The organism is Acetomicrobium sp. UBA5826 (assembly GCF_002433005.1).
Taxonomy (GTDB): Bacteria; Synergistota; Synergistia; order Synergistales; family Acetomicrobiaceae; genus Acetomicrobium.
On sequence record NZ_DJHF01000009.1, the window covers coordinates 57,672 to 114,575 of the forward strand.

Annotated in this window: 58 protein-coding genes and 2 pseudogenes (2 of these 60 running past the window's edge); 9 read left to right on the plus strand and 51 right to left on the minus strand. The window is 50.4% G+C overall.

The features are described 5' to 3' along the window. The 3 genes in view from aroA to aroB are tightly spaced (each overlapping or abutting the next) and all read left to right on the plus strand, a layout consistent with a single transcriptional unit that may run on beyond the window. Positions 1 to 1,054: the 3' portion of a 3-phosphoshikimate 1-carboxyvinyltransferase gene (gene aroA, locus B3N34_RS02000; RefSeq protein ID WP_286974474.1), read on the plus strand. The gene continues 260 nt to the left of window position 1, outside the view; 1,054 of the gene's 1,314 nt are visible here — the last part of the coding sequence; the start codon falls outside the window, past its left edge; it ends in the stop codon at positions 1,052 to 1,054. Continuing rightward, the gene (gene aroC / locus B3N34_RS02005) at positions 1,051 to 2,220 is read left to right on the plus strand and encodes a chorismate synthase (RefSeq protein WP_286974476.1); all 1,170 of its coding nucleotides are present in this window, start codon (positions 1,051 to 1,053) and stop codon (positions 2,218 to 2,220) included. The genes aroA and aroC overlap by 4 nt, the downstream gene beginning before the upstream one ends. Continuing rightward, entirely contained in the window at positions 2,213 to 3,871 is a 1,659-nt protein-coding gene (gene aroB, locus B3N34_RS02010; protein ID WP_286974477.1) for a 3-dehydroquinate synthase, read from the plus strand. Before aroC ends, aroB begins: the two co-directional genes overlap by 8 nt. Positions 3,872 to 3,923: 52 nt before the next feature. Here aroB and pheA read toward each other — a convergent pair whose 3' ends face one another. The 25 genes and pseudogenes from pheA to B3N34_RS02130 form a co-directional block, all read right to left on the minus strand. Next, positions 3,924 to 4,997: a prephenate dehydratase gene (gene pheA, locus B3N34_RS02015; RefSeq protein ID WP_286974480.1), complete on the minus strand. Its 1,074-nt coding sequence runs from the start codon at positions 4,995 to 4,997 to the stop codon at positions 3,924 to 3,926. 31 nt (positions 4,998 to 5,028) lie between these two features. Next, on the minus strand, positions 5,029 to 5,982 hold the full coding sequence (pilM, locus tag B3N34_RS02020) for a type IV pilus biogenesis protein PilM (RefSeq protein WP_286974483.1): 954 nt from the start codon (positions 5,980 to 5,982) through the stop codon (positions 5,029 to 5,031). A 124-nt stretch (positions 5,983 to 6,106) separates the two neighbouring features. Continuing rightward, a complete protein-coding gene (locus tag B3N34_RS02025) occupies positions 6,107 to 6,481 on the minus strand; it encodes a hypothetical protein (protein ID WP_286974485.1) in 375 nt (124 codons plus the stop codon). 6 nt (positions 6,482 to 6,487) lie between these two features. After that, complete coding sequence (locus B3N34_RS02030; protein ID WP_286974487.1) at positions 6,488 to 7,375, minus strand: Mrp/NBP35 family ATP-binding protein; 888 nt, start codon at positions 7,373 to 7,375, stop codon at positions 6,488 to 6,490. A gap of 13 nt (positions 7,376 to 7,388) precedes the next feature. Then, positions 7,389 to 8,498, minus strand: a complete 1,110-nt coding sequence (locus tag B3N34_RS02035) for a DUF362 domain-containing protein (protein WP_286974489.1) — start codon at positions 8,496 to 8,498, stop codon at positions 7,389 to 7,391. 4 nt (positions 8,499 to 8,502) lie between these two features. Further along, complete coding sequence (locus tag B3N34_RS02040) at positions 8,503 to 9,924, minus strand: DUF362 domain-containing protein (RefSeq protein ID WP_286974491.1); 1,422 nt, start codon at positions 9,922 to 9,924, stop codon at positions 8,503 to 8,505. A gap of 226 nt (positions 9,925 to 10,150) precedes the next feature. Then, positions 10,151 to 11,962 (minus strand): secretin N-terminal domain-containing protein, encoded by a 1,812-nt coding sequence (locus B3N34_RS02045; protein ID WP_286974494.1) that lies wholly within the window; start codon positions 11,960 to 11,962, stop codon positions 10,151 to 10,153. Further along, positions 11,920 to 12,534 carry a hypothetical protein gene (locus B3N34_RS02050; RefSeq protein WP_286974497.1) on the minus strand — a complete coding sequence of 205 codons (615 nt, stop codon included), beginning with the start codon at positions 12,532 to 12,534 and terminating at the stop codon, positions 11,920 to 11,922. The genes B3N34_RS02045 and B3N34_RS02050 overlap by 43 nt, the downstream gene beginning before the upstream one ends. 7 nt (positions 12,535 to 12,541) lie before the next feature. Next, positions 12,542 to 13,051, minus strand: coding sequence for a hypothetical protein (locus B3N34_RS02055; RefSeq protein WP_286974500.1), 510 nt, complete (start codon positions 13,049 to 13,051; stop codon positions 12,542 to 12,544). Continuing rightward, on the minus strand, positions 13,035 to 13,649 hold the full coding sequence (locus B3N34_RS02060) for a PilN domain-containing protein (RefSeq protein WP_286974502.1): 615 nt from the start codon (positions 13,647 to 13,649) through the stop codon (positions 13,035 to 13,037). Before B3N34_RS02060 ends, B3N34_RS02055 begins: the two co-directional genes overlap by 17 nt. After that, positions 13,646 to 14,584, minus strand: a complete 939-nt coding sequence (pilM, locus tag B3N34_RS02065) for a type IV pilus biogenesis protein PilM (RefSeq protein ID WP_286974505.1) — start codon at positions 14,582 to 14,584, stop codon at positions 13,646 to 13,648. The genes B3N34_RS02060 and pilM (B3N34_RS02065) overlap by 4 nt, the downstream gene beginning before the upstream one ends. 16 nt (positions 14,585 to 14,600) lie before the next feature. Then, positions 14,601 to 14,918, minus strand: coding sequence for a hypothetical protein (locus B3N34_RS02070; protein ID WP_286974581.1), 318 nt, complete (start codon positions 14,916 to 14,918; stop codon positions 14,601 to 14,603). Between the two features lie 2 nt (positions 14,919 to 14,920). After that, positions 14,921 to 18,193, minus strand: a complete 3,273-nt coding sequence (locus tag B3N34_RS02075) for a pilus assembly protein (protein ID WP_286974507.1) — start codon at positions 18,191 to 18,193, stop codon at positions 14,921 to 14,923. 23 nt (positions 18,194 to 18,216) lie between these two features. Further along, the gene (locus B3N34_RS02080) at positions 18,217 to 18,849 is read right to left on the minus strand and encodes a hypothetical protein (RefSeq protein WP_286974509.1); all 633 of its coding nucleotides are present in this window, start codon (positions 18,847 to 18,849) and stop codon (positions 18,217 to 18,219) included. Beyond that, a complete protein-coding gene (locus B3N34_RS02085) occupies positions 18,849 to 19,556 on the minus strand; it encodes a pilin (RefSeq protein ID WP_286974511.1) in 708 nt (235 codons plus the stop codon). The genes B3N34_RS02080 and B3N34_RS02085 overlap by 1 nt, the downstream gene beginning before the upstream one ends. Before the next feature lie 168 nt (positions 19,557 to 19,724). Then, positions 19,725 to 19,814: pseudogene (locus B3N34_RS09810) on the minus strand (type II secretion system protein); the annotation flags it as partial. Beyond that, the gene (locus B3N34_RS02090; RefSeq protein ID WP_286974512.1) at positions 19,792 to 20,151 is read right to left on the minus strand and encodes a type IV pilus modification PilV family protein; all 360 of its coding nucleotides are present in this window, start codon (positions 20,149 to 20,151) and stop codon (positions 19,792 to 19,794) included. The pseudogene B3N34_RS09810 and the gene B3N34_RS02090, both read right to left, overlap by 23 nt. Positions 20,152 to 20,166: 15 nt before the next feature. Next, positions 20,167 to 20,745 (minus strand): prepilin-type N-terminal cleavage/methylation domain-containing protein, encoded by a 579-nt coding sequence (locus tag B3N34_RS02095; RefSeq protein ID WP_286974514.1) that lies wholly within the window; start codon positions 20,743 to 20,745, stop codon positions 20,167 to 20,169. A 130-nt stretch (positions 20,746 to 20,875) separates the two neighbouring features. Beyond that, complete coding sequence (locus B3N34_RS02100; protein WP_286974515.1) at positions 20,876 to 22,096, minus strand: type II secretion system F family protein; 1,221 nt, start codon at positions 22,094 to 22,096, stop codon at positions 20,876 to 20,878. 7 nt (positions 22,097 to 22,103) lie between these two features. Then, entirely contained in the window at positions 22,104 to 23,225 is a 1,122-nt protein-coding gene (locus tag B3N34_RS02105; RefSeq protein WP_286974517.1) for a type IV pilus twitching motility protein PilT, read from the minus strand. Between the two features lie 16 nt (positions 23,226 to 23,241). Further along, the gene (locus B3N34_RS02110; protein ID WP_286974519.1) at positions 23,242 to 24,933 is read right to left on the minus strand and encodes a GspE/PulE family protein; all 1,692 of its coding nucleotides are present in this window, start codon (positions 24,931 to 24,933) and stop codon (positions 23,242 to 23,244) included. A gap of 407 nt (positions 24,934 to 25,340) precedes the next feature. Beyond that, entirely contained in the window at positions 25,341 to 25,643 is a 303-nt protein-coding gene (locus B3N34_RS02115) for an NfrA family protein (RefSeq protein WP_286974521.1), read from the minus strand. Positions 25,644 to 25,771: 128 nt separating this feature from the next. Further along, the gene (locus B3N34_RS02120; RefSeq protein ID WP_286974582.1) at positions 25,772 to 27,007 is read right to left on the minus strand and encodes a hypothetical protein; all 1,236 of its coding nucleotides are present in this window, start codon (positions 27,005 to 27,007) and stop codon (positions 25,772 to 25,774) included. Between the two features lie 2 nt (positions 27,008 to 27,009). Beyond that, positions 27,010 to 27,825, minus strand: coding sequence for an SDR family NAD(P)-dependent oxidoreductase (locus B3N34_RS02125; RefSeq protein WP_286974522.1), 816 nt, complete (start codon positions 27,823 to 27,825; stop codon positions 27,010 to 27,012). Between the two features lie 16 nt (positions 27,826 to 27,841). Continuing rightward, entirely contained in the window at positions 27,842 to 28,642 is an 801-nt protein-coding gene (locus B3N34_RS02130) for an acetoacetate decarboxylase family protein (protein WP_286974584.1), read from the minus strand. A 248-nt stretch (positions 28,643 to 28,890) separates the two neighbouring features. Here B3N34_RS02130 and B3N34_RS02135 point away from each other — a divergent pair, with 248 nt between their 5' ends. Continuing rightward, entirely contained in the window at positions 28,891 to 29,118 is a 228-nt protein-coding gene (locus B3N34_RS02135; RefSeq protein WP_286974524.1) for a hypothetical protein, read from the plus strand. A gap of 12 nt (positions 29,119 to 29,130) precedes the next feature. Here B3N34_RS02135 and B3N34_RS02140 read toward each other — a convergent pair whose 3' ends face one another. The 10 genes from B3N34_RS02140 to B3N34_RS02185 form a co-directional block, all read right to left on the minus strand. Beyond that, positions 29,131 to 30,888, minus strand: a complete 1,758-nt coding sequence (locus B3N34_RS02140; RefSeq protein ID WP_286974527.1) for an NfrA family protein — start codon at positions 30,886 to 30,888, stop codon at positions 29,131 to 29,133. Between the two features lie 19 nt (positions 30,889 to 30,907). Next, positions 30,908 to 32,758, minus strand: a complete 1,851-nt coding sequence (locus B3N34_RS02145) for a glycosyl transferase family protein (protein ID WP_286974530.1) — start codon at positions 32,756 to 32,758, stop codon at positions 30,908 to 30,910. A 296-nt stretch (positions 32,759 to 33,054) separates the two neighbouring features. Then, complete coding sequence (locus tag B3N34_RS02150) at positions 33,055 to 33,777, minus strand: ABC transporter ATP-binding protein (RefSeq protein WP_286974533.1); 723 nt, start codon at positions 33,775 to 33,777, stop codon at positions 33,055 to 33,057. Positions 33,778 to 33,779: 2 nt separating this feature from the next. After that, complete coding sequence (locus B3N34_RS02155; protein WP_286974535.1) at positions 33,780 to 34,541, minus strand: ABC transporter ATP-binding protein; 762 nt, start codon at positions 34,539 to 34,541, stop codon at positions 33,780 to 33,782. A 5-nt stretch (positions 34,542 to 34,546) separates the two neighbouring features. Beyond that, a complete protein-coding gene (locus B3N34_RS02160; protein WP_273002586.1) occupies positions 34,547 to 35,380 on the minus strand; it encodes a branched-chain amino acid ABC transporter permease in 834 nt (277 codons plus the stop codon). 13 nt (positions 35,381 to 35,393) lie between these two features. Next, positions 35,394 to 36,275, minus strand: coding sequence for a branched-chain amino acid ABC transporter permease (locus B3N34_RS02165; RefSeq protein ID WP_273002587.1), 882 nt, complete (start codon positions 36,273 to 36,275; stop codon positions 35,394 to 35,396). An 85-nt stretch (positions 36,276 to 36,360) separates the two neighbouring features. After that, the gene (locus tag B3N34_RS02170; protein WP_286974541.1) at positions 36,361 to 37,512 is read right to left on the minus strand and encodes an ABC transporter substrate-binding protein; all 1,152 of its coding nucleotides are present in this window, start codon (positions 37,510 to 37,512) and stop codon (positions 36,361 to 36,363) included. A 99-nt stretch (positions 37,513 to 37,611) separates the two neighbouring features. Continuing rightward, positions 37,612 to 37,998 carry a secondary thiamine-phosphate synthase enzyme YjbQ gene (locus tag B3N34_RS02175; RefSeq protein ID WP_286974587.1) on the minus strand — a complete coding sequence of 129 codons (387 nt, stop codon included), beginning with the start codon at positions 37,996 to 37,998 and terminating at the stop codon, positions 37,612 to 37,614. A gap of 41 nt (positions 37,999 to 38,039) precedes the next feature. After that, positions 38,040 to 38,399, minus strand: a complete 360-nt coding sequence (locus B3N34_RS02180; RefSeq protein ID WP_286974543.1) for a type II toxin-antitoxin system PemK/MazF family toxin — start codon at positions 38,397 to 38,399, stop codon at positions 38,040 to 38,042. Continuing rightward, positions 38,396 to 38,629, minus strand: a complete 234-nt coding sequence (locus B3N34_RS02185) for a hypothetical protein (protein ID WP_213698125.1) — start codon at positions 38,627 to 38,629, stop codon at positions 38,396 to 38,398. The genes B3N34_RS02180 and B3N34_RS02185 overlap by 4 nt, the downstream gene beginning before the upstream one ends. A 171-nt stretch (positions 38,630 to 38,800) precedes the next feature. On the opposite strand from B3N34_RS02185, the gene B3N34_RS02190 reads away from it, so the two are divergent. Next, positions 38,801 to 39,091, plus strand: a complete 291-nt coding sequence (locus B3N34_RS02190; RefSeq protein WP_286974547.1) for a hypothetical protein — start codon at positions 38,801 to 38,803, stop codon at positions 39,089 to 39,091. Between the two features lie 4 nt (positions 39,092 to 39,095). Here B3N34_RS02190 and B3N34_RS02195 read toward each other — a convergent pair whose 3' ends face one another. Continuing rightward, complete coding sequence (locus tag B3N34_RS02195) at positions 39,096 to 39,386, minus strand: hypothetical protein (protein WP_286974549.1); 291 nt, start codon at positions 39,384 to 39,386, stop codon at positions 39,096 to 39,098. Between B3N34_RS02195 and B3N34_RS02200 the strand changes: the two genes are divergently transcribed. After that, on the plus strand, positions 39,363 to 39,743 hold the full coding sequence (locus B3N34_RS02200) for a hypothetical protein (RefSeq protein WP_286974551.1): 381 nt from the start codon (positions 39,363 to 39,365) through the stop codon (positions 39,741 to 39,743). The two genes, B3N34_RS02195 and B3N34_RS02200, sit on opposite strands and share 24 nt — an antisense overlap. After that, positions 39,736 to 40,047, plus strand: a complete 312-nt coding sequence (locus B3N34_RS02205) for a hypothetical protein (RefSeq protein ID WP_286974552.1) — start codon at positions 39,736 to 39,738, stop codon at positions 40,045 to 40,047. Before B3N34_RS02200 ends, B3N34_RS02205 begins: the two co-directional genes overlap by 8 nt. 37 nt (positions 40,048 to 40,084) lie before the next feature. Here the strand turns inward: B3N34_RS02205 and B3N34_RS02210 are convergent, their stop codons facing one another. From B3N34_RS02210 to B3N34_RS02250, 9 genes are all read right to left on the minus strand, one after another. Then, on the minus strand, positions 40,085 to 42,382 hold the full coding sequence (locus B3N34_RS02210) for a cation diffusion facilitator family transporter (RefSeq protein WP_286974554.1): 2,298 nt from the start codon (positions 42,380 to 42,382) through the stop codon (positions 40,085 to 40,087). A 174-nt stretch (positions 42,383 to 42,556) separates the two neighbouring features. Beyond that, positions 42,557 to 42,778 (minus strand): hypothetical protein, encoded by a 222-nt coding sequence (locus tag B3N34_RS02215; protein ID WP_286974556.1) that lies wholly within the window; start codon positions 42,776 to 42,778, stop codon positions 42,557 to 42,559. Between the two features lie 245 nt (positions 42,779 to 43,023). Beyond that, positions 43,024 to 44,310 carry a serine dehydratase subunit alpha family protein gene (locus B3N34_RS02220; RefSeq protein ID WP_286974557.1) on the minus strand — a complete coding sequence of 429 codons (1,287 nt, stop codon included), beginning with the start codon at positions 44,308 to 44,310 and terminating at the stop codon, positions 43,024 to 43,026. A gap of 18 nt (positions 44,311 to 44,328) precedes the next feature. After that, complete coding sequence (locus B3N34_RS02225) at positions 44,329 to 45,327, minus strand: uroporphyrinogen decarboxylase family protein (RefSeq protein ID WP_286974558.1); 999 nt, start codon at positions 45,325 to 45,327, stop codon at positions 44,329 to 44,331. A gap of 148 nt (positions 45,328 to 45,475) precedes the next feature. Further along, entirely contained in the window at positions 45,476 to 46,474 is a 999-nt protein-coding gene (locus B3N34_RS02230) for a uroporphyrinogen decarboxylase family protein (RefSeq protein WP_286974561.1), read from the minus strand. 124 nt (positions 46,475 to 46,598) lie between these two features. Further along, positions 46,599 to 48,101, minus strand: coding sequence for a tripartite tricarboxylate transporter permease (locus B3N34_RS02235; RefSeq protein WP_286974563.1), 1,503 nt, complete (start codon positions 48,099 to 48,101; stop codon positions 46,599 to 46,601). 34 nt (positions 48,102 to 48,135) lie between these two features. Next, positions 48,136 to 48,591 (minus strand): tripartite tricarboxylate transporter TctB family protein, encoded by a 456-nt coding sequence (locus B3N34_RS02240; RefSeq protein ID WP_286974565.1) that lies wholly within the window; start codon positions 48,589 to 48,591, stop codon positions 48,136 to 48,138. Between the two features lie 259 nt (positions 48,592 to 48,850). Beyond that, positions 48,851 to 49,864, minus strand: a complete 1,014-nt coding sequence (locus B3N34_RS02245; protein WP_286974567.1) for a tripartite tricarboxylate transporter substrate binding protein — start codon at positions 49,862 to 49,864, stop codon at positions 48,851 to 48,853. Between the two features lie 15 nt (positions 49,865 to 49,879). After that, a complete protein-coding gene (locus B3N34_RS02250) occupies positions 49,880 to 50,569 on the minus strand; it encodes a helix-turn-helix transcriptional regulator (RefSeq protein WP_286974568.1) in 690 nt (229 codons plus the stop codon). 287 nt (positions 50,570 to 50,856) lie between these two features. Here B3N34_RS02250 and B3N34_RS02255 point away from each other — a divergent pair. Beyond that, positions 50,857 to 50,964, plus strand: a pseudogene (locus B3N34_RS02255) (transposase); the annotation flags it as partial. Positions 50,965 to 51,140: 176 nt separating this feature from the next. Here the strand turns inward: B3N34_RS02255 and B3N34_RS02260 are convergent. Genes B3N34_RS02260 through B3N34_RS02280 form a run of 5 tightly spaced genes read right to left on the minus strand, consistent with a single transcriptional unit; the run spans position 51,141 to position 55,318 of the window. Continuing rightward, entirely contained in the window at positions 51,141 to 52,370 is a 1,230-nt protein-coding gene (locus B3N34_RS02260) for an ABC transporter permease (protein ID WP_286974569.1), read from the minus strand. Continuing rightward, entirely contained in the window at positions 52,367 to 53,080 is a 714-nt protein-coding gene (locus B3N34_RS02265) for an ABC transporter ATP-binding protein (protein WP_286974571.1), read from the minus strand. The genes B3N34_RS02260 and B3N34_RS02265 overlap by 4 nt, the downstream gene beginning before the upstream one ends. A gap of 15 nt (positions 53,081 to 53,095) precedes the next feature. Beyond that, on the minus strand, positions 53,096 to 54,250 hold the full coding sequence (locus tag B3N34_RS02270) for an efflux RND transporter periplasmic adaptor subunit (RefSeq protein WP_286974573.1): 1,155 nt from the start codon (positions 54,248 to 54,250) through the stop codon (positions 53,096 to 53,098). After that, complete coding sequence (locus B3N34_RS02275) at positions 54,247 to 54,888, minus strand: TolC family protein (protein ID WP_286974576.1); 642 nt, start codon at positions 54,886 to 54,888, stop codon at positions 54,247 to 54,249. The genes B3N34_RS02270 and B3N34_RS02275 overlap by 4 nt, the downstream gene beginning before the upstream one ends. Continuing rightward, positions 54,848 to 55,318 carry a TolC family protein gene (locus tag B3N34_RS02280; protein ID WP_422652826.1) on the minus strand — a complete coding sequence of 157 codons (471 nt, stop codon included), beginning with the start codon at positions 55,316 to 55,318 and terminating at the stop codon, positions 54,848 to 54,850. The genes B3N34_RS02275 and B3N34_RS02280 overlap by 41 nt, the downstream gene beginning before the upstream one ends. Before the next feature lie 239 nt (positions 55,319 to 55,557). On the opposite strand from B3N34_RS02280, the gene B3N34_RS02285 reads away from it, so the two are divergent. Beyond that, positions 55,558 to 56,766: a PLP-dependent aminotransferase family protein gene (locus B3N34_RS02285; RefSeq protein WP_286974589.1), complete on the plus strand. Its 1,209-nt coding sequence runs from the start codon at positions 55,558 to 55,560 to the stop codon at positions 56,764 to 56,766. A 96-nt stretch (positions 56,767 to 56,862) separates the two neighbouring features. On the opposite strand, the gene B3N34_RS09830 is transcribed toward B3N34_RS02285, so the two are convergent. Continuing rightward, positions 56,863 to 56,904 carry the 3' portion of a type II toxin-antitoxin system RelE family toxin gene (locus tag B3N34_RS09830; protein ID WP_414632097.1) on the minus strand. 228 nt of this gene lie beyond the right edge of the window, so only the last 42 of its 270 coding nucleotides appear in the window; its start codon lies beyond the right edge, outside the window; it ends in the stop codon at positions 56,863 to 56,865.

Below are 56,904 nucleotides of genomic sequence, written 5' to 3' on the forward strand. Positions count from 1 at the left end.
CGCCGGGAACTCCGGGACCACGGCCAGGCTCTTATTGGGACTGATATCGGGAATCCCCAACATATTTGCCGTCATCACGGGCGATGAAAGCCTGAAGAGAAGACCTATGGGAAGAGTTGCCAAGCCGCTAGTCGCCATGGGCGCAAAGATAGACGGAAGGGAATTCGGAGAGAAGCTTCCCCTGGCGGTTAGAGGAAGAAAGCTTACGGGCGGCGTTCACACCCTCCAGGTAGCAAGCGCTCAGGTGAAGACGGCAATACTTTTCGCCGGCCTTAGAGCGCAGGGAGCAACTACAGTGATCGAGCCTATCCTTACGAGGGACCACACAGAGATAATGCTGGAACACCTGGGAATCCCCATCTTCAGGAAGGGCCTTGAGGTCACTGTGTACCCCGCTTCTACCCTTAAGGGAGCAAGCTGGACTATACCGGGAGATTTTTCTGCTGCCGCCTTTTGGATAGTGGCTGCAGCCATTACCGGGGAAAGCGAACTTCATATCAAAAAGGTCAACGTAAATCCTACGAGGACAGGACTTCTAAGGGTGCTTCAAAGAATGGGGCTGGATTACAGCATCGAAGACGAGACCCTGAGCGGGGGAGAAAGGATGGCCACCATCGCGGTGAAGTCGTCGTCTCTTAAGGGCACAAAGGTAATGCCCGAAGAGATACCCTCCATGATAGACGAACTTCCCGTCCTGGCCGTGGCAGCCACCCAGGCAGAAGGGACCACCGAAATAAGGGGCGCCGGCGAGCTCAGGGTAAAGGAAAGCGACAGGATTCACGCCATGACTGAAGGCCTCAAGAGGATGGGCGCCCAAATAGAAGAACTTAAAGACGGCTGGATCATAAGGGGCAAAACAAAACTTTCCGGCACAAGGCTCAAAAGCTTCGGCGACCACCGGATAGCAATGGCCCTTGCTGTAGCCGGACTGGTCGCAGAGGACAGAGTGATACTTGAAGGCGAAAGTTGCGTACACATATCCTACCCCTCTTTTTTCGAGGACTTAAAGGCCCTGACGACGAAATCCCAACCGAAGGAGAGGGTGTCGTCATGAGCATTCGCATGCTGTCCAGCGGCGAGTCACACGGCAAGGGTTATCTGATCATCCTCGAAGGTCTGCCAGCAGGCCTTCCCATATCGAAGGACTGCATCGAAGAGCAGCTTTCCAGAAGAAGGCGTGGCTACGGCAGAGGGGAACGCATGAAACTTGAAAGGGACGAGTTCGAGTTTTACAGCGGCGTCAGGGGAAAAGTTACGACGGGAAACCCCATTGGGGTGGTCCTTCACAACAGCGAGTGGGAAAAGTGGAAGGACGCCATGGACGCCTTCGACTTGAAAGAAGACGAGGCCAAAGAGAGGGAGATAACAAAGCCAAGGCCGGGACACGCCGACGCGTCGGGCATGGCAAAGTTCGGATTTGAAGAGGCAAGAAACGTATTGGAGCGGACAAGCGCAAGGGCCACCGCTGCCTGGACGATAGCAGGGACATTATGCAGGAGGCTTTTAGAAGACCTGGGCGTAGCCGTGAGAAGTTCCGTCACATCCGTAGGACCACGATCGATCGGCCTGCCCCGAAGCGAGGAAGAATGGACCAGGGCCTGCTCTTCCGACATGGGCCTTCCGAGGGAGGAAGACGAAGAAGAAATTATGTCGATCATAGACGAAGCCAGAAGCTCCGGCGATTCCCTGGGCGGTACTTTCGCAATATCCGTGAAAAACGTCCCCGCCGGCATAGGATCTTACAGCGAATGGGACAGACGCCTGGACGGACGCCTTGCTCAGGCTTTGATGTCCATACCTTCCGCCAAGGGAGTGGAGATAGGCGGCGGTTTCGGCCTTTCACAGAGGCCAGGCAGCGAAGTACACGACGAGTTCGTACTCTCCTCAGGCCTTTGGATTCGCCGGACGAACAACGCCGGCGGCATAGAAGGTGGCGTAACTAACGGCGAGGAATTGACCCTTCACGTCGCTTTAAAGCCAATACCTACTTTAAAAAAGCCCCTTCGCACCTTCGACGTGCGGACTAAAAGGGAAACTTCGGCTCACGTGGAACGGGGGGACGTTTGCGTCGTGCCCGCTGCCTCTGTGGTGGGAGAGGCGATGACGTCGCTGGTGCTCGCACAGGCCCTGTGTGAGCAATTCGGCGGCGACAGGATGGAAGATTTGCGATCCCGATTCGAGGAACATACAAAGAGGACGAGGAGGATGTTTCATGTCTGACATAGCTCAAATTACAAAGATAAAGGAGTCTCAGGCAAAAGGTAAGGCTGTTTCAAAACCCTTCAGACTCTACCTGGGCGGATTCATGGCAGCGGGCAAGACGTCTGTCGGAAGAAAGCTTGCGGAGCTGACGGGCTTCCCCTTCGTCGATACCGATGACCTCGTCGAGGCCATGGCCGGGATGAGCGTAGCCGAGATATTCCAAAAGCATGGTGAACTTTACTTCAGAGCCCTCGAAGCGGAAGCCTTAGAGGAGACCTTCAAGCTTAAAAACGTGATAGTAGGCCTCGGCGGAGGTGTGCTCGTCAACCCCGAGAATAAGGCCAAGATTTTCGCGAATGGTACTTTGATAATTTTGGACGCTGCCATAGAAACGATCCTAAAACGGGCATCCAACGAACCCGGCAAGAGACCTCTCCTGAAAGAAGAATCCGTGGCAGAACTCATGAATCGGAGGCGAGAAGCCTACAGCAAGGCTCATATCCGGGTCCGGACGGACGACCTCTTCGTTGACGAAGTAGCCATGAGCGTAATAGATATGCTCGCCGACCTCTTTCCCGAAATCAAACAACCCAAGAAAGTCGAAACGATCCCAGTAAAAACGGCAAATGCAGAATATCCCGTCCTGGTGGGAAGCGACATATTGGCCTTTTGCGAGGACATTATGTCGGAGATCGTCCCAAAAAAATTCAGCTCTGCCTTTTTGGTAAGCGATCCCCTTACCTTCTCCTTATTTTCCAGGAACTTTAAAAACTTGAAGGGCGTACACTTGCTGCCCAGAGGAGAAAGGGGGAAATCCTTAAGCCGGCTTTCGCTGCTCTACGAAGATCTGGCACGAAACAACGTTGATAGGAAGGGGCTTATAGTAGCTTTAGGCGGCGGCTGCGTGGGAGATACGGCGGGCTTTGCAGCCTCCACTTGGATGCGGGGCATAGATATCATACATATCCCCACCACCCTCATCGCGCAGGTAGACAGCGCCATTGGTGGAAAGACGGCCGTAAACCTGCCTGAGGGCAAAAACCTCGTTGGCACCTTTCATCAGCCCTGCGCCGTGATCGTCGACGTAAACTGCCTCCTGAGTTTACCCGACGAGGAGTTCAGGCAGGGCATGGCCGAGGTCATTAAGTACGGGCTGGGGGAGGACAGGGAATTTCTGAGTTGGCTTTCGGAAAATAGGGACTCGATCGCAGAAAGAGATCCCGAAACCTTGCTAAAAATGGTAAAACGTTGTATAAAGCTCAAAGCATCGGTGGTGGAAGAAGACGAAAGAGAGATGACGGGGGCAAGGAGCCGCCTCAATCTCGGTCACACGATTGCCCACGGGCTGGAAGCCCTTCAGGGATACGGCGGCATAAAACACGGAGACGCCGTGGCCGTCGGAATGGTCGTGGCGACGCACCTTGCCGTCATACTTGAATTGGAAAGCAAAGGCACCCTGGCCGAGCTACTCTACCTGCTCGAACATTTCGGCCTGCCCACAAAACCTTGCGCAGATTTCGACAGCATTCTCCCTTACGTCATGAGGGACAAAAAGTTCGTCGGTTTAAAGCCCATGTTCATCTTGCCGAGGGAAGGCTGCAAATGCGAGATGATGGAGGTAGATACAGACCTTTTAAAAAAGGCCTACGAAAGGGCCGGAGGCCGATAATTCGAAGATATCGTTCATTGCGGGAAGACAACCTGATGGGCTTAAGTCAAGCTCATCTTCGTATTTGAGGGTAAGAGCCCAGGACGCGAAGCCTTTCCACCCTGGAATTCATCGTTGCGAGGGCTTCCTTTACCTTCTTGTCTTCTGCGTCTCCCTCGAAATCGACGAAAAAGAAATACTCAAAGGGATTTCCCGGAAGGGGGCGAGACTGGATCAGAGTGAGGTTAAGCCCTGCTCTGTACAGGGGCTCCAAAGCCTGAAATAAAGTGCCCGGCTTGTGGGATACATTAAACAATATGGATGTCTTGTTTCTCTTGGACCTGCCCTCGTAAGCATGTCCGACAAGCCAGAACCTCGTGGCGTTGTAAGGGCTATCTTCAATGCCCTCCTCTAAAATGTTAAGACCTTTCAGTTCGGCCGCCAGCTTTCCGCAGATGGCGGCGCTCTTTTGTTTCGACTTTGCGATGTTAGCCGCATAGCTGGTGCTTGAAGTGGGTATTAGCCTCACTCCCGGCAGGTTTCTGCTAAGCCAGTTTCTGCACTGCCCAAAGGGCTGGGGGTGGGAGTAAACCTCTTCGATGTCGGAAAAAGAATTCTCACAGCTTGCCAACACCAGCCTTATGGGAAGCTGTCCCTCCCCTACAACAGATAAACTTTGATCAGCAGTGGCAAAGGCATCTAAAGTGGCGTATACGGTGCCCTCCGTGGTGTTTTCCACGGGCACAACGCCCATTTGAGCTTTTCCCTTTGAGATGGAGCTTAAGACCTGTGCCGGATCTTCGACGAAGACAAGATCTATTGACCTCCCCAATAGGGCAAAGGCCGCTTCGTGGGAAAAGGAGCCCTCGGGTCCCATGCAAGCGACGGCGGCAGGCCTTTGAACGGACCTGCAAAAGGATATCACCTCGCCAAAAAGCAGGCGGACGAATTTGGGATCCACATTTCTGGCCAAGCCGCAAAGCCTGTCCAGGACCTCAATTTCCCTCAAGGGATCGTAGACAGGAGCGCCGCCTTTAACCTCGCCTATCCCTTTGGCCAAGCTAACCCGCCTTTCGAGAAGACGAAGCAACTCCTCGTCTATGGATTCGATCTCTTTCCTCAAAGCGTGAAGTTCTTGATCGGACATCTCCAGGCCTCCCTCTTTTCGTTTCTAGCAATTATACAATATCTCTGAGGGCCAAGCCCAGCGATGCCTCCCAGCCATATCCTTTGGGCCGCTCGTGGGACGAAAAACTATCCCAGGGATTGAACAAAACCGTAACAAGGTTCAGTACAGATTGCGACGCTGTCTTTAACGACACCCCAAATTTATCGGAGGCGACCAAAAACAAACGATCTATTTCGATCCAGGGATAAAAACCGTATAGATAATCCAAGGTAAACTTTATCTCTTTTATGAAACTTTGGATTAAATTTTCGGAGGCCGTTTTTCGTCCTACCATAACGGGCCTGTAAAATATGTCATTTCCTCTGTAATTCAATGAGATCATGGAAATCGAGTCACCGGGAAACAAACACAACGTTCCTCTGTCAAAAGACGAATCGCGGCGCCTTGCGCTTTCAACATGAAAACCTACCGTTCTCGTTAGGGCCAGACTAACGGGCTCCAAAGCGGAGGGCAAAAAACCCGCTTTCATGGCAGCTTCCATAATTTTATCCACAAGGTCCTTTCCGGAGGCAGCGACAAGATATTTTTTAAATGATCCCTTCTCATCTATGCCATTACAGCGAGGAAAGTCAATTTCCACTGTATCATAATAGGCCTTTTCGCCGGAAATAGGAAAAAGATCTTCCAATTGCCAGTAAAGGGATTTTTTTACGTCCTCAAAGTCCATATCCCCTGGAAAGTCGGCAAACCCGATATGGCTATCCCTTATAGGAATGCCAAAGGCCGCTTTTATCTTTCCAAAGCGGCCTATCTTCAGCTTTAATTTTCTAAGTGCTGCATACAATAAATCCGTGTCTCTAATGCTTTCCGTCTTTATTGTTTTTTGAGAAAGGTAGACCTTGATATGAGCGTTGCATTTTATGGATCTGCCTTCCCTTTCAAGCTCCACGTAGCGAAGTCCTTCTCCTGTTATGGATATGCCGCGGCGTAGATTCCTTTTCATAAGATCACTTCCGTTCGTATATGCTGGATCGATAATAACACCATACGGCAAATTTAGGCACCAGGATTAGGTATACTTTATATGAATGTATTTCTTAGCAGGCTCCTTTCTGTGGTTCCGTAATTCATATCTTTATCCTGCAGTGCTTCTCCAGCGCCAAAAGGTAATCCCTAAGTTCGCGGAAATCTTCGTGGAAGGCGGTTATTCCGTAACGTTCAAATTGATAGTAACAATCTCTTTCGAGGGAATTGATCAGCCAAAGGATTTGCCGTCCGAGGTCCAGAACGTAGCTGTCGCCTTCATCGTAGGCCCAGTATTTCGTCAAGACGTCCGAAGCGTTTAACTTTATCAGGCCATCGACGAATTCATCCAATGTTATCTCGTCCGTATTCAGACGGTACAAAAGCCTTAGGGCTCCTTTCCCGATGCGGACGACCTCTTGAAGAAAGCCGCCTTCATATTTCTCGTTACTTTCGGGGATACCTTTTACGTCTGCCATGGGACATCACTTCTTTTTGAGGGATGCCGTTAATTTTGATGCTATATCGTCTAAGGTCCGAGCAAAAGCGGAATCGGGTTTCTTGTCCACAAGAGGAACGCCGTCATCAACGCACTGACCCATATCGAGCTCGATGGGTATATCGCCCAGGAAGGGAATGTTCATTAAACGAGCCAACTTTTCGCCCTCGCCTTTTCCGAAGGGATACATCTTTTCTCCGCAGGCGGGGCACTTGAGCGAACTCATATTTTCCACGAGACCCAGGAGAGGTATATCGAGCTCCTTTGCAGCACTTATAGCCCGCGAGCATACCATGGCAGAGACCCCCTGCGGGGTGGTAACGACGAGCATTCCGTCCAGCTCAGGTATAGATCTCATCACTGTTTGAACCTCATCTCCCGTGCCCGGAGGGAGGTCCACAAGCAGAAAGTCGGCCGTTCCCCAATTTACAGATGCTATGAGCTGCCTTATAGCGCGCATCTTGTGAGCACCCTTCCACATTATGGGTTGCTCCTGCGTAGCCCACATGGAGGCCACGGAAACGACCTTTATGCCCTTTAATGAAGTCAAGGGATTGAGACGGAGATCGTGATGTCCGGGATGATCGTGTTCGCTTACGACATCCATCCTTCCCAGCAAACCCAAGGCCCTCGGAACGGCGGGACCGTGAAGGTCGGCATCAAAGATGCAGACTTCATAGCCCCTCCTCTTCAAGGCCGAGGCCAAATTAACGGTTACTACGGTCTTTCCAACACCGCCTTTGCCGCTTAATATGGCAATTTTGTGCTTGATGTCCTTTAAAGCCATTGCCAGAGGTCCTTTGGTCCTGAGCGCCTCCTCTCTGATCCTCGCTTTCATGGCTTCGAATTGTTCTCTTTCAAGGTTAACGTTCACGATTTAACTCACCTCACATCCAACAGGTTTCAAAGTCGGCGCTCCCAAGCCCCATTCTTTCCGCATATAAAAGCATATCTTGAGGCTTCATCCCCGTTATCTTAAAAAGCTTCTCCTCCGAAGGGCTTAATGCCTCACACTCTTCGGCGATCGAGCCCCTTATGCCAAAGGCCTCGTCTATCAATTGGATAGAGGCGAAATCTAAAGCAACGGGATCGAAGGACATTAAAATGCCTTGATCCGAAATGAAGGGAACGTCCGAAAGGGGATAACAGTCAGGATAGGGAGATACGTCCATTAAAATATTTACGTAAAAGACCTTTCCCTGGAGGGCGATATCGACGGCCCAGGCCGCATCGACTGTTCGCTTTTGAAAACGTCGGGCTGAATCTCTATCAACAACTACTGCACCCGTCGGACAGGAGGCCGTGCAGTAATAAGCGCAACCTCTGCAGGCTTTTTCTTCGAGCCGAGGCCAACCCCCCTCCACCTGTACCGCACCATGCGGGCAGTGTATCACACATTGGCCGCATCCGTCGCAACGATCTTCGATAAAAATAGGGCGCAAGGGAGCATGGATCCTCTCCTTTCCCTTCGAAGACGAACAACCGACACCACAGGAAACTAGCGCCCCCGACAAGCCAGCAAAGGGGTGGGCCGTAACGTGAGATATTACGATGAGAGCTTGAGACTCGGCTACGGCCCTTGCTACTTCTACGCCGCCCAGTTCTTCGCCTTCGAGGGGGATCAACAGATCTTCTTCTCCCGTATATCCGTCGGCCAACATTGGCTTTCTGCCCAGGCTCGTCACGTCAAAACCGTGCAAGGCTGCTGCCTCAAGCCACCTGCTGCCCACCTCCGAGGCCTTTGAACCCATGCTCAAGGTATCGACTAACAGCGGTTGTCCTCCCAGGGAGTAAACCGCGTCGACAACTGCCTTGACGAGCAATGGCCTTATGTGATTAAGGTTTTCCCTCTCTCCTACCTCGAATTTGACGGCAATCAGCTCGCCCGGAGAAAACATATCCCGAAGTTCGCTTCGTTTTAAAGCCTCGCCGAAGCGCTTTATCAAGTTCGAGGAGTTGCATCGCTCCCTTGCGCCCACAAAATTCACGACAGACATGTGGTTAGTCCTTTCCTACAGCGTCAGCCCATTCCTTGACGGGAAGTTTCTTCAGATATTCCTTCCTGTCGCCTGCCTTGAACTCCTCATGGCTCGGCTTTTCCTCGAAGGGAACTCTCCTATAAGGAGCAGCCTCGAGGACGAAATCGCGCTTCTTCCACATCTCTCTCTGGATGAGGGTCGTAGGCGTCGGCCTGATCTGCCACTTTGCAATGTGCTCTTCGTTATAAGGAGGCGTATAGGTTACGATCTCATATTCCATATTGCCCAATCCGTTTTTAACGCCTGTGGTAAGCTGGTACCTTGGAGAGGTGCCCTGGGTTATCGCAAACTTGTCTTGGCCCTGCTTATAACCGCCCTCCACGCTTTCCAAGGCCTTGTTGGCACCGCCTGGATAGGCCGGAGCGGCATCTATCATGTCAAGTATGGCGGCATCTATGGCAACGGGATCTTTGGAGGCGAACACGCCGATGTCTGGTACCACGGGAAGCGCAGCCCAGGGAATGCAGTCGCAGTTGGGATCCACGTCTATACAGTAGGCCATATGTCCGACCTTGCCCTCCTCAAAGGTGAGCATGACGCCTTTGGCCGCATCTGCCATGGCTATCTGCGCATAGGGGAAGTAATCGGGGATAAAGACCATGCACTCATGCCCCGTGAACATGCACGTTATCTGACAGGAGTAGCAAAGCCAGCACTTTTCCGCGTCGAAGTGATGTCCCTTTTCGTCGATGTGATATGCTCCTCTTGGGCAGGAGTCCTCGCACAGTTTATGGAAGGGACAATCCAGGCCCAGGCATTTCTCGGGATATCTTGCGGGCCATCCCAGGAAGTCCTCGGGGCTTCCCCAGTGGGCTAAATGTTCATGGTACTTGCCCCGTTTGGACTGACCGCCTATGCCAATGTTCTTGATGCATCCGCCGTAAGAAGCAACGGGGTGCCCCTTTGCGTGGGCCAGGTTTATCATGGCGTCAGCATGCGCTATGGCCGCAGCGACGTACGCCTCTTTGAGTAGGACGCCCGTCGGAACCTCCACCCTAACGTCGTCGTCTCCTGAAAAGCCGTCTGCCACTACGACGGGACAGCCCATGGAGGCCTCGGTAAATCCGTGTCTTGCGGCGGTCTCAAGCGCGAGGTTTCCGATAAACCTCGAGCTGTAGGGTTGATAGGTAAGCGTAGTAGTGTCGCAAACGAAAGGTCTTCCTCCGCAGGCCTTGACTTCCTCGACTATTGCGGCAACCAACTCGGGACGCAAGCACCTTGTCCTGTTCCATTCGCCGAAGTGTATCTTTATAGCTACGCTGTCTCCTTTTTCGATGCATTCGTTTAGCTTGGCTTCGTAGAAGAGATCTTTGGCCTTCGGAACAAGGGATTCTACCCAGTTTGTCGCGTTGGCATTGGCAAACCACACCTTTTGTTTTGCCATTTCCAATCCCCCCTCAGAAAAGGCATAAAAATGTAATTTCTGTTTATTTATTTTAACACCAATTTATATCCAGGTAAACTATGATACTGGCAAAAGAACGATGCGGTCTTATGCAGCCATTTCATTTGGATACCAATTGTCATTACAAAGCCTTTAGATACGAAAAGGCCCCTGCCTATCGGCAATGGGCCTCTTGCAAACAACCTGCCTCCTCAAAGGTGCAACGTCACTTTTTTACGGCACCCGGGCTCAAGCTTCCAAGCTCGCCCACCTCTATGGAGGTATCAGGAACATCCAGTATGTAGGGAACCACCACGGTTACGACTTCCGATTCTTCGTCCCTCTTTACGCGGGTCTTGAATATCTCCCCCAGCAGAGGAATATCGGACAGCACAGGAATTCTGGAAACCGTATCGGTCTTTCTCCTGTCAAACAAGCCGCCTATGACGAAGGGTTCTCCGTTTCTTACCCTCACCATGGTGGTCACTTCACGGGAGCTGGTGACGGGAACTTCCTCCCCCATTCCTCCCGACCTCCACTCCACCACTTCGCCGGTCGAGATGGCAACGTTTATGGTAACCGTGTCGTCCCTGCCTACAATAGGAGTAAAATCGAGCTTAGGGCCGACTCGCTCCTCACTGTATACGGGATTCCCGGCATCGTCGCGTTCGGAAATGTATTTGATGTTCGTGGTCAAGGCGATGGATGCCTTCTGCCCGTCGACGGTAACGACCGAAGGGCTTGCTAGTATATCTGCCTTGTTGGATTCGACCAGATTCCTTATGCCGACATCCAAAAGCCTGAGCGTGCCGTCGGTTATGTCAACGAGGTCCACGTCCTGAGGCGAGGTTGGCCTGTCGTCGTCGGGATCGAACTTGTCGGGTTCGCTCGCATGAACATAGCCTATGGCACCGCCGCCTGCTCCGTAGGAAAACCACCAGTGCTTGTAGACGGCATCTACGATGCTCTCCAGTTCCTTCCTGCCGGTGTCCCTGACCTCTATGAGGCGCGCCTGAAGCATGACCTGACGTCCGGGATGGTCGATCCTTTGAAGCAGTTGTTCAACGTCCCTCAAATTGTCGGGCCTTCCCGTCACATACACCGTCCGAAGCCTCTCGTCCACAGCTACGTTGGTTATCCCGACAAGGCTCTGGAGGATAGCGGGCACCTGCTTAGGATCGGCATAAGCTATCTTGAAGGACTTCGTCTGCTCCATCCCCAGCGATTTGCCCAGGTTTTCCGGGGTCCCAAACAAAATAGTATTTCCCATCATGGCGTAATTCAAGTTGTTAATACGCATTACATAGGCCAAAACTTCTCTCAAGGGCGCATCCTTTACGCTTAAAGTCATCGTAGTAGGCGGCACTGAAGGGTCTATTATGATGTTTATGCCCATGAACTTGGCGAGCATCCTCAAGACGTCTTTGAGCTCGGTGTCCCTAAGTTCGAGGGTCACTGGGGTGGAGAGGGACATAGGATCCATGGGCCCCGTTTTAAGCGAGAGAGGGGGTGTTTCATCGACTTTCTTCGGCGGCTCCTCAGGGGCTTTGACGCCTTGCTTTACAATATGTATCTTGTAAAGGGGGGCAGGCTCAGTTCCCTTTATCTCCTTTATTTCAAGAGGCTCTGTGGTAAAAAGACGCATTTCGAGGCCGCCTTCGACGTTTTGTACTTCTATGCCGCTCAAAAGGGGAAAGCTGTAGCTTCTGGACCACTTCTGTGCAGGGATATAGGCATCCTCGAAAAAGAAGACCATTTCCCCCGGATTGTTGAACAAAAGCTGAGGGAGCGGCAATTTCGTCCCCTTCACCTCCACTAGCAAGAGATTTGAACCCACCTGATGTACCATGACCCCACCGAATAAAGGAGCATCCGGCGGTATCTGAACCGGCGACGTACTGCCCGTTTGCGCCATCGCCTTCCCGCCCGTAAAAGAGCAGAGGGCGAAACATAAAAACACCACGACGAGCATAAAGCCGACCTCTTTAGTCTTTCTCATAGCACATCCATCCCTAATTCCATTTTCGTTCCTGCCCATAATACCACCACCTTCGTCTGGGTAATGCTCACTACCCTGCCCCGTCCGTCTCCGAACCTGTAACCCGGCGAGACTACAAGGCCGTCACCTTCGCCCTCGATGTTCATCAGTGCCATCGGCCTTTTATCCAATATCATGATGGCGCGAACTTCCATGTAGGGAGGCAAATACACTTGCTCCACCGCCAAAGAAGGAGCCATGTCACTTTGTACGGCCTCCTTTGCCACCGCCTCCTGCACTATCGGCATCGGAGGCTCGTTAAAGGCATACCTGCCCAGCGCCGAAGCCATGTAGGAAGCCTCTCTGTTTCCGGTACGCACTTGCGCAACCTCCTCGAACCCCTTAGCAAGCTCCGCGTACTTCTGGTCCTGCTCAGCCGCAGGCTTAAGGAGCGGCGCCTCAACAGGGGGTATGCGGGAGATGGTGACGATCTGCATGTAAAGGTATATCGACCATCCGATGCTGGCTACAAGCAAGACGGCCAAAAGGATCCGCAGGAAACGGGCGCTCCCGCCCCCGTAAAGAAGCCCCTGCCACAACGAAGATAAAGCATCTCTCCAGGATTCTCCCATGTCCTTCTCACTTCCCTCGCATTATGGTCTCTACAGACATATCGGCGCTCACAGGCCCGCTGCCATTTCCGGTAACGCGCAGGGAAGAAAGGCACACGATCATCTTGTTGTCACGCATCTCGGAAACGGCATCGAGCAATCTGTAGTAATCGCCCTCGCATGTCACCTGGACGCCCGTCCTGTCAGGAGCCGAAGGTTTCCTGACCGGGTTTACCTTGATTATCTTAAGTTCGTTTCCCGCCATGATCCTCTCGAGAGAGGCAAAAAAGGCCACGTTATCAGCCGGAAAGGAAAACTGAAATGCCTCCACTTTCTGCAGTATGTCCCGATAGGAGTCGAGCAGAGCGTATTTTCGCGAAACCGCCCCCTTTAAGGTGAATTCCTGCTTGGAGAGGTCTTCTATAGATTTCCTTTCGGCCATGATGCTTGCGCTCATGGAATGCTGGGTCCACAAAAACCCTCCAACGATAAGGCAAAAAACAAAAATTATGAGTGTTTTTTTAACGTTTATCTTCATTTTTTCCAGCTCCTTCGACCAACTCCTGCATTCCCACAAGATCTTTCACGGTGCAGGAAAAGCTGAACTTGACGAGGGTTTGTCCTAGACCTTCGGAACCCTTTCTTTCTTCCTTAGAGGTCACCAATGGGCTTACGGAGCTGACTACACTTGCATTGAGAAGCTTTAGGGCAAAGGCCGCTATGTCGTTTTCGGCAAAGGCGTAGCCGTTGACGTTTGCCTTTCCGGGAACCAGCTGTACATCGGAAAGCCACACGTTCTCAGGCAATGCAGCCGTAGCCGCCGTAAAAAACTCGATCGACGGTATGTCTTCTCTCAATAAGGCCAAAGCCTTTCCGTAAAGGTCAAGCCGCTCTGTAACCTCCGCGATGTAGCCGTCCAATCGCTTATTCTCCTGGGTGAGCTTTCCCACGCTCGCCTCAAGGGCCTGTCTTTCCGCGGAAAGTTCCTTCAAGACGAATATCCCGTAAACAGTTGTAAAACAAGATACGACCACGAAGACCAGGATCAACACCAATGCGACAACCCTTGGAAGATCGACCTTTTTCTTCTCAAATATCCTCACGCTAAGTGGCCTTAAATCCACCTTTACAGTCATGATCTATCCCTCACAGCCAGCCCGATTGCGGCTTCCCACCCATATTCTCCGACAGGTTCGCCCTCTATCGACCATTTGCCCCACGAGTCTGCCACGCTACATGCATATTCGTCGGAAAGGCTCTGTAATTCATCCTGGAGCTCCTGGTTATCGGCATGTTCGCTGCAAAGCAGGATCTCCTTTACGCTCAAACCCCTGTACTGAGAGGCCCCGAACGTAATGGAGTTTCTCACCTCCTGAATAAGCATCTCAAAATGAGACACCCCACCCTGAAACTCGCTGAGCGCTCCCACGAAGACCGTTCTGTATACCAGTCCGTTGCCCCTGTAGGTCACAATTATCTGAGAGCTTCTGTCGCCGACGGACAATATCAGGCTTCCCGATTCGTCGCCGCTGTTTGGCCCCAAGGCCCCACGGACAAGCGCATTGCCAAAGGGCTCGATGGCTGAGACCCTGGCATTCTCCTTTGAAGCGATGTCCAATATTCCGTTTACCGTGGTGAGGCGCGAAGCTACGACCATCATGCTCATGTTGACCTCCGAAATAGGAGAAGGCGTCTCCACGGGCACGATGTCAAAGGTGGCGTCTTTAAGCGGAAAGGGAAAGTAGTTTTCAAAGTCCCACCCGAAGGCGCTCCTGGCGTCCTCAACGCTCATCTTCGGCATCTCGACAATGCGTATGATCGCATCCTGAGGCGGCAAACATATCGTAATTGCGGGAGCGAATTTGCTGCCCAGCTTGGTCCGCAGACTCCCTATGGCCGACGAAAGGCGCTCCATGTTGGCTATTCTGTCCTGTACGACGACTCCCTCCTCGAGAGTTACTCTGGCGCTTCGCGAGACCCTAAAGCCGCGAGACGCAGGGACAAGCTCCAGGTACCTGATCGTCCCCCCCTCTATGGAAAGGCCCGCATAACTTTTTCTTCTACCAAACATCGCTTCACCTTCTCATTTAAAAAAATACCCGTTTTACGACCTTGGCCTTTAAGCCCTCTGCCGTAACTTCCACGCTTTTACCCTGGTAAGCCTGTGCAAACTGCCTTGGCGTCATCTCCTGGCCGTCGGCTCCGATGAAAAGCGTCTCGTCGGCAGCCCAAGTGAACTTCTTTAACCCCTGCGCCTCTGCCGTGGACAGAAAAACGTACGGCGGGTCTAATTGAAGCTTTGACAGCATGCCATAGTAAATGTTCGTTTCACAAAAACCCGGCTTTGCCAGGGGCACGATGACAAAAAGAAAGGCTGCGAAGAAAAGCAGGAAAAACTTTGACATCCTCACGGTATCCACCTCCTCCAGTAAGATGGCACCATGACGCCGCTCGGGTAGGCAGAATCCCAATTTGCCACCTCGGGCGGGACGTCGAAGACAAGCAAGCCGTTTTGGATGACGGCAGCCTCTTCTCCGACTTTCAGATCGCCCGGGATGGTAGTCTGTGCCTGCGGGTATTTTGTGACGCCGGCATAAACCTTCCCCTCGGAAATCACTATACCTGAGACCTTGACTCCTTCCATCTCCACGTATTTGGCCCCGCCGGTCCAGGCGCCTTTGCCGGTCGTGGCGTTTAAGACGTAAATACGGCTCTTTCCCACGCTGCAGGGGTCTTCTGACTTTATGTAAGTCGAAAAGAAGATGTGGCCGTTATAGTAAACTGGAGGTGTTGTGGCATATTCATCTTTGGGTATCTCCATGTACCACCCCTTTACGTTCGTGCTGACGCTTCCTGCAGCAGAGGTCAATTGCGCAAGGTCGTTCATGTTATTTACGCCCAAGGAGATGTTGACAGCTATCATGTAGTCCGTTTTGTTTTTGTCCTTCACCAGGGTTTCGTAATCCCCGGTATTGATGAAAAGCCATTTGTTGCGATCGATGTATGCGCAATCCAATATGTAAGAAGGCCCGACGGAGCTCTTTATATCGAAGACGTCCCTCATCTTCCATTCGCTGGGTTGTGAATTGGTCAAATCTCCCTCGTATATTTTGCCGTTATCGTCTCCGACGTAGAAATATTTGACCAGGCGGGTAGAGCCGGTCCAGAGTATGGCTGCTGGCGTGACAATCTGCTTCATGGAAGAACCCCCTAACACCTTAAGCAATTTCCCGTTTTCTATGTTTATGACGTAGACGCTCGCCACGGAAGAGGCATCGTTGATTCCCATCTGGGAGCCGTTTCCCATGATTGCTACCCACGTATTTGGCAGTGTCCCGTTAGGGACCGATACATAGCCAATGCCCGGCGTGCTCTGGGTAAGGCGCAGTTCTTTGTAGTTCAGGTCGCTGTCATCCGGTATCTCTTTCTTATCATGGGACTTATCCGTGCGTGTAACGGTATCCCCGCTTCTCGCCCAATAGGACACGTACCTTTTGTTATTCGAGAGCAGTTGGTCTCCCGTGCGATTGTATATTACGTTTTCCACGGCCCACATAAATTGCGGATCGTCGGGGTCGGTGATGTCTAAGGCATAAAATCCAGGCCCGGCGTAGCCTAAAAGCCCGAGCAAAACAGTGTGATATTTACCGTCACTCAGCAGGACGTCTTCTGCCGTCATCGTCCCGTCGAGCAGATACCGCGGGTTTGATTTTGCCTTATCAAGCCACGTCACCGTGATCGTATTGCCACTTTTTGTTAAATCCTGCTTCATCCCCGTCATTCGCCCCTCGGCCAGCACGTTTGGAGGGATGAAGGCCCATTTTTCCTCTCCCGTTTCGGCTTCAAAGGCATGAAGCATGCCGTCGTTAGCCTGGACGTAGACCAGCTTTTCCCTATTCGCATTGTTTTCCTTAAATGTCCGGTAATCCCCGTGAGGGCTGCTTCCCCTCGGGGGTCCTATCTCCACCAGGCCGCTGTGATAAATGTCTCCGAGCTTGTATCTTTCTGATCTTGCGTCTTCGTCCCATTCGTCGCTGCCCAGGGCCCATCTTATGAACTTGGAAGCCTGGTCTTGGGTAAGCCCGAGCATCGGGGCCAACGACTGGGCATTGATGTCCTTGAAGTCCATCTTCCAGCTTCCGCCTTTCCAGTTCACGGTAAACACGTTTCGTTCGCTGTAGAGTTTGGCATCAAGCTTTGAACCGGCATCCCATTCGGGAGATTCGAACATGACTCCATTCGCATCAAGCGTATATTTATATAAATGACCGTTCCACTGCCTTTCTATGCGTGGCACGAAGTTAGGGACGTAAACCCCTCCTTCCTGTCCCCCAATAGGGGGGCTCACAAGGGGAGCATTCCCGGTCGAATTGAAGCTCTGTATTTGTTTGAATATGTCCTTGAAGGCCTGCATGAGTTCGTCCACATCGGTGGCAAAGTAGGCATGGCTTGAGTTGTTCTCCTTGTCGCCATCATCTCCGGCATCGGCCATCTCATTTAGTGTGTCCTTTAGGGTATCAACCCCCGATGCATTAGGGTTTATGAGGCCAATGACCATGGTCCTTACGGGCTGGGCTTTTTTGTCGTTAATAATGGGCCAAGTGGCTTTCGTATGTTCATCGTAGAGATTTTTTACCGCAGTTACCGGGGAGGTGTCGTAAGGCCACGTTTGAGTATCTTCGCCGTCGGTCAGTACGATCAGCCAGTTCTGTTGACACCAGGCGTTTATCGCCCCACTCATCAGGAAGAAACGCCTTGCGTCACCGTAGTAAGGTTCTTTATTAGTTTGATAACTGTCCGCGCCGTAAATGGATGCAGCAAGCGGCGTGGCCCCATGGGCGCGAAGCTCGGGGTTGTCGGAAGCCTCTATGCCGTCAACCCACTTCGTTATCTCCTCAATGCTTCCCGGCTCGTCGGTGGACTTGAAAAACCTCCTGAGCAACGCCCTGTCCCAACTGCTGCTGCCCTCCCAAGACAGCGCCTGGTTTTGTCCGCTGTCGGTTGGCGGCCATTGATAATACTCGCCAATGCTTGGAACCTTAGGCCAGTCGTTTCCTTGCTGATAATACGTGGCCAGCCCCATTCGCAGTCCCGAAACAAGGCCGGGGTCATTTAAAATCTCCCACAAAACCAGTTTTAACTTGTACATGCGGCTGTCGTTGGGATATAGGTACCGACTGCCGGATTTGGCAAAGTATGCATCGCGGTCTCTTTGGCTTATGCCCGTTAAATCCGTCTCATCTATGTATACGAGATTAGGGTGGTAGTTAAAGGCCGTGTTTGGGTCGTTGTTCGTGGGGTCAACATCTTCCCCGAAGTACCTCTGCCAGCCTGTTGTGGTTCCGTATTCCCACCTACCCCACCAACCCCACCAGCCCCAATCAACGTAATAATATCCTGTATACTTCCCATAATAAGGCTTGCTGCCGTCCCCGTATGTGGACGTGTCACTGCCGCTCAGGAACATCATCGAGCCGCTGGTGTCCAAAAGAAGCAGTACGTTCGGCTGGACGGATTGGGCGTAGCCTTCGGGCAAGGGTTTATTGCAGCTTGGCAGGACGGGCGCTTCGCCGGCCGCCTGAGGCAAAACCTCGAAGGGGACAAAGGCAATGACGGCCAAAACCGCCACCGTCACAAAGACACGTTTGATGACAATAATATCTGATAAAAACTTTTTCATTCGTTATGCTCCCTTTGCGGCCTTTAAAGTCGCATGGCGACCGCCTGCTCGGCAGTACTCGTCCTGTCTTTGTAGATAGCGGTGCAGCGTATGAGATAAACGCCTATGTCGCTGCCCGGCGCGCCTTCTCCCGTAGAACCTCTGCCCCTTCCGGCCACGGCGTAGCTTGGCCTTACAACAGAGCTTCCCTCTTCAAGCTGAGGACGAATGCGGGGAGGAAAGCCCTTCTCGTAGTCGTCCGTCAAATCTGGGTGGGGTTCGTAGGCTAGGTCGTAAACGACCACGTGCAACTTTATCCCGTCTTCCGTCGTCATGTCGAAGACCCCTTCGTCCGTGGCGGTGGAGCTGACCCTGGCAATGAGGGCCTCGTAGATATATTCGGCGTAGGCAGGCTTGTCTGCCGCAGAAAGCATGCCGTCGCCGTCTTCGTCCGTCCAGCGCGGGATATGTCCCAGCTTTATGTTTTTATAAATCCACCCTTTGCCCTCCTCGATGCCGCTTACGGCGGCGTTGTAGAGGCGGGCGCTGGTAACGGCCTGCTTGGAGCTGGAATAGTAATTTTCAGTTATATAAAAGGCCGCCGCCACTAAAGCGCCTCCAACGAGCACTATCACCAGCACCAGAGGCAGTGCTATGGCACGTCTTTTTTCTCTCATCAGTTCCTCACCCTCCAGGAGGCCGATATGGCGACTAGCCTGTAATGTCTGTCTTCATCAGTAACCGTGCCCGCAATGGGCCAACCCGGCACGTCTCCCAAGGTATACTGCCCCGGAAACCTGCGGTTTCCCCGAAGGAGCACATGGACCGTCAGCACATTGGTGGCGTCGGTGCCGGAATCGTCGAAGGAAAAAAGCACCTGAGAGACGCCCTCGACGACGGGCTGGGCGGGACCGCGCGTGACGTCTTGAATGTAAAATTGCGGTGACGTACCGCCAGGGGAGCTGACGTAGGCGCACAAGGCCCGCAGGTACTGAAGCTCTGCAAAAAGGGGTATAAAACCCCTCTTTGAAGCCGTAACGGTAAGCTCTTTATTGGCGTTGTCGACGGACTTCACGACGAAGGGGACCTGGCAGCCCGAAAAGGTAACCCATCCGTCAGTTGCCGACGCTGCCGTTGCCACCTTTACCTGGTTATCGGGGCAAGCCGCCGACAACTTAAGCTCAATGTCGGTATCGGCCTCTACCTCGTGTTCGTCTTCCAGTACGCCTATGCCGGAGCCGAGGCAGTAAACGAGGCCCAACCTTTTGTAGTAGGTCGTCGTCCCCACGGTGCCGGCATTCTCGTAGGGATACACGGGCTTGTTCCACCCGCTGATCACGTTCCTCAAGGCAGTAATCAGGTCTATCTTGGGCGTTGTGTTCACAACGAAGGCGTCCTCGAAGTCGGCAGTCCTGTTGGGCATGGAAAGCCCCGCCTGGAGGACGGCCGTCTCCAGACGGGACAATGCCATCTCGCCGCGCTGGCGGGCCGCAGTCAGGTCGGCAGACTGCTCGAAGTGCTTGGCGAAGGCAAAAAAGAGCCCCACGGCCGCTATGCTCACTATGGACAAGATGACCACGGCGATTAGAATTTCAACGAGCGAAAAGCCCCTGCGGGATTTAAGTTGACGTCCTGTGCGCACCGGCGCTCACCTGCCTTGTGACTTCGAGTTTGCTTTTTCCTTCGTTCCAGGCGACGCTTACTTTTACTTTTCTTTGTTGGTCCACCGCTTCCCCGATGGTCCAATCTATTCTGTAACCGCCGACAGTTTGAGACCCCTCGCCTGACAGGTCATTGAAGTTTTTTGACTCGAGCTCGTCGAGCTTTTGCACGGCAAGCAGCGCGGCCTGCTCCCTGGCGGCTGAGGCCGCATAAAGCCTGCTTGTGGTCGCTGGAAGGGCCGCCATGGGTATGAGCGCCACAGTAAGTAGCATCAGCGCCACCAAAGCTTCTATCAGGGAGAAACCGCGCCGCTTCACGTCAAGACACCGGAGCTATTGGACGATTACGTAGACGTGAGTGTCCATGTTGTAATAATCGTCACTACCGAGAGGCCATGCATCAGCATCAATACCATCTCCATCCCCTGCAAATAAGCCAACAGATTCTGCTTGTTTTTTTAAATTACCCTTAACTCCTTCCCTGCGACCTGAAACATCCAGTCCCAATAACCAAAGTGTGACTTTGTCATTCGTGGGTTCTTCTGTGGCTGTATTGTTCAAGTCTATCGTTGCAAATATGTAAGGAAAAGGAGAATCATCGGTATGGGTGTAAATTATTGGTCTATCGAGATAATTATTCAGTTGATCTAGTTTATCTTGACCAGTATCTAGAGCCTCCCAATCCGCCTTATCAAACTCAGGATTATCTGATATCAACATAAGAGCAGCTGCTTTCATAGTCCTTAAATCGCTTATTATCTTAGACGCCTCAGCCGAATCCCTACTCGTTCCCGCCACGAGCATCATCGCTCCCGCCAGTATCCCGATGATTATGATGACGATCAATAACTCAACCAGCGTGAACCCCTTTCTTGCGCCCCTTCTTTGAAGCCTTTTTTTCATCTCACTCATCACTTAAACCATCCTCCTTTGGATGCTGCCTGCACTTTAAAGCTTTTGCCTCCCTACTTCGACGAACGATAAATCCCCTTTTGCTGATCCTCTGACCCACCTCCTTTTAATATTCGCCGCCCTCTCTGCCTCACGCTCCGGCAAGCAGGCCCTGAATCGAACCGATTATGGGCATGAAGACGGCAAACACGACGAGCGCCACCACCCCGCCCACGAAGACTATGAGCACGGGCTCGATTATGGAGGTAAGCCTTTTGATCTTTTCATCGAGCTCGAACTCAAACCAATCCGCAACCTTGTCAACCATATCTTCTAGCCTTCCCGTCTGCTCCCCTACGGTTATCATGTGGGCTGCCAGGGGAGGTATGACCTTTATCTTTTTTGCCGTCTCGCCCATGGACATGCCCCTTTTGGCCTGGTCGGACAGCTGAGCGAAAGCGTCTTCCACGACGGCATTGCCCGACACATCTGCTGTCATCTCAAGGGCAGAAAGTATGGGAACGCCCGCCTGGACAAGTGCGGCAAAGGTGCGAAAGGTCCTTGCAAGCACGGACTTTTTCCATATATCCCCGAAGAGGGGAAGCTTTAGCCTGAAGGCATCTAACTTTGCCTTCGTGTTTTTGTTCTTCGCCATGGTGTAGATGACCAAAATAAGCAATAAGACCAGCCCCACTGGCAAATACCAAAAATGGCTCATCCACATGGAAAAACCCAAGATAATCCTCGTGGGCAGGGGAAGGCGTATGTCCAAATCCATGAAGATGGAGGCAAACCTGGGCATTATCAGCGTCACCAGCAAAAACACTACGATTATGGCAAAGCTCATGACCACTGCCGGGTAGGTCGAGGCCGAAATGATCTTTTTCCGGAGCTCGTCCTGACGCTCCAGGAAGGTGGCAAGACGGTCCAGGCTCGATTCCAACACTCCACCTTCCTCTCCTGCCCTGGCGATGGCCACCATGAGCTTTGAAAATTCCTTCCTGGTCGCCATAGCGGCGCTCAAAGAGATGCCCCTGTCAACCATGGTCTTGACTTCCCTAATGGCCCCGGCAAAGCGCTTGTTTTCCGTTTGTTCGGCAAGCATATCAAGGGCCATCCCCAAGGTTATGCCGGCATCGAGCATCGTGGCCAGCTGCCTGAAGAAAACAGCCTTGTCCTTGAGCCTTATGGTGGAGACGGTTTCCAGCCTTTCCTTGAGGGTTTTGGTCGCACGCTCCTTTGCTTCCTCTATCTCTATGGGATAAAGCGACTTCTCCTTGAGCCATTGCAAGACCTGGGCAGTAGACTGAGCCTGCTGGCTTCCGAAAACTACCCTACCGTCGCTTGCCCTGGCCTTGTACCTGTAAAGCATCTGCCGCTCACCTCCTGCCCGCTACGCCTTCGCCCGCAACCGAGGGGGAACCCTCTCCAAAGACCATCCTGTCCAGGTCCCGTGCGTCGAAGGCATATGTGGCTGCTAGTTCGTAGGGCACCTTGCCCTCACTGATCAGACGGGCCAAGTCCTGGTCCATAGTGTGCATGCCCTGATCAAGTCCAGTCTGTATGATGCTCTTCAAGCCGTGGATTTTCCTTTCCCTTATGCAGTTTCGGACTGCAGAAACAGCCCACATTAGCTCCGTGGAAACTATTCTGCCGCCTCCCGGCAGAGGGACTAGCTGCTGGGAACAGACTCCTATTAATATGTTGGCGAGCTGTAGCTTCACCTGCTCCTGCTGATGGGGCGGAAAGATGTCCAAGATCCTGTCTATGCTCTGGGGGCTATCGGGGGTATGAAGCGTCGTAAGGACGAGATGTCCCGTCTCCGCAGCCGTTATCGCAGCCCTTGTAGTTTCCAAATCCCTCATTTCGCCGATCATTATAACGTCGGGGTCCTGGCGCAACACCCTCCTCAAGGCCTCAGCGAAACTTGAGGTATCCACCTCGACTTCCCTCTGATGAATCAGTGACTTTGCCGAGGTAAATATATATTCTATTGGATCCTCGATGGTAACTATATGACAACTCCTGGTCAAGTTTATCTCCTGTACTATAGCTGCCAAAGTCGTGGATTTGCCATGCCCTGTGGGCCCTGTTACGAGAAAGAGACCGTGGCGTCTCTTTGCGACTTCCTGAATCTGAGGGGGAAGGAGAAGGTGCTTTATAAGGCGAATCCTCTGGGGTATCAACCTTAAGGCCAAAGCTAGGTTACCACGCTCGAAAGAGCAATTGCCCCTAAAGCGGACTATTTCCCCGTTGGCGAGGGAAAAGTTGAAGCTGAAGTCCAGCTCTCTTTCCTTGTAGAAACGCTCAAGCTGGGTTTCCGATATAAGGCGAGACAATATGCTCCTGACGTCAGTTGTCGTCAGAGGAGGATGGTCGATCGGGTACAACTGTTCGTCTATGCGAAAGGTTGGAGGAAAACCCACCGAAATATGAATGTCGCTGGCATTTCTCCTTGAAGCCTCAGTAAACAATTCCTGAATTCCGAAACGCAAGGACATGACAACACCTCGATCCTCAGAGTGTCACCGAAAGCACTTCGTCGGCGCTCGTTATCCCGTCTTTCACTTTTTTGGCTCCCGAGACCCGAAGGGTTCTCATGCCCTGACGAATGGCCATGGCCCTAAGGTCGTCGGAGGTGGCTCCCGTCATCACGGCCCTCCTTATCTCCTCGGTCATGGACATTATCTCGAAAATTGCCGTCCTTCCCCTGTATCCCGTGCCGCGGCATTCCTCGCAACCTACGGGCTTGTAGACGGTCGTAAAGCCATCCAGGCCCAGGCTTTCAGCCACGTCCTGTGGCAGCTCATAAGACACCTTGCAGCGGGGGCACAGCTTTCTGACCAGCCTCTGGGCCATCACGGCAACCACAGAAGAGGACACCAGAAAGGGCGGAATTCCCATGTCTACCATCCTTATGATGGAGCTTGGGGCGTCGTTAGTATGAAGCGTCGACAACACCAAGTGCCCCGTGAGGGCTGCCCTGACGGCCAATTGGGCCGTCTCCGTGTCGCGCATCTCGCCAACCAGTATGATGTCAGGGTCCTGGCGCAGTATGGACCTCAAGACCGTGTCGAAGGTAAGGCCCGCCTTTTCGTTTATCTGCACCTGGTTGACTCCCGCAATGGTATACTCGACGGGGTCTTCCACCGTCGTGATGTTCACGTCGTAGGAGTTAAGGGTCTGCAGTATCGAATAAAGGGTGGTCGATTTTCCGCTCCCCGTCGGCCCCGTGACCAATATGATGCCGTAAGGTACTTCTATGATCTTATCCAGGGCCACTTTCTCCTCGGGATCCAATCCTAGCTTTTCCAAGCCCACCATGGCCGTGGCCTGATCGAGCAAGCGCATGACCAGCTTTTCGCCGTAAATGGCGGGAAGGCTCGAGACCCTTATGTCTATGCGCCTGCCCGCTGCGCGAAGGAGTATCCTGCCGTCCTGGGGGTGGCGCTTCTCTGCGATGTCCATGCCCGACATTATCTTTATTCGAGACGACACCGGGGGGTGAAGGTGTTTCGGAAAGGTGAGCATATCAAATAAGACGCCGTCTATCCTGTAGCGCACCCGCGTCTCATTCTCGAAGGGCTCCACGTGTACGTCGGAGGCGCCGCTTTCCACGGCCTGTCCCAATATGGTGTTAACGAGCTTGACGACGGGGGCGTCGTCTATGGAGACGGCCTCTTCCCTCGATAAGTCGAACTCGGCGCTTTCTTCCTCTACCACCTCGATTAAAGCCCTGTCGATGCTCGATTTTACGCTGTAAAAGGACTCTATGGCGCGCTTGATGTCGGAAAGGGTGGCTATCATGATCTCAAGGTCCATGCCCGTTATCATCCTGATCTCGTCGAGGGCCAGGATGTTGAAGGGATCGGAGATTGCTATGGTCAGCTTATTTGCGTTTGCATCGATCGAAAGGGGAACGACCTCAAGCCTCCTGGCCATGCTCTCGGGTATGGTTTCAATGGCCTCCTGCATGGGGCGAAACATGGAAAGAGAGACGAAGGGATACTTCGTCTGCTTTGAAATGGCCTGAGCCAGATCCTTTTCCGTGACCCAACCGTTTTTCACAAGGATCTCGCCGATGCGCAGGTTCGTGGCGGTCTGCTCCTTTAAGGCCATCTCCAACTGCTCGGGCAGGATGTAACCCTGCTCGACCAGTATCTGGCCCAAAAGAGGCTTCCTCTCGGCCTGCTTGTCCCTATTATTCATAGACCTGCCTCCAGACTACCATAATACTAAACAGATTTCGTATTGCCATTATAGCATAACATACAAAAACAGATCAAAAGTGAGCTGAAAAATTCCGGACAATGTTAAAATTTGCTTTCCACGGCACTAACGCTATTGTTTTATTACTTTTATCTAATTAGTTAACAAATATAAACTATCCATAAAAAAAGCCCCTGAAGCCTGTAAATCACACAACTCCACGGGGCCGGTCGCGCTACTCACTCACCCTTCGCTCTTGCGCCCGCCATCGGAAATGCAAAGGGATCATCGTTTCCCCAAAACCATATATTATTCTTTTTTATATCACGGATATCTTATTTTGACAATAGGTCAAATTTTCAAACTGCAAAAATTTTTTTCGTATATTTGTATAGAAAAGATGCCGATCAAAAGACATTGGTTATCCTGATGGCCAGACCTTCAGCCCTATCAGCATCGCTTAGCCTGAAACGATATTGAAAGATGATGTCGAGGTACGAACGTGGCGCATGATAATCGTCTTCCCTGTACCATATCCTCCACATCAAGCCCGGACCTACTCTGTATGCTTCGATGCTCCTAGTAAAATAATGCATGCTCTTTCTGTTATTGCCTGCGCCTTTGAAGGCGTAGGCAGCATCGGCCAATACCTCGGGAGACGCTCCGCAGTCATCGGGGATGGGCCGAATCGCTCTTTCATGCCGTCCCACTTCAGGCTGTCGGTGTTCCTGCGGTTTATAACCCTGTCGAAGGAGGATACCATTTGCGTCACCTCGCCGGGGATATCGGTGTTTTGTAAAAACGGACCGGCTGCAAAGCAACCAGCCGGCTATTTTGCCTATTCTGCTTCAATAATATCAGACCTCAGCCTGTCGATCCTCATCAGAAGGGACATGAGGTACAGGAGGACGCATCCGTTAACTGTGAGAATGACTCCCACTATCCAACCAGGGAGCAGGTTGGATACAATCATGGAAGTTCCAAAGAGTATGGAAACAAGGTTCATCACAAACTGGGTGACGGAAAGATGTACCAGCACGGTGGGCACGACGTCCAATTCTTTCATGCTTTTAACCGCCGACAAAACGGTTTTTACGAGCCCTGTGGCCCCGCCGGCGAGGTTCAGCAGACCGACAAGAAGGGTCAAAAAGGAGACAAGTACGTTAGGAATCACGCAGGAAACGATACCCAGGGCGGCGAAGACAAACCCCAAAAAGATTACAAGCCACGTGCGACGGAAGGGTCCGACGGGCGTACCTCCGAAAGCCAGCATCTGGATGGAGAAAATAACCATCAGGAGGCCGAGTTGGGCGCTTCCCGAAAAAGGCAGCTTGCCGAAGCTTACGGGAATGAGAAGCACTCCGAGGATAAGCATAAAAACACCGGTGATTAGAAGCGTGGCCTTGTCGGCCTCCAGGCCAAAATCGTCGTCAAGGATCTTTACCGCCTGAGGGTAGATACGATAAATTTTCTGGAGCAAAAATGCGACTACAAAAATCGAAGCTCCGTATACCAGCACCGAAATCGCCGTCAACGACGCTGAAAACAGGCCCTGTTTCCACACGAGAAGCCCCACGAACATCGAAAACACGTAAACAGCCCCACAGGCGGGAGCAAGGTAAAGAAAGATTCCTCCATAGCCAAGCCAGGCCTGCAGCTTGTCCTTTGAAACAAGCATCTGCAGTAATTGCAGGAATCCGCCCAGGCAAAGACAGATAATGAGCAGCGCACTAGGAACGAGGGTAAATACGTCCGGAATGAAACATGCCACTATGCCCATTGCGGCGATGGCAATCCCCGCAATCACTACCGCCTTTGACCTGCGCATGTCCCCCGCAGGTGTTCTGCCCAAGGTCACCGTCTGGAGGCCGAACAAAAACAGAAGCAGACCGTAGACGCCGTTTTCATAGTAGGGGATCAGGCCGGAGTACACAGGAAAAAGAAGAATCCCCGTAAGAGTCACTGCCATACCCGCTACGAGAAGAACCACCACGTCGAAGTAAAGGTCCGCCTCTTCGAAAAGAAATTCGGCCTTCTCCAAAAAGTGTTTCCCCCTGGCTGCCGCGTCGGCCATTCTCAATAGTAGGTCCCCTTCGTGCGGTAGTTTTCGCGCCTTTCGGCCGCAAGCTGCCTCGCCAACTTGTCGAATTCCTCCTTGCGCTCCCTGTACAAGGTGTAGAAGTCCCGTGCGCTTTGGGGTAATACGATAACGACGGATTTCTTCTCCATTTCCTGGAGGATATATAGAACCGCCTCGTCAACACCTATGGAGTCGGCCGGCGGGGTCATGTCGCCAAAGATAGGCGTCCTGACGTTGGCCGGACAAAAAACGCTGAACTGGAGACCTTCGACCTCCAGTTCGTACTGGAGGCTCTCGGTCATGGAGATAACGGCAGCCTTGGTCGCCGCGTAAACGGCCTGATACGGTATAGGAAGCAGGCCGGCAATGGAGCCAGCGTTGACGATATGGCCGAACCCCTGTTCCCTCATGATCGGGATGGCCGAGTATGTGCCGTATATAACGCCTTTAAGGTTGAGGTTGATGGCCTTGTCCCATATTTCTAAGGTGACCCGTTCCGTGGGAATGGTAACACCTACACCGGCAACGTTGCATACGAAGTCGAGGTGCCCGGCATGATCGGCGGCGCTTTCGATAAACCTGGCTACCTGCTCCCTCTTGGTGACGTCCATCACTACGGGGAAAACCTTGCCCGGATAATTGCGCCCTAACCGTTGCGACTCGCGGCTAAGGTTTTCCTCGTTGAAATCGCCCATAAAGACAGCCCTGGCCTCACGCTTGAGAAACTGCTCTGTCATCTCAAGGGCTATACCCGATGCGGCTCCCGTAATCGCAGCTACCTTGTTCTCGTAGTATCCACTCATTGACCTCATCCCTTTCTCCCCACCCCTAGGGCAGGACTCTCGAATCGCCCACGTTCAGCCTGGCGGAACCTTTGAGCATCATTGCATAGGAGTACTTCACAACGGGCAGGTTCGCAAGGCAAGTTATCGCCCTGTACTGAAGAGGGTGTTCTTCTGCCGTAAGTTCCGTCCACTCAACGCATCCATCACCCTTCCATGCCTTTGTAACCATCGATTCCTGCGGGTACAAGGTGGCTTGACTTAAAGACGCGCCGCCCTTTCCAAGAGCCGGCAGGTATCTCCACCCGAAGTTGTTGGTAACTACCTTTTCGTTCATTCTCGAGACGGTTTTTTCGTCGAGCTCCTCTTTCCGCCAGAAGTGCATTTTGATAAAGGTGCAGCATTCGTAACTCGCGGCTGTAAACCAGTGGTCCCCTACGTGACGCTCGGAAGCCACATCGGCGAACACCTTGGGCATGCCGTCTTCCTCGCGCCCCCCGAGGATCGGGCAGGCCTTGTTTTCCCAGATGACGAGAGGATAAACCCCCACGAGCCCCTCTTCGTTGCCCTCATAACGGACCGGTACCGAGACCTGTATGAGGCGATATTCACCGTTTGACATCCACTCCACGTCCCGGAAGTTGACAAACTGGACGGTCACCTTGGGCTCCAAAAGCTCGAAGTCGCCGGGGAGGTATTGCAACAGGGCATCTTCGTCCGTTTCAAACTGCACCTGTATGGCCGTCATGTCACCGTGGGTCGTCCGCACCGGGAAGAAAGGATGCCCTGAAAAATGCACGGGCATCTTGTAAACGTAATTCTCCTCGAACCTGAATTTCCCTTTCATACGCCAGACCCCCTCGTATCTTTTAGTTTTTTGTTCCTTAGTGAACAAATGAATACTTAGAATATTTTGAGACTAAATCTCTTTTGCGTCAATATGGCGTTTTATTATGTGTGACCGGACAGCGATAATGTCACCCTTTAAGGGGACAGAGAAAATGTCACCCTCATGAGTTCAGAATAACGAACATGAAGAAGAATGCGGGTGACCTCAAAGGGAGGAATCGGCCTTCCTGCCGGCTCCTTCCCCCGATGACCTGCCCTACATCCTCTGCAAAAGGGCGTTTCTGCAAGGCCTCAGGAGACTCCACCATCTACTGGAAGGGAAGGAAACTGCTGCTTTTGGATGAAAAGCACCGACAGAAACTCCTCAAGCGGGGGGCCGCCATCGAGGTCCTGACCCTTTTGGATGGATCCGACGTCGCACTACACGACGGCGTGATCCACCACCTTGGCGTCTTTTTTCGTATATTTGTATAGGAAGGATGCCGATCAAAAGGCATTGGTTATCCTGAGGGACAGACCTTCAGCCCTATCCGCATCGCTTAGCTTGAAACGATATTGAAGGATGATGTCGATGTACGAACGTGGCGCATGATAATCGTCTTCCCTGTACCATATCCTCCACATCAAGCCCGGACCAATGCTAAAGGCCCATTCCTCATCGGATGAATCGATGCCATCAAATGAAAGGGGATCGCTGTCGTAATCTCCGCGGAAAAAGAGGTGAGGCGTAAAGACGGTCTTTCCCTTTTGCCCTCCCAAACGCGTGCTTCTCCCGGCCCTACACTCTACCACCCCAAAGGTCCGTCCTTCATCCAGCAGATGGGCTACCTCGCCGTAATAAAAAAGATAATCCCAACTGGGATCCGTTACGTTCAAATCGGACCCCCTGTCCCAGGAATAGCCCATGCGGACCTGCCAGTCGTTCGACTCGTCCTGCTTCCAGTGTCTTTCCAAAGCGATGTTCAAGTTTGTGTCGCCTATCGGTTTGTACCTGATGCCCAAAACGTACATCCCCGTATCCCAACCTTCATTGTCGTTTTCAGCGCTCAAGGTCAACCCGTAAGACACATACAAGGACAACTGTCTGCCATTGTCGTTTATCATCTGATAGTAGATCTCCTGCCACATCTGTTGAGTTTCGCCCCCGGAGACGGTCCTGCCCGAGATATAGCCGGGGTATCCGTTCTCTTGGTAAAAATAAGATGTGTACATGCCCCATCGTCGTTCCAAATTGGAGTTCTCGCGCCGAAGGGAGTAAATCCAGCCCTTCGTTTCCTCGTCATTTTCTCCGCGTTTTCTGTATGCTTCGATGCTTCTCGTAAAATAATGCATGCTCTTTCTGTTATTGCCTGCGCCTTTGAAGGCGTAGGCAGCATCGGCCAATACCTCGGGAGACGCTCCACAGTCATCGGACAAGGCTTCATCGAAAAGCTTTGCAGCCATTTCGTCCTCGCCAAGGTTTACAAAGAGGTAGGCAAGCGAAAGCAGCCTGTACTGGGTAGCCGACCGGGGATATAGGGACATGGCCTCCGACATCAGCTTCGCCGCAGCCTCAACGTTACCCTGAGCTTTTTCATATTCCCCAAGCGCCCATAGCACTTCCGCCCTCTGCGAATCCGATTGGGCCATGTTGGACAACCTGTCCATATATCTTCTCAACTCGCTGCCCGACATTGTATTTGAGACGAGCCGTGTGACACCGTAAAACACCATCGGGTCGTCATGAGCGGTCAAATATTTTAACGCCTTACCGGCATCGTTAAGCTCGATGGAGAGGTTAACCAGGCTCAAGCGCACGTTTTCCCGAGCATCCTCGGAAAGGTCGTCAAATTTGAGGGCCTTTTCGAAATCCTCAAACGCCCCTTCCGGATCGCCCAGTTCAAGCGACAAATAGCCCCGCGTCGAATAGGTATAGCCGTTACCCAAACCTCCCAAAATTGCTCTGGTGACCTGCTCCTTTGCCTCCAAGGGCTTCCCTTCTTTCCTCAGTATCTCCGCATAAAGCATTCTAAGAGGGTGGTTTTTGGGGTCTTCTTTCAAAAGTTCTTCAGCAAGGCCTTTTGCTTCCTCTATCTTGCCCGTTTCGTAAAGGTCATAGACAGAAGGCACGGAAGCATGTGCAGGCACAAAGATGTCGGGCAATAAAAAAAGCAACGCAAAGGCAAAAACGGCAAGCAACCTCAGCATATCCTTGCCGTGAACGCAGATATATGATGCGATAAGATGTCTTTCTGTCCTTTTCATGAATGATATCATCCCTATATTAGATTTGATTGATCATTTCCATGTGAGCAAGACCACCCAGTATATTGAGCATATCGCTTTCCTTCATCAGGCAAAACTTTAGTGGCCCCGCCCAGTGCTTCTTTATTTCGTTCAGGCATTCCTGCTCAACAGCTCTGGTGACGGCAAGCCGAAGGGTCCCATCCTTCTCGATCGAGGCCGGAAAGACGAGATAGTCGGCGCATAACTTCTTTGGCAATACATCTGCCATCGCTGCCACATCGATTTCATCCGGGAATATTAGGGGCAACCCCAACTGCTCGGAGAGCGCCTTAGAAAGGGTATCCTCGTCGATCAGCCTGTACTTCATCAATATTTCTCCCAATAACTTGCTGCTTTCCCTTTGCTCTTGCAGTGCAGCCCGTAAGTCCTCCTCCCGCAGGACCTTCCACTCCAATAGGATATCGCCCAATCGTCTTCTGTAGGTGGCTAGCTGTTCATCGGTCGGGTAAACGTGCTGTGTTTTATCCCACACCAAGGGCTTACCCGATAAAAGATGCTCGCCGAAGAGTCTCAATGCCCTCAATGTAGCACAAAAATTTATAAAATTAACCACAAAAATTCTCGGAATGCTTAAAAGCGATTGCTTCCAGCCATAAAGCAAGAACACAAACAATGCGCGGTGCAATAATCTGTTTGCCAGGAAAAATATGTTAAAGATCAATAATGTTCTAGGGATAGGATAGTTATATGAAGGCAAAAAATTAAGCCTAAGACCAACAAATAGAAACATGTAATTGATAAACAGTATATTGGCCAAGAAATTAACGAAAGAGGTAAATAAGCCCTTACGGTCTCTGTACAGAAAGAACTTATCGAATATATCTCCACGCCAGCCGAATGTCTTGGCTCCCTGCAATGCAATGCCCAGTATCCAGCGACTCTTTTGTCTGACAGCCGCCCAAAAGTTATCTGGGAAATACTCAGATACGGATACGTAAAGCTTTCTTGTCCTCCTTATGCCTTTATTGCCCTGGAGAACGATTGGAAAATGCAAGATAATGCCACCCATTCCTGCCTCCGCCAACGTCAATCCGACTGCGTAATCCTCTGTCAGGGAATCGGTGGGGAAGGGGTCTCCTCCATTTTTCTGTTCCAGAAAAGATATGGCGCGCCGACTAAAGCAGGTACCCACTCCGGCGCTTGGTATCCCTTTAGTCAGTCTTTCTCTGACTAAAAGGTCCTTCAAGTGCCACTCGCTGAATTCGTCCATGTAAGTGCACGCCACGAAATCCTTCCATGAGCGCTCCAGCGCCGTGACCGGGATTTGCATCATGTCTTTTCGCGGGAGTAGATAGTTGAATAGCTTCAGCTCCATGGGGTGGACTATGTCCTCGCTATCGTGCAAGACATATCCCGAAAAGCTTATTCCATGCAGCATTTCATAGGAATGTATCTCGCGGACGACGAAGTTAAGACAATCCGCTTTGTTGGTAGGGCCCGGGTGGGTCACCGTGGCTCTGACGACCTTCTGAAATTTTTCCGATATAAAATCAACTTCGCGCGAAGTCTCCGGGTCGTTTACATAGGTGCCGCAAAAAATGACGTAGCGATCGTAATCCAGATGCTTGATCGTCGTCTCAAGCATCTTGCCGATCACTCCGGTTTCATGCCATGCCGGAACCATGATGGCAATCCACTCTTCCTCTTTTTTGTATAGATCCTCAACGGTCAGACGGGGATATTTGGTATATACAAAAAGCCTTCGGTAGATTACTCTCGTCCAATAGTAGATGTCCACCAGAAGATCTTCTATACCCCAGATGAATATGAGATACAGGCATAGGATAAAAGCAGCATGAAGGATCCCATAATAAAAACTAACAACCATAACTTCTGCCACACTCTCTTTCGCATTCAAGCTTCATAAAACAAAGACCCCATTGAAGCACTTGTTTAAAATCAGCGCCTCAATGGGGCCNNTCACCCTTCGCTCTTGCGCCCGTTTAGGTAGATGCAAAGGGATCATCGTCTCCCCATATAATCGCCCATAGTTTATGTTAAGCAACAATAACACAATGTATACTGATTTGCAATGGGCAAAATTAAAAAGATTCCAAATAAATAATCCGTCATTTAGCATAAAGTATCAACGCATATCGGACAACGCATGGTTCAGCACGTTCGCTATTTCTTGAGCTTGCCGAGGTAAGCGGCCGTTACGTCGGGGTTTACCAGCAGGTCCTGAGAGCGGCCCTGAAGCACGATGCGACCCGTCTGCAGGACGTATCCCCTGTTGGAAAGCATGAGGGCCTGCCTGGCGTTTTGCTCAACGAGCAGTATGGTCACTCCTTCCCCGTTGATGCGCTTTAATTCCTTGAATATATCCCTAATCAAGATGGGGGCAAGTCCCAGCGACGGCTCGTCCAAGAGGAGCAAACGGGGGCGCGACATCAAGGCCCTCCCGATGGCGAGCATCTGCTGCTCACCGCCGGAAAGGGTGCCCGCGTACTGGTCCTTTCTTTCCTGAAGCCTCGGGAAAAGGCCGTACACCCACTCCAAGTCTTCTTCAATCTGACGCATATCCTTTCGCGGAAAGGCCCCTATCATCAAGTTTTCGTGGACGGTGAGGGGGCTGAATATCCGCCTGCCCTCCGGCACCAGCGATACGCCCTGGGCCACGACCTGATAGCTCCTTCTGGGAAGAGGCTTGCCGTCGAAGATCACCTCCCCCGATTCCCGGCGCACCACTCCCATGACGGCGTTAAGCAGGGTCGATTTGCCTGCTCCGTTGGCGCCAATGACGCACACTATCTCGCCCTCGCGGACTTCCATAGAGACGCCGTGAAGCGCCCTGATGACCCCGTATGTGACGGAAAGGTTTTGAACGGACAAAAGGGGTTCGGCCATGTCTATACCTCCTCCCCCAGATAAGCGGCAAGCACTTCCGGGTGGCTTTGTATCTCGGCGGGGCTTCCCTCGGCGATCTTCGCCCCGAAGTTCATGCACACTATCCTCGGGCATATCTCCATGACAAGCTCCATGTGATGTTCTATCACTATGATGGTTATCCCAAGCTCCTGAGAGATGCGCCGTATCAGGGCGTTGAGCTCATCAACCTCCTCGGCGTTCATGCCCGCCGCAGGCTCGTCCAAAAGAAGAAGCTCCGGCTCCAGGGCCAGGGCTCGCGCTATCTCAAGCTTTCTTTGATGGCCATATGGGAGGGTGCCTGCAGCCTGGTGGGCCCTGTCGGCTATGCCTACTAGTTTCAAAAGCTCCATGGCCCGTTCCATGGCCCTTTGCTCACAGTGCCTCCATCTGCCGAGGTGAGTCAAGGCTTCGAGGAAGGAGTAGGATTCCTTTCTGCATGCCGTCATGACGTTTTCAACGCTTGAGGCCCTGGGAAAAAGGCGCAGGTTCTGGAAGGTGCGGGCAATCCCCTTGGGGATGATCTCGTGGGGCTTCATCTGAGAAATGTCTTCGCCCTTGAAGGTTATCTTTCCCCCGTCCAGGGGATAAAGACCCGTGATCAGGTTGAATACGGTGGTCTTTCCGGCTCCGTTTGGCCCTATCAACCCCAGGGTCTCGCCCTTTTCAATGGCAAACGACAGGCGATCGACGGCCTTAACGCCTCCGAAGAGCTTACTAACGTCTGAAAGTTCAAGCAAAGCCACCGACGTCACCTCTTTCTCCGCAGGTTCCACAGCTCTTTGGATCCCATGATGCCCTCGGGCCTCAACACCATGATGGCCACGAGCACCCCGCCGTAGATGAGCATGCGGTACTGCGATATGGGGCGAAAGAGCTCGGTGACTAGCGTAATTATGACGGAAGCCAAAAGCGTGCCGCTTAAGGAGCCCAACCCTCCGAAGACGACCATGGACGTAAGCTCCGTCGACTTCATCATGTCGAACATCACGGGCTGGATAAAGGACATAAATCCGGCAAGAAGCGCCCCGGCAACTCCGCAGTAAAACCCGGAAACGGCCAGGCTCAAGACCCTGTAGCGGGCAGTATTGTACCCCAGAAGGGAGGCGGCCAGGTAATCGTCGCGGCAGGCCTTGAAGGCCCTGCCGTAACGGCTGTTTATCAGGTTTACCATGACGATGGCCATCACCAAAAAGAAGGCCACTGCCACAGGCAGGGTGGTGAAGCCCTCAATGCCGGGGTAACCTCTGGCACCGCGAGTCACCGATTGCCAGTTTTCCAGGATAAGCCTGATGGATTCGACCAAGCCAATGGAGGCTATGGCGTAGTAGTCGCCCATCAGCTTCAAGGTCGGTATGCCTATGAGGTAGGCCACGACCATGGCAAGCAGACCCCCCGCAAGTATCGCCAAAAACCAGTGGACGCCGTGCTCGACGGTCAGTATGCCTGCCGTGTAGGCACCGAGGGCCATGTAGGCGGCATGTCCCAGGCTAAATATGCCCGTAAAGCCCGTGAGCAGCGATACGCCCATGACCGCTATGGAATTTATGCACAGAAGGATGATTATTCCGCCAAAGTAGCCCATACATCCATCCTCCTCAGACCTTTTCCGTGGGCTTTTTGCCGAAAAGCCCTGTAGGCTTTACCAGAAGCGTTATCACCAAAAGGGAAAAGACGACCAGGTCTCGAAGCTGGCTTGATATGAACCCAGCCGTCAGCATCTCGGCAAGCCCGAGAATCAGGCTTCCAACGACCGCCCCGGGAAGAGACCCAAGGCCCCCCACTACGGCGGCCACGAAGGCCTTTATGGTGATGCCGCCGAGCTGCGGATAGAGGGTGTAGCGTACGGACAAAAATATGCCGCCCACAGCCGCCAGCATTCCCGCCACGAAAAACACGATGGATATGAGCAGGTTCACGTTTATTCCCATGAGGCCTGCCGTTTTAAGGTCAAAGGCCGCTGCCCTTATGGCAAGCCCCCATTTGCTCTTTACTATGAAAAGCTGAAGCCCCGTCAAGAATACGAAGGCCACGACCAAGGAAAGCAGATCAAAGGCACTGGTGGTGGTTAGCCCAAAGAGGTGCACGGGGTTGGTGGGTATGACGGGCGGAAGGGCCCTGAAGCGCCCGCCTGCGACTATGACGAATATGTTTTCAATCACTATGCTCATGCCAAGCGACGCTATGAGAAGATAGAGGGTAATATTGGTGCGCTCCCGTATGGGCTTGTAGGCTATCCGTTCGGTCAGGACGGCCGCTATGCCTGCGCCGAGCAGGGAAAGGCCGCCTGCCACCCAGATGTTGTTTCCCAGAACCGTCAAGGTGTAATAGCATATGTAGCCGCCGATGACCAAAAAACCGCCGTGGGCAAAGTTGGAAAAAAGGAGTATGGAGTATACCAGAGAGTACCCCACGGCTATCAGTGCATATACGGAACCCAGAGATATTCCGTTAATGAGCTGTTGGGCCAGCGTTCCCAAAGGCCTTCACCTCGTCTCAGTCTTTTTAAAAAGAGGGGCGAGGAGCATTTGACCCCGCCCCGGTAAGGCAGTTACAGCGATCTTATTATTGCGGCCTGATCTTCTTGAAGAACCTGGCCTTGCCGTCCTTGCAAACGAGTATGACGGCGTCCTTGTCCTTTGGGTTGTGGTCCGTCGGGTCGATAGTTAGCACGGCGTGATGGAGCTGAAGGTTAGTGGTGTTTTCAAGGGCGTCCCTGATGGCCTTGCTGTCGGCCTTGCCCGCCCTCTTTATGGCGTCGGCCAGCCAGTAAACGGAGTCGTAGGCCAGCACGCCGTTTACGAACTCCTTGCATTCGTCGTTGTACTTCTTCTTGTAGGCCTCAAAGAAGGGCTGCATGGCGGGGTCCTCGGGGGCCACGTGGTTAACCCAGTAGGTGCCCTCCATGGCATCGCCGGCTATATCCCACATGAACTCGGCATATCCGTCGCCGCCTATGATCAACAGGTCCTTCATGCCCAATTCCCTTGCCTGCTTGATTATTAGCGCCATCTCCTTGCCCATGTTGGGAAGCACCAAGACGTCGGCTCCAGAGTTCCTGATCTCCGTCAGCTGTGCCCTGAAATCGACATCAACGCCGCCGCGGAATCCCTGATCGCTGACGGTCTGGCCGCCATAATCCTTGAAGTACTTCATGAAGAACTCGCGAAGGCCCTGAGAGTATTCGTTGCCCACGTCGTAGAGTATGGCTGCCTTTTTCTTGCCCATCTCCTTGGCCGCAAGATAGGCCAACACTGTCCCCTGATATGGGTCGGTGAAGCATATCCTGAAGGAATAGGGACGCACCTTGCCGTTGTTGTCCTCCGTCACCAGGGGGTTGGTCGAAACGGTACCGATCTGAGACACCCCTGCTCGGTTTACCACCGGAGCCGTGGCGATGTTTATGCCGCTTCCGTTGGCCCCTATTATGGCGAGTACCTTATCCTGCTCTATCATCCTGCGCACGGCGTTCACGGCATCCTCCGCCCTGGTCCTGAAGTCGTAGGGCACTATCTCGAGCTTCTTTCCCAACACGCCTCCCTGAGCATTGATCTCCTCTGCCGCCAATTGGGCCGATTTCAGCTCCGTCTGCCCGTAAGCGGCCCAATCGCCCGTGAGCGCGGCCAGATAACCTATCTTGATGGTATCCTGAGCCATCGCCGCAGAGGCACCGAATATCAATGCAGCCATAACCAAACCCGCTATAATCCTCCTCACGCAATCACCCCCGTATTCTTGATCATTTCATGATGAATTGGAATAGGGAATCCTTTTGCTATTGTAAGAATTTATAGCCCTCCAGGTCAACAAGCTATCTCAGGTTAGGGTCACATAAAAGCGCCTGTCCCTCGGACCGTCGAACTCGCAGAAAAATACGCCCTGCCAGGTGCCGAGCATTAAACGACCATCATGGATGGGTATGACCTGCGAGGCGCCGATGAGGCTAGACTTTATGTGGGCGTCGGAGTTACCTTCGAGGTGCGAATACTCTCCCTTACGCGGAGCCAGGTTCTTAAGCTGTCTCAAGATGTCCTCCCTGACGCTCGGATCGGCGTCTTCGTTTATCGTAACCGCCGCAGTGGTGTGAGGGACGTAAACCACACATAAGCCCTCCTTTATGCCTGAAAAGCTTACGTCCTCCTCCACCGTACGCGTAATGTCTATCAGCTCCTCGCGAGCCTTGGTGCGCAACGTATGAGCCATAAACACCTGAAACACCTCCGTAAAATGTTTCATACCGCAACCTATCCGTCCAGGCCAAAGACGACCTTTAGGGCCTCGTCGATCTTTGACATCACGTCTTCTTCAAGCTCGCCGCGCACCCTGAAAAGGCGCTCGGCGTAATCGATGGGCCTGGTCTGCAGGCAGTCAGCGACGGATTTTTTGGTCAGCCCGTTTCGGGGGGTCGGATCTATTTCCACGTTTGTGATGATCCTGGCCTTCTTTTCGCTCCAGGCCGTTACGGGCACCACCTGAATAACGGGAACGCGCTCGTTGTAAACGTCGTTGGTAACGACCACGCAGGGGCGAACTTTCCCCGTCTCGGAGCCCTTCGTGGGATCAAGGTCGATGTCTATCACCATCCCCCGCTTTAACACACTCATGACGGCCACTCCGCGGTGTTTGCCTTCATCCATTCTCGGGACTCGGCGTCCTCTTCGTAAACTTGGGCGTAAAGGGCCGCCGATTCGCGCAAACGTCGATTGGCCATATCCTTCACATATAGATCAAGGGCAAAACGAACCATTTCGCTTTTGTCCTTGAATCCGAAGCGCTTAAACTGTTCAAGCAATTTGACGTGCGATTCATCGAGTCCGACCTTGACCTGTTTCATGTGAACCCTCCTCTAGACCCTATAATTGGGCCCAATAAATAGTGCCATTGGCAACTGCTATTATAGGGTCTAGAAAATGGAGGGTCAAGCCGGCGAGTTGCCTCACGAAAAACCTGGACGAAAGGTTTACGATTTCTCCGGAGTCATTCACCCAGGAGGGAGGAAGGCACGGTGAGGCTGACGATGGGAACGAGGGACGAAATCCTGCGCACGATGGCGGAAGCATACAAGAATGCCACCAAGAAGGAAAAGGGCCGCATGCTTGACCATGTTGTGGAAGTTGCCGGGTACAACAGGGCCTATGCCTCCTACCGGCTGTGTCTGTACGGGAAAAGGCTCTTCCTGCGTGGTGCAGGCGGCAGGCAGGTGATCCTTGAGGCGGAGCGTAAAAAGCCTGTGAAGCGTCACGGGGGAAAGGGCATCTATGGGCCTGAAGTAGAAAAGAAGCTCGTAAAGATATGACGCATCATGGACTACCCTTGCGGGAAACGTCTTGCAGCCAAGCTTCCGTGGCTGATCCCGAAGCTGGAACACCATAATGAGCTGGTTTTGGCCCCCCGGGATCAGCCAAAAGCTCCAGGAACTTTCCGCAGCCACCATAAACCGGATACTTTCTGGCAGGAAGAAGCGGATGCGGCTTAAGGCCCGCAGCGTCACGAAGCCCGGCACGCTTTTGAAGCAGAAGATCCCTGTGCGGACGTTCGCCGACTGGGACGATGCCAGGTCGGGCTTCATGGAGATGGACATGGTCGCCCACGAGGGAGGCAACCCCAGCGGCGAATATGCCTTGACCTTAAATCTCACCGACGTCTCCTCGGGGTGGACGAAGCTTCGGGCGGTCAAGAACAAGGCCCAGAAGTGGGTTTTCGAGGCACTGGGGCTGATTCGAAGCAGATTGCCCTTCCCGCTGCTCGGCCTGGACTCGGACAATGACTCGGCCTTTACAACTATCATCTGTACGATTATTGCCAGGACGAAGACATCACCTTCACCCGGTCGAGGCAGTCAAGGGAAAACGACAACTGCTTCGTGGAGCAGAAGAACTGGGCCGTCGCCAGAAGAGCCATCGGGTATGCAAGGTATGATACGGAAGAAAGGTGCATATCATGAATGACCTCTACGAGGTGCTCAGACTGTACGTGAATATCTTCCAGCCCTCGGCTAAACTGGTATCGAAAAAACGGGTAGGGTCAAAGGTCGTAAAGCATTATGATAAGTTAGAGACGCCATATCAAAGGCTGCTGGAGTCTTCCTGTGTAGATGAGGCGACCAAGGAAGCCTTGCGGCAGGCTTACGAAACTCTCAACCCTGCCGATCTGAAACGGAGGATCGACAGATTGAAAAGAAAGCTGGAACAATGCCACAAAAAGAAAAATGAAGCAAAGAAGGCTGCAGATAGAGAACCATCTTTCGTCTAGTTTCCTTTGTGAGGCAATAGATAGTCCTCAACTTAATTTACAAAGATTTTATCAACCCTTCTTTCATGAGAAGTTTCGTCGTCTCCTGGGCAGCCTTTATCCTTTCTTCCGCCATCTTGACCAGATCGTCTCTGGACGCGGTGAGTTTCGCCACTCCCTGTTCGATTGCCTTGACACCCACCGACGCAGCGACCTCGGGGTATACCCACGTCTGATCCATTGTCGGGATCAAGTATTCCTCGCTCATTCCTATCTTCTCGGCACATTCCGACAGGGTCTTTGCAGCAGCGATGCACATTTCGTCCGTTATGACAGATGCCCTGACGTCAAGCGTTCCTCTGAAAACCGCAGGAAAGATTAAAGAATTATTTATCTGGTTGGGAAAATCTGACCTTCCCGTGGCCACTATCCTGGCCCCTGCTTCCTTGGCCTCCCATGGCCATATCTCCGGCACAGGATTGGCGCAAGCAAAGAGCATGGCATCTTTTGCCATTTTGGCGACCCATTCTTTTTTCACGACGTCCGGGCCTGGTTTTGTATAGCAAAAGACAGCATCGGCGCCTTCGAAGACCTTCTCCGGTCCGCCGCTTATCCCCTGAGGGTTGGTTAATTGGGCGAGATGGCGTTTAACATCGTATTTTACGTCCTCGAGGTCCGTTCTATCAGGGTGAAGCACTCCCCTGCTATCCGCTATCAGTATGTTTTTGGGATCGACCCCTGCACTTATGAGAATTCTTATCGTGGCCACGTTTGCAGCTCCGCAACCGAAAAAACCTACTTTTATATCTTCGATTCTCTTCCCCGTTATCTTAAGTCCGCTGTACAAGCCAGCGAGGTTAACGGCAGCCGTTCCCTGCTGATCGTCGTGCCATACGGGTATCTTGCAATCCTTTCTCAGTTCATCGAGTATGTAAAAGCACTTTGGCTGAGCTATATCTTCAAGGTTTATTCCTCCGAAGGCAGGAGTTAAATACTTGACCGTCTCGATGAATTTGTCGGGGTCCTTCGTATCAAGGCAGATGGCCACGGCGTCCACGCCGCCAAGGTACTTAAAGAGCATGCACTTTCCTTCCATGACGGGTAACCCCGCTTCGGGTCCTATATCACCCAAGCCCAATACTCGCGTTCCATCCGTAACGACAGCTATTGTATTCCCTTTATTGGTAAACTCATAAGCCAAATCAGGGTTTTTCTTTATCTCCTTGCAGGGCTCCGCTACACCGGGAGTATACCATATTGCGAAATCGGAGACATCTCTGATGCAGCACTTTGGTACGGTCTGCATCTTTCCTTGATAATATCGATGCAGCTTAATAGCTTCCTCTGCAGGCTTTTTGGCCCTTTCTAGCATTTCGTCCTTAGTTAAATCCATTAACTTCACCTCACAACCTTTGCGACATTTTGTATCCACCGGATCTACGTGAATATGGACATTTTTTACGTTGCTGACCTTGCTCAGGATTTCACTCTTCACTTTTCCGGCTACCTCGTGGGCTTGTTCAAAAGTCGCTTTTCTATCCACACCGATTTTCAGATCGACAAAAATATACGGGCCACTTTGTCTTACGCTAATAGCCTTCAGATCCGAAACGCCTTCACACTCATTGATAATTTGCTTCATTTCTTCTATTGTCTGACTATCGCTGAATCCATCCATAAGCTGATAAACTCCATTGTATATTATATCCCAACCCATCTTGACAATAAAAAATGAAACTCCGATGCCGGCAATAGGATCCAACATTAAAAAACCATGTCTAGCCCCGATTATCCCAACCAGAGAAGCTACCGACGAATATGCGTCGGAGCGGTGGTGCCAAGCGTTGGCTATAGTGGATGAGCTGTTGATTTTCTTTCCGATTCTGAACGTATATTGAAACATGGCTTCTTTGGATACAATGGACAAGATGGCGGTCAACAAAGGGAGCATTCCTGGCTCTACAGTATGTCCACTGATTATCGACTTTGCGGCAAAATATACTATCGACAAACCTGCCCCCAGCAGAAAAACACCTACCGCTACGGTAGCTAGGGACTCCGCCTTGCCGTGTCCGTATGGATGAGCTTCATCCGCCGGTTTTTTCGCTATCTTCAGACTGATAAGAACAACCAAAGACGATAAAATATCTGAAGCCGAATGTGCCCCATCCGCCACCATGGCCGTACTGTGACCTGCGATTCCGGCTGCTATTTTGACGGCAGTAAGAATCACGTTTCCCACGATACCTACAATTGAAACTTTTTCTCCTTGGGAGAAATATTCTGTCTCGCTGACTTTTCCTAGTTGGTTTTTATTGAGTTCCGATTTTGAATTCATGTTCTTTTTAGTTGTCATTCCTTTCATGCCCGCAAGACATATAGCAGAACCGAATGAATCTGCTTCTGTTCTTGAGGTAGGTCCGTAAATCCTGTCATACTGTTCGTATGCTTTTTTTCGCCAACCAACCGTAGGCTGTCATAATGTACTCCCCGAAGGCACTGCATCATCCACACCTATAGGAGATCGAATCTATGGACTTTCAATCATATTAACGCAGGCTGTCTCCATTCCAGCACTACCCCTTCCAGACATGGCCACAGTCAATCCGTTATCTGTCTGAAAAACATATTGGAGCAATTTTCTAGTTTCATCCATTATAGCGATAAAATCTTTATCCAGGTGTCCCAAAGTTGGTTCAGAGAGAGCTATGACTACCCTGCTTTCAACAGGCGTAGGTCCAGGTCCTAACAAAAGCTTTTCTGAAACCTTTCTGGGTTTTTATGTATTCATATTTCCTTAATAAGGCAAAAATGTTTATTTGCTGATCTAAAAATTTCTTATCCTGTCCTTCTAAGCTAGCTCTCATCAACTATTAGATTTTCCGTAGCAAGTTCTTATCGTCAAGATAAAAATGCTTCAAGACCATAGTGCCCGTCATCGTATTTAGAGGATGACTATTATGATCCATTGGTTCTGTCTGATTTATGTTAATGTTCTTATTCTTTTGCAATTATCTCCAATAGGGTTCTTCCGATCTCTCCCATGCACGAAGCAACTTCGGCGGCATTATTAACTGTCTGTTCAACGGTCTTTCCAATCACACCCTGTGGATCGAGCTTCACACCCTCAGATGCTATCATTGCAGCATGATAAGCTTCGATAGCTCCCGTCCCAACTTTAAAAGCACATGATCCTTTGGCTCCATCGCACAGCATCCCAATGAGGTTAGATATAACAATATTAACTGCAGTTTTTGCTTTGCAAAGATCTTTTGTTCGCAACCACGTAATTCCAGCAGCAGCTCCTGATCCAGCGGCAAATGCACACCCACAGGTTGTACTTAGCCGCCCCGTACGACTTTTAATATAAGACGTTACAAGGTGACTTACCAAAAGGCCTTTTGCGATAGTCCCCTCGTCTATATTATTTAAATGGCCATATATAGCAACTGGAATGATGGCGGTGATTCCATGGTTTCCACTACCAGCACTACTCATTACAGGCATTGCTACTCCGCTCATGCGTGCATCGGCAGCAGCTGCGCTCCACGCCTTAATCAGTAGACCAATATCAGCATTATTAGAATTACCAAAGGAATTCCTAATTGCACGACCTACTCCTAGGCCTACGTTCGACTCAAATCCTTTTTCAGCTATTTCCATATTCATAGATTTGCCTTTTAATAAAAAAGCAATATCTTCCTCATCGACTTCCTTTAACCATTCCATGACTTCATCCCAAGTCATGGAAGACATTTCTTCTGCAACAGACTTTCCTCCATTTCCCTTACCATTTACGTTGGATCCTTTGAAAATTGTTTTACCGTCGAAAAACACTTCAGTAATGTTATCGTGACTTTTCTCGATAATACAGGTGGCCGAATGATTGGCACCGCTTACTGTAGCTTTAGCAAACACACCGCTTACATCTTTATCCACCGTAATCGAAACTGATCCTGACTTAAGAAAACTCATGGCTGCCAAAACACTATCAGGATCGCAGTCTTTGAGAACCTCAAGCCCATCATCGGATTTTCCCGTGACCAGTCCCAACGCAGCAGCAATCTTATTCCCCTTCAAACCTTCAGTCCCAGGGATCCCAACACTGGCCCCGTTTTTGAATATATTAGAACTGATAACCACGTTAACACGCTCGGGTGGTACAGGAAGTTCTTCTCTGGCCCTTACTACCGCCAGCGCCACAGCAACGGGCTCAGTGCACCCAAAAGCTGGCTTTACCTCTTCTTTCAAAAATTGTTTCAACGGAATTTTTCCACATGTCATAGTAATTCCCCGCTTTGTCTATCTATAACTTGAAGTCGCATAAACACAATCTCTAACGTGATAAAGATTCTCTTCGGGCGTTTTTGGGTCAACTACACATCCCGGTCCTAAAATCACTCCTCGGTGGTCGTTATGATTCCATGTATCCATAACATGCTGTCCTATTTCGTCCATCGCATCTTTTTTAAGAAGGGTATTTAAATGACTTAGCCCACAGCAAAAACATTTTTGCGACATGTTTCGCGCTTCATCCATGGATGGACCATCATCCCCATCATGCCAATTTAGCGCTTGGACTGGATAATCCGCCGATTCCTTAAACATTACGTTGGATCCGTGAAGATGCAGTATATTAAACCATGACTTTCCCTTTAAAGAGTCAAATATTTCAAAATCATATTTTTTAACAAAACGCTCGTTTTCTTCCACGGAAAGCTTATCATAGCATGACATCTGAGTAGAATAGAAAATTCCCTCGGCACCTCTGTTAATACTTTCCCGTAAATATCCTATAGTCGTATCTCTTATAACTTCCAGCCCCTTTTCGAGTTTCTCGGGGTACTCCCTAAGATGCAACGAAAGTGTTTTCTCCCCACACATTTTCATAGCATTGGTCAATGGGCTGAAGACCGTTTTAACAATCGGCACGTCTTTGGGTATTTCACGCATAGTAAGACGCAACCCCTCAAGTGCTATTAAGTACTCTCCATCAGTCCCAGAATAGGGTTTGAGATGCAGCCAGTCATCCGGATCCTTAACAGCAGGTTCGGCTGCCACCGACGCTTCATCAAAGCCGGGGAAAAACTTTAATTTAACTCCCCAGTCAATTGTCGCTAACATGCCGTAAGGAGTAAATTTGATAAAATCAAGGTCGTATTTACGTTGGTACTCAAGTGTGAGTTCTGCCAACTTCCTAGGGTGATGATCCAAATTGGGAAAATGCCTCCAAAGACTAAACGGCAACCGGTCTGTTTCTTCGAAGTTCAAAGCAACTTGTATTCTTTCCCTCCGATTCACGATAAGAATACCTCTTTATAAAATTCTGATTTAATATGTTACTTCCCTCTCCATGCTAACTGCAAATTCATCGTCTTTTGCTTAACTATAGGACGTAACCCGGCATGTGAACATGTATATGCTTGATCCAAGTTCAGCAATTGATCAACTATCTAGTTGTCTTAAGTATAGCGTCGTAAATAAGATCCAGCTTCTCCTCCGGCGTTGTCGGATCAATTACGCATCCGGGTCCTAGAATAAATCCTTTTCCCTCATTGTAGGAAGCCGCTTCATGAATATCTGCAACAATTTCTTCATTTGTTTTATGTAACAAGATACTTCCCCAACTCAGGCCTCCTACAAGCGTTTTCGCACTATACGTGCGTACCTCATTCAAAGAAGGCCCCTCATCCCTGTCATGCCAATTTAGCGCCTGGACTGGATAATCTTGAATTTCCTGCAAAAAAATATTCTTTCCATGGATATGCAAGATATTAAACCACGTTCTGTCTTTAACAGAGTTCAGTATCTCCCTGTCATACTTTTCCACAAAAGTTCTATGTGTAGCTATATCCATATAATCAGCCGATGACACCTGAGTAGCAAAAAAGAGCCCATCGGCACCACCGTCTACCGATGCCTTTGCAAATTCCATTGTCGTTTCCGTGATAATTTCAAGCATACGGTGTACTCTAAATGAATCTTCAGAAACGAATTGCATAAGTTTAGAGGGACTTCCACACATTTTAGCAGCTGTAGTCATTGGGCTAAAAACAGTCTGAACGAAAGGAATACACTCGTCCATCATCTCAAACAAAATACGCTGGGCTTCCAACACTATTGCATATTCTCCGCGTGTGCCCGGAACGTAACTGATGTTGTCACAATCCTCCACCTTTGAGATGATCGGTGCATGTCCAACCGGCGGCACATTGAAGCCCTCAAATACATCAATGTCCATTCCAAAGTCAATGGTTGAGTACATGCCGTAAGGCATAAACTTTATAAAATCTAAATCGTACCTCTTCTGATTGGCAAGACTTAATTCTGCAAGCCGACGGGGGTGCCTGTCCCTGTTAGGGAAATGCATCCATAGGCTGTAAGGAACCCTGTCAATTTCATCGAACTCAAGTGCTTTCTCAATTCTTTGCTTATGAGTCATTTTCATCAAAAACATCTCCTTATCTTTATAATCTCTATATTTAATATTTTTAACATTTGCTTAAATCAAGCGAAATAGAAACACATCAAAATTACGCGGATAAACCTTTTAAGAATCTTTCCTTGTTCTATTATCGAAACAAAATACACTGCATTTTTTTTGCCAAACTTTTAATGTCCCCCCAAATAGGTGATACGAGAAGTATTATTACGATAAATAACAAAACTAGTGACAAAGGACGAAAGAAAATTCCAGTAAAATTATATTGCATAAGCATGATAGCCCTACGAAACTGAATCTCTGAATTCCGCCCAAGTACAAAAGCCAATACAAAAGGTGCCATTGAAAATTTTGCTTTAACCATGTAATATCCAACGACGCCGAAGAAAAGTATCAGATACATATCAAAACAGAGGAAACGGCCTGAATAAGCTCCCAGAACACAAAATGAAGCGATTATAGGAACGAGTATGCTTTTGGGTATACGTGTCACTCGGGAATACAATGGAGCACCAAACAAACCAAACAGTAAAATAAAAAATTGTGCTGCAATTAATCCTGCAAACAGACCGTAAACAATCGAAGCGTCTCTCGTGAAAAGCTCAGTCCCTGGAAATAAACCATGGATAATTAGACCGCCTAGGAAAAGAGCTGACGTTCCGTTTCCTGGAATTCCCAATGTCAAAAGAGGGACAAGAGAGCCACCTACTACGGCATTATTTGCTGCAGATACACAAGCAAGGCCTTGCTCGTTCCCTTTGCCGAAAGTCTCAGGATGAGGATCAGTCCTTTTTGCGATCTCATAACTTATTCCAGCGGCAACTGTCGTTCCTGCGGCAGGAATTATACCAACAATTGTTCCTATGATAGCCGAACGAAGATTGTTGATGAGCATGGAGGCATGATCCTTAAGAGATAAAAAAACACTCCCTCGCATTGCGTTTTTATCAATAACAATCATGTCCCTCTTTTCTGTAACAAGTTCAAATACTTGAGAAACCGCAAACATTCCTAAGACTACAGGCAATAACGGAAGACCGTCATATATAGCATCAATTCCAAAACTAAACCTTGTTGATCCTGTAATGCCATCTACACCTATCAAAGAACACAAAAAGCCAAAAGAAGCGCTCAACAATCCTTTTAGCATACCATCTTTTGAAAGGCCAACAATAATTACTATACCCATCATTGTAGTCAGGAAAAGTTCCCAAGGGCCAAATTTGACAGCGATTCGTGAAAGTGGAGGTGCTATAAACAAAAGTGCTAAAGAGCCAATGATCCCACCAATAAAAGCACTCCATGTTGTTATCCCAATTGCCCTTAACCCCTCTCCTCGTAACGTCATGGGATAACCATCAAACACCATGAAAAGTGAATCGGAAGTGCCCGGGGTATTAACAAGTACCGCTGTAATATTCCCTCCATACGATGCTGTGACATATATCGCACCTAACGTTATAAGGCCTGTAACGGGTTCAAGATTAAACGTGATCGGCAAGAAAATTGCAATGCCTGTACTTGCAGACAGTCCTGGTATCGCTCCCAGTATAACTCCTACTGTTGCTCCAATGATCAACCACAATATGTTCGTAAAATTAAACACCTCAACCATAAAGTTCAGGAAATCCATTCCATCTCCCCCAGTTTACTGTCAAACATGTTTTCTACTTAAAGAAAATACCTTCTGGAACTCGCAAGTTAAGCATGTAATCAAAGAACACCCATACAACAAGAGGTATTAAAATAGAAATAAGGAAGACCGTTTTTTTATTCTTCTGTCCCAGCATGATCATGGAAATAGCAAGAAAAATTGGTGTCGCAATATAAAAACCTACCCCCTCAGTGAATAAAACATACAGCAACATTACAATACCCATCTTTACTGCAGTTTTTGTACCGCTAAAATCAAACTTTTCCTCGGTCCTGCGTCTCTGATCCATTCGCGTCTTTAGAAAAAATATTGTTGCAAGGATTATGCTAAAAATGCTAATAGCTATTGGGACAACCCTTGAGCCAACATCCTTTAATTGAAAGGCTGAAATTAAAAAAATAATTGAGATCAAATATATAAATAAAACCGACAGATAATTGTAGTTAAAGTCCTTGTTCGCTTTAGACAACTTGTATCCTCCTTATGTTATCTTGTGAACAACGGCACTTCAGTGCAAACTTTAATTTTATATAGTACTAAACTGTAATTTTATATAGTACTGATGAAGTACCGTTGTTCAGAAACCTATGTACGTTTTCAACCTATTCACACAAAAAGGTGCCACTCACATAGATTTTTCTTCACTTAGATGCGATTTACGATGTTATTCATGTCATCTCGTTATTTGTATCTCATAAAATAAATTGACAGCTAAATGTACAGTATAGTCATTCCCAAGGTTCTTCCTTCCATAATTTTTGCAATGTAGCCGTGATTGTCGCAAAGGCTTCCTTGACTTCCGCTCCTGTTTTGGGGTCAATGGGAATTTCCAATTCGGATGCACGCTCTTGAACCTCGGGGTCTTTTTGTGCCGCCAAGAAGCAGTTTTCAAGGTACTTACGGATAGGCTCTGGCGTCCCCTTAGGAGCAGCTATTGAACGCATATTAACTTGAACTACGTCAAAACCTGATTCTTTATAAGTCGGCACATCAGGTAAAAAGTTAGAACGCTTTGTATCTCCAGTTGCTAGTACTTTAATCTGCCCCACTTTAACGTAATTCGTAGTATCGCTAACGTTAAGACAAAATCCATCAATATGTTTACCAATAATGGCAGCAATGATTGCTGATCCTCCGTCAAATGGAATTAGATTAAACTTAACACCCGCTTGCTTCTCAATTAGCTTCATGGTCAGACCTTCCTGACCAATAGTTGAAGTAACCCCAATACTGATCTTTCCCGGATTCTTCTTGGCTGCCTCGACAAGGTCTCCTAGCGTCTTATATTCAGAGTCTGCTGCTACCCCTATTGCCCCTGGGTCAGTCATCATGTTGGCAATGAATTCCAAATTATCATAGGAATAAGGTTGATTCTCGGAAACAGCAGAAATAAGCATTGCACTCGGGGCGAAACCTATAGTATATCCGTCCGGTTTGGCTTTAGCCAAAGCTGACCAACCGATCCTTCCACTTGCTCCTTCTCTATAATTAATGATTATCCCCTTTTTCCACCCTTCCATTTTTTGGATTTTCTCCCCCAGCATACGTATATAAACATCATTAATCGAGCCAGGTGAAAAGCCGTAAATATACTCAATTTCTTTTGCCGGATAGTTCGTAGGAACCCCCTCAGGCCTCAACGAAGAAGCATTTGCCACACCAGATAACGTTCCAGGAAAAAATCCTATCATTAAAACCAACACGCCTAAAAATAAATTATTCAAAGATTTGATGCTTAACATTTCTTACCCCTCCCTTTAAATTTTTAAATATCCTTTTTCACTATTGTTTCTTTTAGCTTTTTTTATTTCATCCAAGTATCCGTAAAGGGTAAACTTGGAAATCTCGAGTTTGGATGCAACTAGATTTATGGCTCCTTTGACCAGAAAAAGGCCCCTACTGTCTAATTCTTCCACTATATCCATCTTATCCGATTTTTCCATGCGCAAAGGTTGAAGAGTTTGACGTTTTAGAACGTCTTCCAGGATCAATTTCACAACTTCACTAACATCATTGGCAAATTGCTCCAAGTTCTCTCCTTCTGGGGCAGGATCACGGATAGAACAAATATCCTTAATAACATCACTTGAAACAAGAAAAGCTTCAATACAGAAATTAATACAAAAACATCCTATAACATGCCCTTTATTGTCTCGGATAAAGGTAGTAGAAGATTTTAGTCGTCTACCATCCTTAGTAGTAGCTAAATAATGGTAACTATTATTCACATTATCCCCATATTGCTTAAGCATCCTTAAAACAAAGTCAGTGATTGGCGCTCCCAAAGTACGATTCGTCACATTTCCGCTGATAGCGACAAGGGAGTTATCTAACTTTCTTAGATCGTGCAAGACAGATTCGCAATAAGGGCTAAATTGATTCGCTATTGTTTCGACTAGTGGAAGAAAAACAGCTAATCGTGAATCAATCGATTCATCGTATATCATAATTTTCTCCCAAAAATTTTTGTTTTCAAAAAAATTTTTCATCAAATTACATTTATTTTATGACGTATTAAAATAATTGATCAAATATTAAGGTTACTAAATAATATAACTTAAGCCTAAAAATGAGCATATTATCTCTTATTTTCTTTCATTTTTACCGCTTTTTAAATTATTGCTTACGATAACATGCTTTTAATTAAATAAGAGTCTTGTTAATAGAGTACTGTCCATTATAGTGTGCAAAAAGGGACAGCTAATAGTAGAAAGGGCTAACCTCACTCTGGTAAGATGAAGGTTTAGCAAGGCTGGTGGAGCAAGTTTTAAACCAGGTGCTTAAAGCCCAAGCCTCAGAACACTTGAAGGCAGAGTCTTACGAAAGGACTGATGAGAGACAGGAGCTCTATTTTAAATAGTGTGGAAAAATTCCAGTAGTAAGAAACGGGACAAATCCTCCTGATGTAGACTTCCATGTTTATAAATGTCAAGAGGAGAGACGTTTGGGCATATTCTAAAGGAGCGGTCCCCTTTCTTCCTAAAAAATTTCCTACAATATTTTACGCTATCTGCACAATCATTCGTACCGAAGTGCATCTATGGGGTTTAAAAGCGAAGCCTTGTAGGCGGGGTACAAGCCGAAGACTATGCCGACCAATGCGGAAAATCCGAAGGACAAGGCAACGGAGCCCGGAAGCACGACGGTCTGCCAGTTGAAGGCTTGCGACAGCACGTAAGACAGAAGCGCCCCAAGGAAGACCCCCACCGCTCCGCCCGTCATGGAAAGCATGCCCGACTCCGCCAGAAATTGAAGCATTATGTCCTTTGAAGTCGCGCCGACGGCCATGCGGATGCCTATCTCCCTGGTGCGCTCGGTGACCGAAACGAGCATTACGTTCATTATGCCGATGCCGCCCACCAGCAGCGATACCGATGCTATGGAGCCCAAAAGAAGAGACATCACCTTCATGGACTCTTGGGCTGCTTCCATGGCCTGCTGCATGTTTCTCACGGTGAAGTCGTCGTCCTGTGGATTTGATATCTTATGGCGCTGTCTCAACAGCAGGGTCACCTCTTCCTGGGCCCTGTCTAATAGGTCTTCTGACTTGACCTTTACCGTTATGGAAGAGACCATGTCTGGTCTTGGCATGCCAAAGAGCCTCTTCTGCGCCGTCGTTACGGGCACCATGACTACGTCGTCCTGATCCCTGCCCCAGCTCGACTCGCCCTTGGGCTCAAGCACACCTATCACCTGAAAGGGTATGTTTTTTATCCTGATCGTCTCGCCCACGGGGTCGGAATAGCCAAAAAGCTCTTGTGCCACGGTCGTCCCAAGTATGGCCACCTTGGCGGCGCTTCGTATGTCCTGCTCCGTGAAGGGACGCCCCAGCTTCAGCTGCCAGTCATTGACCACGAATACTCCTTCAGTAACGCCTGAAATTTGGGTTGACCAGTTTTGGTTTCCGTAGACCACCTGAGCCACCCCTGAGTATTGGGCCAGCACTTCTTCGATGGATGGACATTCCTCTTTTATTGCTGTGGCGTCGCTTAAAGTCAGCGAGGGGGTGCTGCCGGCGCCCATGCGGATGCCTCCCGAGGTTACCGTCCCGGGCCGTATCGTGAGCAGATTGCTTCCCATGCTGGACATGACGCTTTTTATCTGTAAAGTAGCGCCCGCACCCAGCGCAAGCATAGCTATGACCGCCCCAACGCCTATGACTATGCCTAGCATGGCAAGGCCCGAACGCATCTTGTTTGAAACTATGGCCCTAAAGGAAACACGACAGGTCTCGACAAAGGATATCATTCGACATCCACCCGACTTTCGACTTTTTCCTTCGACCCGTCGCTCGATATCAAGCCGTCTAAAACACCTATGACCCTCTTTCCGTAGCTTGCGATGTTGCTGTCGTGAGTCACGAGCACCACCGTTATGCCCCGTTTTTCGTTCAAACTCACCAACATCTCCATTACCTGAGCACCGGTCTTGGAATCCAGGCTTCCCGTTGGTTCATCGGCCAAAAGAAGGGGGGCATCGTTCACCAGCGCCCTAGCTATGGCCACTCTCTGCTGCTGGCCTCCCGAGAGCTGGTTCGGCCTGTGATCGGCCCAATCAAGCAAACCCACCAGCTCCAGTGCCTCCTCGGCCTTTCGCTTTCGCTCTGCCGTTGGATGTCCCGCGTAGAGCATGGGAAGCTCCACGTTTTCCATGGCATTCATCCTGGGAAGGAGGTTAAACCCCTGAAATATGAAGCCGATCTTTGCGTTTCTGACGCGGGCTAGCTCATCTCTCGTCATGTCGGTGATCTCCCTGTCGTCCAGAAGGTAGGAGCCGGACGTGGGTACGTCCAGAGCTCCCAATATGTGCATAAGGGTTGATTTGCCCGACCCCGAAGGACCCATTATTATCACGAATTCTCCCTTTTCGATAGAAAAGGAAACCCCCTTCAGGGCCTCGAACTCCACGCCGTCCATCCTGTAAACCTTTCGTACGTCTTTCACTTCTATTAACGCCATTTCCAACCCATCTCCCTAGAGGGGAAATCTCCTTGCGCTTGCCCTTCCCTTTGTGGAACCTGCTTCCTCGCCGATTATGACGCGATCGCCCTCTTTAAGATCGTCGCTTTTTATCTCCACATAAGCCCCGTCGGTTATTCCCGTCTCTACCTGTACGGGAAGGGGACGTCCCTCCTCCAACACCCAAAGGACCCGGCCTCGCAGGAGCTCTCCTTCGTAAGCGGAAGGCCTGTATCTGAAGGCAGCGCTCGGCACGGCCAGGACCTTCTCCTTTTTATCGGTAATTATGGTCACGTTTGCCGTCATGCCGGGTTTTAACATCAAATCGGGATTGGACACGTCGATAATCACAGGATAGGTTACCACGTTTTCGACGACGCTCGAGGCTATCCTCACCTGCTTTATCCTGCCCGAAAAGACGGCGTTGGGGTAGGCATCGACTGTGAAGGTCACCTCCAGTCCTTCTCTCACGTTTCCTATGTCGGCTTCGTCCACGTTGGTCTCTATCTGCATCTTGGTGAGGTCCTGGGCTATGGTAAAAAGCGTAGGCGTCTGAAAGCTCGCCGCCACGGTCTGCCCTGCGTCCACGTCGCGGGAGACCACTATGCCATCGACGGGAGAGTAGATCCTGGTGTAGCCGAGGTCGGTATCGACCTTCTTCAATGAAGCCTGAGCCTGAAGGACGTTCGCATCGGCCTCGCTCACGCCTGCCACTGCGAGGTCGTAGTCGGTCTGGGCAGAATCGAGGTCGCTCCTTGCTATTAAGTCCCTCTCCCAGAGCATCTTCTGGCGGTCGAGGTTTCTTTTCGCATCGGCAAGGGTGGCCTGTGCCCTCTGCAGCCCGGCCTTTGCCTGCATGAGGTTGGCCTTTGCCTGCTCCACCTGGGCTTCAAAGGTAGTGGGATCTATGAGGGCTATTATCTGCCCCTTATTCACGATGGAGTTGTAATCTGCGTAGATTTCCTTTATAGTCCCGGAGACCTGAGTTCCCACTTCTACGGTCGTCACCGCCGAAACGTTTCCTATGGCAGTCACGAAAGAAGAGATATCGCGCCTTTCGACGGGCGCCATATCGTAGTTTACGCCCTCCTTCCTGCTAAAAACCCCCCTGCCAAAGGCTGCGAAAAGCACCGCTCCTATGACGAGGACAAATAACATCTTCTTTTTCACGGCAAATTCTCTCCCATCGCACTTTTAAGCGTAATTTCGGCCATCCTGTAATCGTAAAGGGCCTGAACGTAATTTCTCCTGGCGTCGTTTAAAGCCACCGTGGCATCCGTAACCTCGATGGGGCTTCCAACTCCCGCCTGATATCTTCCAAGGGCCAGCTCCAGGTTTTCCTCCGCCTGCCTGACCATTAGCCTGGACACTTCCACGCTTTCGCCGTATTCGATCAAGGAAAGATAACCCTCTTCGATTTCGAGGGAGATGTCGTTTCTCAAAGATGAAGTGGCCAACTTAACTTCCTCCAAGTTAGCGGCCGCTTCCTTCGTCTGATATTCCACGAGATGCCCATCGAAAAGGGGAATGCTCATGGTCATGCCGAAGTTCCATCCCTCATCCAGGGGAAAGTTTTCACCTTCAAAGTTGTATGCTGCGTAGGCCGAAAGTGTCGGAGAATCACCTCTGGCTGCAAGCTCCAGCGATTTTTGTGCCGTGACCTCGCCGGTTTCCTGAGCCTTTAGGTCCGGCCTGTTTTCAAAAGCCCTCGCCAGCGCCTCCTGTTTCGTTATATCGTAGGCCTTAAAGTCCATGTCGTCGGCTATGTCATAGGAGGGCGTGTCGGCAAAGCCCATGGCGTTGCTCAAGNNTTAAGTGTTCCTCAAACTGTCTCACCGTATCCTCTGCCACGGAGACGTTTCTCTTAGCAGCCAGCACCCCGTAGTAAGCCTCCGAGACGCCGTAGGCAATATTTCTTTTCGTGTTGTCCGCCTCAAATCCTGTCGCCGTGACGTTTTCTCTTTCAATGCCTATCTTCCTTTCCCGCTGACCGAAGTCGGTTATAACTTGAGATAGGGAGATGTCGCTGGAGTAATTTGAGCGGGTGCTTCCGCCTGTCGGAGAGCTTCTCGAGTAGTTGGTGGATGCGGACAGCTCGGGGTAATTTTGCGACATTGCCTGGCCAACCCTGCTTTCCTGGGCTTCAACCTTCTTTTGAGCGCCCATGACGTCGGGATGGGCCTGAAGGGCTATCTCTATGCATTGCTCCAAACTTAAAAGATCGCCCTCTTGTATCATTGAGGTCTCGGCCTGGGAAGGCAAAGGTCCGAATAAAGCTGCCGAATAAATAAAAATTGACGCCAAGGTTAATTTAGTTCGGGCCTTCAAATGTGTTTTGCTCCTTTCTATCTTTTTCTGTAATTTTATTTTAATATTTATGCAATGCAATCCGTACTTACGCCTACGCCTGTTTTAACATTAAAGTCCTGTTAAGGCCACTGAATTCTATAAAAAGGAGTGATGTAGGGTTGGACATAATGTCATTGCTGGGTAAAAGGGTCACCGAGAGGATCAAGCCTTCCGCCATCACGGAGATGATGATACTCGTAAAGAAACACAAGGCAATCTCGCTGACGGCGGGCGAGCCCTCGAGCGAGATGTATCCCGTAGATCTGCTGCGGGAGACCATTGAGAGGGCTTTGAGGGATCCCGGAATCCTCAGCTACTATCCCCTTTCCACGGGGATAACGGAGCTTAGGGAATGGATAGCCGAATGGATGAAGGAAGACGGGCTTTTGCCGCAAAGCTACGGCGGAGAAAACGTGATAATGACTAATGGGTCGCAGGACGGGCTTAACCTCGTTTCCGAGGCCTTCATAGAGCCGGGCGACACGGTGCTGGTCGAAAATCCCACCTATCCGGAGGCCCTTCTTGCCTTCGGCAAGGAGGGGGCAAACTTCGTAAGCGTCCCCGTCGACAGGGACGGCCCTATAATCGAGGAAATGGAAAGGGTCTTATCTCAAAACAAGGTTAAACTCTTTTACACGATAGTGAACTTCCAAAATCCCTCGGGCTGTGTGACGACGGAGGAACGCAAGAAAAGGATATTGGAGCTGGCCTCGCGGTACGGTTTTTTGATCATAGAAGACGATCCCTACAGATACCTCAGGTACGAGGGGGAACACGAAGGGTCTTATATAGGCCTCGCCCAAGAAGAGGACAGGGTCATATATCTTGGAAGTTTCTCGAAGATCATAGCGCCGGGCATAAGGTGCGGATATATTGTACTTCCCTCGAAGATAGTCGGACCCATGGGAGAGCTGATTTTGGCGACGAAGCTGTCCCTTCCGGCATTTCTGCAGAGGGCAACCTGGGAGCTGTTGCGAAATATCAACATGAAAGCCCACCTTGCCAAGCTGACCGATACCTACAGGACGAGAAGGGACGCTCTTCATCGCTTTTTGCAGGAAAAGGCGGTGCCTCAGGGCATGACCTACGACCTTCCCAAGGGAGGGTTTTTCATATGGGCCCGCGTGCCGTGGCTGAAAGACTGCTTCGACTTTGCCAAATATGCGGTTCTTGAAGAAAAGGTAGGCGTCGTTCCGGGGGCTGCCTTTTATCCCGACGTCTTGACTGCCGATAGATCCACCTTGAGGCTTTCCTTCGCGAAGGTCCCGCCGGAAACTGCCGAAGAGGCGGGCGAAAGGCTTGGGAGGGCTTTGGCCAGATATAAGGAAACTGGATAAAAAGACAAAGACACGAAGTTAGCCTCAAAGCATATGTTCGGCTTTGGGGCTAACTTTTTTCAGTTTAAGAAACAGGGTGCTATACTGATATTTCAACTACCCGAGATGCCTGTAAGCCTGCCCGCGCGGTTGCACGGC

Bases quoted from the DNA above. Each gene is read 5' to 3' on its own strand.
- aroC (WP_286974476.1), top strand. From the start codon at position 1,051: ATGAGCATTCGCATGCTGTCCAGCGGCGAGTCACACGGCAAGGGTTAT.
- aroB (WP_286974477.1), top strand. From the start codon at position 2,213: ATGTCTGACATAGCTCAAATTACAAAGATAAAGGAGTCTCAGGCAAAA.
- pheA (WP_286974480.1), bottom strand. From the start codon at position 4,997: ATGTCCGATCAAGAACTTCACGCTTTGAGGAAAGAGATCGAATCCATA.
- pilM (WP_286974483.1), bottom strand. From the start codon at position 5,982: ATGAAAAGGAATCTACGCCGCGGCATATCCATAACAGGAGAAGGACTT.
- B3N34_RS02025 (WP_286974485.1), bottom strand. From the start codon at position 6,481: ATGGCAGACGTAAAAGGTATCCCCGAAAGTAACGAGAAATATGAAGGC.
- B3N34_RS02035 (WP_286974489.1), bottom strand. From the start codon at position 8,498: ATGTCTGTCGTGAATTTTGTGGGCGCAAGGGAGCGATGCAACTCCTCG.
- B3N34_RS02040 (WP_286974491.1), bottom strand. From the start codon at position 9,924: ATGGCAAAACAAAAGGTGTGGTTTGCCAATGCCAACGCGACAAACTGG.
- B3N34_RS02045 (WP_286974494.1), bottom strand. From the start codon at position 11,962: ATGGGCAGGAACGAAAATGGAATTAGGGATGGATGTGCTATGAGAAAG.
- B3N34_RS02050 (WP_286974497.1), bottom strand. From the start codon at position 12,534: ATGGGAGAATCCTGGAGAGATGCTTTATCTTCGTTGTGGCAGGGGCTT.
- B3N34_RS02055 (WP_286974500.1), bottom strand. From the start codon at position 13,051: ATGAAGATAAACGTTAAAAAAACACTCATAATTTTTGTTTTTTGCCTT.
- B3N34_RS02060 (WP_286974502.1), bottom strand. From the start codon at position 13,649: ATGACTGTAAAGGTGGATTTAAGGCCACTTAGCGTGAGGATATTTGAG.
- pilM (WP_286974505.1), bottom strand. From the start codon at position 14,584: ATGTTTGGTAGAAGAAAAAGTTATGCGGGCCTTTCCATAGAGGGGGGG.
- B3N34_RS02070 (WP_286974581.1), bottom strand. From the start codon at position 14,918: ATGTCAAAGTTTTTCCTGCTTTTCTTCGCAGCCTTTCTTTTTGTCATC.
- B3N34_RS02075 (WP_286974507.1), bottom strand. From the start codon at position 18,193: ATGAAAAAGTTTTTATCAGATATTATTGTCATCAAACGTGTCTTTGTG.
- B3N34_RS02080 (WP_286974509.1), bottom strand. From the start codon at position 18,849: ATGAGAGAAAAAAGACGTGCCATAGCACTGCCTCTGGTGCTGGTGATA.
- B3N34_RS02095 (WP_286974514.1), bottom strand. From the start codon at position 20,745: ATGAGTGAGATGAAAAAAAGGCTTCAAAGAAGGGGCGCAAGAAAGGGG.
- B3N34_RS02100 (WP_286974515.1), bottom strand. From the start codon at position 22,096: ATGCTTTACAGGTACAAGGCCAGGGCAAGCGACGGTAGGGTAGTTTTC.
- B3N34_RS02105 (WP_286974517.1), bottom strand. From the start codon at position 23,225: ATGTCCTTGCGTTTCGGAATTCAGGAATTGTTTACTGAGGCTTCAAGG.
- B3N34_RS02110 (WP_286974519.1), bottom strand. From the start codon at position 24,933: ATGAATAATAGGGACAAGCAGGCCGAGAGGAAGCCTCTTTTGGGCCAG.
- B3N34_RS02120 (WP_286974582.1), bottom strand. From the start codon at position 27,007: ATGGCCGACGCGGCAGCCAGGGGGAAACACTTTTTGGAGAAGGCCGAA.
- B3N34_RS02125 (WP_286974522.1), bottom strand. From the start codon at position 27,825: ATGAGGTCAATGAGTGGATACTACGAGAACAAGGTAGCTGCGATTACG.
- B3N34_RS02130 (WP_286974584.1), bottom strand. From the start codon at position 28,642: ATGAAAGGGAAATTCAGGTTCGAGGAGAATTACGTTTACAAGATGCCC.
- B3N34_RS02135 (WP_286974524.1), top strand. From the start codon at position 28,891: ATGACCTGCCCTACATCCTCTGCAAAAGGGCGTTTCTGCAAGGCCTCA.
- B3N34_RS02140 (WP_286974527.1), bottom strand. From the start codon at position 30,888: ATGAAAAGGACAGAAAGACATCTTATCGCATCATATATCTGCGTTCAC.
- B3N34_RS02145 (WP_286974530.1), bottom strand. From the start codon at position 32,758: ATGGTTGTTAGTTTTTATTATGGGATCCTTCATGCTGCTTTTATCCTA.
- B3N34_RS02150 (WP_286974533.1), bottom strand. From the start codon at position 33,777: ATGGCCGAACCCCTTTTGTCCGTTCAAAACCTTTCCGTCACATACGGG.
- B3N34_RS02160 (WP_273002586.1), bottom strand. From the start codon at position 35,380: ATGGGCTACTTTGGCGGAATAATCATCCTTCTGTGCATAAATTCCATA.
- B3N34_RS02175 (WP_286974587.1), bottom strand. From the start codon at position 37,998: ATGGCTCATACGTTGCGCACCAAGGCTCGCGAGGAGCTGATAGACATT.
- B3N34_RS02180 (WP_286974543.1), bottom strand. From the start codon at position 38,399: ATGAGTGTGTTAAAGCGGGGGATGGTGATAGACATCGACCTTGATCCC.
- B3N34_RS02185 (WP_213698125.1), bottom strand. From the start codon at position 38,629: ATGAAACAGGTCAAGGTCGGACTCGATGAATCGCACGTCAAATTGCTT.
- B3N34_RS02200 (WP_286974551.1), top strand. From the start codon at position 39,363: ATGGAGATGGACATGGTCGCCCACGAGGGAGGCAACCCCAGCGGCGAA.
- B3N34_RS02205 (WP_286974552.1), top strand. From the start codon at position 39,736: ATGAATGACCTCTACGAGGTGCTCAGACTGTACGTGAATATCTTCCAG.
- B3N34_RS02210 (WP_286974554.1), bottom strand. From the start codon at position 42,382: ATGACAACTAAAAAGAACATGAATTCAAAATCGGAACTCAATAAAAAC.
- B3N34_RS02220 (WP_286974557.1), bottom strand. From the start codon at position 44,310: ATGACATGTGGAAAAATTCCGTTGAAACAATTTTTGAAAGAAGAGGTA.
- B3N34_RS02230 (WP_286974561.1), bottom strand. From the start codon at position 46,474: ATGAAAATGACTCATAAGCAAAGAATTGAGAAAGCACTTGAGTTCGAT.
- B3N34_RS02235 (WP_286974563.1), bottom strand. From the start codon at position 48,101: ATGGATTTCCTGAACTTTATGGTTGAGGTGTTTAATTTTACGAACATA.
- B3N34_RS02245 (WP_286974567.1), bottom strand. From the start codon at position 49,864: ATGTTAAGCATCAAATCTTTGAATAATTTATTTTTAGGCGTGTTGGTT.
- B3N34_RS02250 (WP_286974568.1), bottom strand. From the start codon at position 50,569: ATGATATACGATGAATCGATTGATTCACGATTAGCTGTTTTTCTTCCA.
- B3N34_RS02260 (WP_286974569.1), bottom strand. From the start codon at position 52,370: ATGATATCCTTTGTCGAGACCTGTCGTGTTTCCTTTAGGGCCATAGTT.
- B3N34_RS02265 (WP_286974571.1), bottom strand. From the start codon at position 53,080: ATGGCGTTAATAGAAGTGAAAGACGTACGAAAGGTTTACAGGATGGAC.
- B3N34_RS02285 (WP_286974589.1), top strand. From the start codon at position 55,558: ATGTCATTGCTGGGTAAAAGGGTCACCGAGAGGATCAAGCCTTCCGCC.